The sequence below is a fragment of the Alicycliphilus sp. T452 genome (assembly GCF_054512775.1).
Genome location: NZ_JBTNEH010000008.1, coordinates 55144 through 109320, shown reverse-complemented (window position 1 = coordinate 109320; position 54177 = coordinate 55144). Strand labels below are relative to the sequence as shown.

Below are 54177 nucleotides of genomic sequence, written 5' to 3'. Positions count from 1 at the left end.
GACCAAAGCGCCCCACGGCGTTGTAGCGGGCAGAAATCTCCGGCCACCCCAGATGGAAGATGTAGAACTCGCTCTCGCGGCCTGCACGCTTGGCCTCCACGTACATGCGCTTGAGCAGGTCGGCATCGCCCTTGGGATCGAAGACGATCACGACCTCGTGTTCGCCTGCGGCGTTCCTGCGGCGAATGTCCTGGGTGATGAAGAGCTCGGCCAAGCGGGTCTTACCCACCCGCGTCGTGCCCAGCACCAGCGAATGCCCGACGCGCTCGCCCAGGGGCAGGCCGACGTCCACTTCCTCGGGCTCGATGCCGTGCAGCCGCGGCAGCCCGCCCACGGGCGGCAAGGGACGCACGGGATTGAAAGCCAGATCCCAGCCCGTGAGCTTCGGTAGGTGCGAAAGCGGAAACGGCGCGAACTCCAGCCGCTCTTCCAGGCGCCGCGCGAGCCGATAGGCCGGCGTCGGCTCGACGTAGCGCCGGAATTCGGGCCGATAAGTCTGCGTCAACCTATGGGTGTGCTTCTGCTCCCACAAGAAGCCGCGCCCGATAAACAGGCGCTGCTGGCTGACCGGCACGTCGCGGCTGGTCATCACGTAACGTGGCAGGCGGCGGATGTTGCGCCGGTAGCGCAGGATCACGCGGGCATCGCGGTAGCGGATCGCGCCGTAGGCACTGAACGCCAAGGCGCTGCCGACGCCCATCGCCGGACTCAACGCGAGCGACCACGGGGCCACCAGGGACAGAAACGCGGCGCCCGCACATGCCGCCACGGTGTATAGCTCCACCGCGGGGCGTAGCAGAACCTCAACCGGTTGTTTCCCCGACATGGCTTCATTGCTCGATGCCGGTCGCCGTGATCAGCACCGGGTAGTGACGTAGGCCCAGGCGCTCGGCCAGGTCGTCGCCGGTCGCGGGTGCCAGTGGCACGCCGGGCGCTAGCGCACGCAGGCGCGCCAGGGCCTGCGCCGTCTCGACGTTGACCACCAGGCCGACCGCGCCACGCCCGCGCAGCGAAGCCGCATGACGGTGCAACCAGGCCTGGGAAACCTCGTCGTCGCCAACGACCACAAAAGGCCGCAGGCCCGGTGCCTCGATGACCCGCCGCGACACCGTGCCGGGCGTGAGCTTGGCACTGCGCACCGGCAGCATCGCAGCCTCGTCAGCAGGTGTTGCGGGAATCTTGGGCGTCGGGATGGGAGGCCGTGCCGCGCTGTTGCCGCGCGGTTGAAGGTTAAGCGCATCGTAGTACGGCAGCGCCGAGGTGCCGCCACGGTCTTCCACCACGATCAGCGGCTCGGCGGCGTTCGTGACCAACGGCAGAGCCGCCAGCAGCATGAGCAGGCCCCTCAACGTGAGATTGGCTGGATGGGAATTCTTCATCGTGAAGTCTCCTGGCGCTGGGCAAGCGCCGTGACGGCTGGGCGCGTGCCCTGCACGCGGGCGAGGTGCCGGGATACGCTGTGCCGATACCGCGCGGCGGGCTCGCCCCCTGCGGGGCGGTGGTAGCGGCCGATCGCCTGCAGCCAGTCCTCGCCGGGCGTGTGCTGTTCGCGGAGGATGTCGGCGGCGATGGCGAGGTTGCGGTACGGGTCGAGCAACTCGCACGGGCTGGTGAAACGGTGCTTCTGGTAACCGAGGTTGATCTGCCCCAGGCCTGCGTCGATGCGTGTGTGCGGGATGGAGCGCATCGCCTGCTGCAGGCCGGTGCAGGCTTCGGCCCGGGTGGCGAAGCGGCGCGACTCGCCGGCGACGTTGATGGACCACGGCCATGGGACGACGCGGCCGCTGCGCCGAATCCCGCTCTCCTGCAGGGCCACGGCGTAGAGCACGGTTGAAGGGATGCCGGCGCGCTGTGCGGCGAGCTGGTAGGCCGGCGGCGGAATCTCCTGGGCATGGACGGCGCCGACGTACAGGCCGATCATGAGCAGCAGCGCGCGCAGTCTCCACGAGACAGACACAACGATCAGGGCTGACGCTGCCATTGGCCGTTCACCTCACGCACGACCGCCGGCAGGTCGCCAGGCAGGCCCAGCGACAGCCAACGGCCGCCGTCGTGGTTGAGCGTGATGCTGCCGCTGCGCACCCGTGCCGGGTCGATCTGCGCACGTTTGGCCCAGTCGCGGATGCGCGCATCGTCCTGGCGGCTGCCGACCATGTACAAGTCGAGCTCGGCACCCGAGGTTTGCAGGCGCTGCACGAGCTGCCCGCAAGGCGCGCAGCCGTCTTTGACGAAAACGGCTGTGCGGCCACTGCCGCGCACGGCGCCTGCGCCGGGCTTGTCGTCAGGCAGGTTCACGCGCTGCATACCGGGGTTCAGGCGCAGCCAGGCCTCGTCATAGGCGCGCTGGTACGCGAGCAGCTTCTCGACGCGGCGCGCTTCGGCCTGCACCTGCAATTGCGCGTAGCGCCGCCGCTCTTCATCCGAGCGGGCCTCGACGCCCAGCGCGGAAAGCGGGTCCAGGTTGGGCGAATAGATGCCGAGCGGCCCCTCCATCAGTTCGCGGTAGCGGGCGAACTCGTCGTCGCGCAGGCCCCATTCCTTCGCCAGCCTTCCATCGCGGCTGTGCTCGATCTGGGTCTGGCTGGTGCGAGGCGGCTGGATGTTGGAAGCTTGCTGGCGCGTCTGCTGTGCAGCCGCCGGCAGGTGAAGCGCCGCGAGCAGCGACACGATGAGGATGGGGTGGCGTTTCATCGCATGGCCTCCTCAGGGAATCGCTAAGCGGCGGATCTGCTCGCCGGCCCGGAACACGGCGGTGTTCCCCTCGATGGCCTGCACGCGCCAGGGGCCGACGGTATCGCCCGGCAGCAGCACCTGAAGCTGGTCGGCGGTGAAAGCGCCGGTCGCTGGCGCAACGGACACGCTGCGCTGGCCGGCGCGCAGTTCGGCGCCTACCACGCGGAACGGCAGCGGGAGCGGCTCGGGCTTGGAAGCGGCGGGCCTGCTTGGCGATCGCGACTGCGCAGGCGTAGCGGCACGGGCTGTCGCCTGACGCGCCTTGATCTGCTCGACCTCCGCGCGCAGCGCCTGAAGATCGTCCGTGGCGGCGTGGCCGCTCAGGGTCTGCTCGACCTGCGCCATGCGGTCTTCCAGAGCCTGGCGGGTGTCTTGCAGTCCTGCCGCCGTCGCGGCCGCTGGCCGCTGCTGCATGCTCTCGGTCAGACCGGCCACCTGCGCTTCGAGGCGCTGCAGATCCGAATCGACCCGCTCCCGGTCGGCCAGGTCGTTCATCGCCTGAAAGCCCAGGAACACGAAAACGCTGAGGCAGGCCAGCCAAAGCCAGAGCAGGCTTTGCACGACCACGGCGGCAGTCGTGCGCCGGGAAGATTGTGGGGCGGTGTTCATGGCTGGCCTCCCGCGAGAGGGAAGCTCTGCACCGTCTCGGCGGCAAACGGTTCGGCACCTGGTGCGACCCTGGCGTCGCCTGCGCCCCCCTCGAAGCAGACTTGGCGCGTGCGGTCATCCGCGTGCAGTTCCCAGGCCGGCCCGGCCAGGATCAGCAGTGCATCGCGCAGGCTCATGGGGCCCAGATGCAGGTGCGCGGCCGGCAGCGGCAGCGCGTACAACTCGATCACGGCATGCGTCGTCTCGCAAAGCTGGTAGCCGCTGCGTTTGAGCACATGCCGCAGCCCGTCACCGACCGTGGTGCGGGCGTCCTCCGGCATGGAGACATCGACGGTCTGCAACAGCAGGTCGCGCTGTGCCGCCATCGGTGCCAGCTCGACGAGGGTGTAGCGGCCATAGCGGACGACCGGAATGAATTGGGGCGCCTCAGGCTCGAGTACGGGCGCGGCTGCCTCGATGGCGTCGGGCGTGAGCGGCGCGGTGGTGGTCGCGCAGCCGCTGGCCAGGGCTGCGGCCAGCAGGCCGGCACCGACCAGACGCCGGGATACATGGATTGCGAGCATGGCATCGACTCTTCTGTTGCGATGCCGATACCTTGGCTGCGCAGTGCTGTGCGGTCAGCCAGGAATGAGAACTGGGGGCTGCCCGCTTTTAGCGAGGCTGGGTAGTGCTTATCCGCGCATAGTTATGAAAATATTTCGCGTTATAGGACAATAAATGGTACATTGCGCGAATTAATTGCAATCTATCGTCCTGACCATGCCCCAACATCTTTCGGATGTCCTGGACGCCTGCGAGCGCATGGGCAAGCTAAACATCCGCACTGGCGACCTGCGCGCCAGGTTGGCCGATGCCAGCCCCGAGGCACTGCGCAAGGCGCTGTATCGCCAGCAGCGGGCTGGGCGATTGGTGCGCCTGTCCCGCGGTTCGGATCATTGGCTGATCGTACCGTTGCAGTACGCGGCGACCGGAAGCCCACCCCTGGAGACATGGCTCGACGCCTACCTGCGCAAGACCCTGAAAACGCCGTATTACGTCGGACTGCTCAGTGCAGCCGAGGCCTACGGCGCCTCCCCGTATGCCGTCATGGTCACGCAGGTGATGGTGGAAACCAAGCGCCGTCCGATCACCGTCGGTCGACATGAACTCGTCTTTCACACCTGCGCACGCATCGAAGCGATGCCGACCCGATGGCACGACAGCGCCGATGGCCGCTTCAGGGTCAGTACGCCCGAGCTGACCGTGCTGGACCTGATCCAACGCGACAGCACGCTTGGCGGCATGAGCCGGGTGCGGGAAGTTCTGAGCGCGCTCTGGCCCCATTGCGAGCAAGAAGGTCTGACTCAGGCGCTGGACGCCATGCAGAGCGTGCCGGTGGCACAAAGGCTCGGCGCGCTGTTGGCGCTCGACGAACAGGCCAGCCTGCTGGCGCCGCTGTCGAATTGGCTGCGGGACAGGCCGATGCGGCTGATCGCGCTCGAAGGCGCGCTGCCCCAGCGTGGCGAACGCGCCGACAACACTAACGCGGATTTCAAGGTCTGGGTTCCGCCCCAGCAAGGAGCCAACACATGATGCAGCAAACCCACCTGACGGCATGGCAGGCCCATGCGCCCTGGCCCAAACGCAGCCAGATCGAGCAGGACCTGCGGCTGTCGCGCGGCGTGGCGGCGATCTTCGGCGACGAGGTGCTACGCGAACACCTGGCGATGCGCGGCGGCACGGTACTGCACAAGGCGCATCTGGCGCCGGCGGCGAGGTATTCGGAGGACATCGACCTGGTGCTGGTCAAGTCGATGGACACCGACACGCTGGACGGCCACCTGCGCCGGGTGCTGACGCCCGTGCTGGGGCGGCCCAGCGATTCGCTGATTGCCGATGCGTGGCTCGCGATCCGCAACGTGCTGCGGCCCTCGAAAATCCTGCGCACCGCCTACAAGTTCATCCCACTGGGCCTGCAGCGCGAGGAAACCATCAAGGTCGAAGTCAACCTCAACGAAAGCGCCTCGCTCTATCCCCTGGTCGATGTGGCGCTGGACGTGCTCGACGAAGACGGCGACCGCATGCAGGCCACGGCGCGCTCTTACGACATCAACGAGATGCTGGGGACCAAGACGCGCGCCCTGATGCAGCGTGAGCAAGGCCGCGACCTGTTCGACCTGGTGCATGCCTGGCAACTCGGCGAAGCCGGCAGCACACCGTATGCGGTCGATGGCGCTAAGACGATGCAGGCCTTCGTCTGGTATCTGGAGCAGGAAGGCACCCACTTCAGTGCGCAAGAGGCCAACGCGCACCTCGACGTGCGCCTGGGCAAGGCAGGCTTTCGCCGCGATATGGACACGCTGCTGCGGCCTGGTCTGCCGGCCTTCGACGTGGATCGGGCGGGCGAGATTGTGCGCGAGGCGTATTTCCGGCATCTGCCGTAATCTTACTGTGTCATAAGTTTCATAGTTCGATCTTCTCGACTTCGTGCAGGAGAATCGATGAATGCAGCCGAGCGCTTTGATCTCTACCTTGCACACCTGAGCGAAGGTGAGCCTGGGGCCTTCGGCCCTCTTTTTACTACGCTGACGGTTCTCAGATCGCCGCTTGATTGACGCGCCGGCTCAAGGCTTCGGCATTTTCCTTGCGCTCGCTGTAGCGGTCCACCAGGTACGGCGCCGCATCGCGCGTGAGCAGCGTGAACTTCATCAACTCTTCCATCACATCCACGATACGGTCGTAATAGGCCGAGGGCTTCATGCGTCCTGCTTCATCGAACTCCTGGTACGCCTTGGCGACCGAAGACTGGTTGGGGACGGTCAGCATCCGCATCCAGCGGCCCAACACGCGCATCTGGTTGACGGCGTTGAAGGACTGCGAGCCCCCCGACACCTGCATCACCGCCAGCGTCTTGCCCTGAGTCGGACGCACCGCGCCGACCGACAGTGGAATCCAGTCGATCTGGGTCTTCATCAAGCCGGTCATGGCGCCGTGGCGCTCGGGCGAACTCCATACCATGCTTTCGGCCCATTGCACCAGCTCGTGCAGTTCCCTGACCTTCGGGTGATCGTGAGGCGCATCGTCCACCAGCGGCAGGCCCGAGGGGTTGAACATCCGTGTCTCACCGCCGAGCGCACGCAGGATGCGCGCCGCTTCTTCGGCCGCCAGACGGCTGAACGAGCGTTCGCGCAGCGAGCCGTAAAGCAGCAGGAAGCGGGGCGCGTGCGTGGCACGTTCGGGCGCCAGCAGCCGCTGGGCATCGGGTTGCTGGAACAGCGCGGTGTCGAGATTGGGCAGGTCGATTCTGGATTCAGACACGGTGGCCTTCCGCATTCACCACGGCTTCGCCGTCTTCCTTGTTGAACGCGCCGCGCTGGGGTTGCGGCAGGATGTCCAGCACCGTTTCCGAAGGTCGGCACAGGCGCGTGCCCAGCGGCGTGACCACGATGGGCCGGTTGATGAGGATGGGATGCTGGAGCATGAAGCCGATCAACTGCTCGTCGCGCAACGAAGGATCATCCAGGCCGAGTTCGGCGTAGGGCGTGCCTTTCTCGCGCAGCACAGAGCGTACTGGTACGCCCATCGCAGCGATCAGTGCTATTAGCGTCTCTCGGTCGGGTGGCGTCTTCAGGTACTCGATGACCGTCGGCTCCTCGCCGCTGTTGCGGATCAAGGCGAGTACGTTGCGCGACGTCCCGCAGGCGGGGTTGTGATAGATGGTGATAGGGCTCATGACATTGCCTCGGTTCAGGGGTTCGTGGGATTCGTAGGGTTGGCGGAATACATGCGGGTTCCTGTGAACCGCCACCGGCGGCCCAGCCACAAGGCGACATGTACCAGCCCGATGAGCACCGGCACTTCCACCAGCGGCCCGATCACCGTGGCGAAGGCGACCGGCGAGGCCAGGCCGAACGACGCGATGGCCACGGCGATGGCCAGCTCGAAGTTGTTGCCTGCGGCGGTGAAGGCGATGGCGGTGGTGCGCGGATAGTCGGCCTGGATCAGCCGGCCCATGAAGAAACTGATGAGGAACTGGATCACGAAGTAGAGCGCCAGCGGCACGGCGATCTTCAGCGCGTCCAGCGGCAGGCGCACCACGTCGGCACCCTTGAGGCTGAACATGGCCACGATGGTGAACAGCAGCGCCGCCAGCGTGATGGGACTGATCCGCGGCAGGAAGGCACGCTCGTACCAGTCCTCGCCCTTGCGCCGAATCAGCGTGCGCCGGGTAAGGAAGCCGGCCAGGAACGGAATGCCCAGGTAGATCAGCACTGCCTCGGTGATCGTCCAGAAGCCGACGTCGATGACGCTGCCTTGCAGGCCGAACAGTGGTGGTAGCACCGACAGGAAGAACCAGGCGTAGGTCGAGAAGAACAGGATCTGGAAGATCGAATTGAAGGCGACCAGCCCCGCGACATACTGGTTGTCGCCACGCGCCAACTGGTTCCACACCAGCACCATGGCGATACAGCGCGCCAGTCCGATCAGGATCAGGCCGGTCATGTATTCCGGCTGGTCTCGCAGGAAAATCACCGCCAGCACGAACATCAGCACCGGCCCGATGATCCAGTTCTGCACCAGCGATAGCAGCAGCACGCGCCGGTCGGCGAAGACCTCGTGCAGCGTCTCGTAGCGCACCTTGGCCAGCGGCGGGTACATCATCAAGATCAGGCCGATGGCGATCGGGACGTTGGTCGTGCCGATCGAGAGCGCATTCAGCGTATCGGGCAAACCGTCGAAGAGCGTGCCCAGGGCGACGCCGAGCGCCATCGCGGCGAAAATCCAGACGGTGAGGTAGCGATCCAGGAAGGACAAGCGTGAGGGAGGATTCGGCATCGAATGTCCGTTTTGGGGGCTATCTAGATTCATGAGGTTTTCCAGTTCGCCAAAGCCCGCAGACGCTCCACCCCCACCGGCTCCTCGGTCAGAAGAGGCACGACGGCATGGCGTCGGGCATGCCGCGTGGACACGGCGTCGATTTCCTGCAGCTCGTTGCGCGCGCGCTGGCGCAGCAGCGGGGAATGTGGGTGCGCGGCTGCCACACTGTTGTTGACGACCCAGGCCCAAGGCTCGATACCCGCGCGGCGCAGGTCGTCTTGCAGGTTGGCAGCTTCCAGCACGGGCGTGGTTTCGGCCAGGATGACGATGAGCACCTTGGTCTGCTTCGGGTCTTGCAACTGCATCATCGGCGTCGTGAAGTGAACGCCCGTCTCACCCATCTGCCGGGCGATGTCGCGGTGGTAGGCGCCGGTGGCGTCGAGCAGCAGCAAGGTGTGACCGGTGGGCGCGGTGTCCATCACCACGAACTTCCTGCCCCCTTCGCGGATGGCGCGGGAGAACGCCTGGAACACCGCGATTTCCTCGGTGCAGGGCGAGCGCAGGTCTTCTTCCAGCAGCGCGCGGCCTTCGGCATCGAGCTGCGCGCCCTTGGTGTCCATCACATGCTGGCGATAGTGCGCCGTGGCCTCCTGCGGGTCGATGCGGCTGAGTGCCAGATTGGGAAGGGAGCCTTCCAGCGTATCGGCCAGATGCGCGGCCGGGTCGGAGGTGGTCAGGTGGACGGGCAGCCCCCGGCTGGCCAACTCTACAGCGATGGCGGCAGCCAGCGTGGTCTTGCCCACGCCGCCCTTGCCCATCACCATGACCAGCCCGTGTCCATCGACGGCGATCTCATCGACCAGGGTGGACAAGTCTGGCGCATTGATCCGGGTAGGCAGCTCAATGGCATCGGCGCCATGCGTGGCGTCGGTATCAACCAGCAGGTGGCGCAGGGCATCGAGGCCCACGAGGTTGAACGGCTTGAGCGCGATCTGATCCCGAGGCAACGCCTGGAGCGCCTGCGGAATGGCGACAAGTGTGGCCTGCTCTCTTTTGTAGATGGCGGTGGCCAGGGCATCGTTTTCAGCCTCGCCGGCGGGGAAGACGCCGTTGATGACTAGGTGTTGCTGCGACAAGCCGATGGCGGCCAGCTCTTCATGGGTGCGTGCCGCCTCGCGCAGTGTGGGGCGCTGCGCACGGGCCACCAGCACCAGGCGGGTGCGCAAGGGATCGGCCAACGCCTCTACCGCAGCCTTGTACTGGCTGCGCTGCTTTTCCAGCCCCGCCAAAGGGCCAAGGCACGACGCATCGCCCTTGTCCGCTTCGAGAAAGCCGCTCCATGTGCCCGGCAGTTGCAGCAGGCGGATGGTGTGGCCGGTAGGCGCCGTGTCGAAAATGATGTGTTCGTAGTCCTGCGTCAACGCCGCATCGGTCAGCAGCGCCGTGAACTCGTCGAAGGCGGCGATTTCCGTGGTGCAGGCGCCCGACAGGGATTCTTCGATGCCGCGCACCACGTCGTCGGGCAGCACGCCCCGCACCGGCCCGGCGATCCGTTCACGGTAGGCCTGTGCCGCAGCCTGCGGGTCAATTTCCAGCGCCCACAGGTTCGGTACGGCAGGAATCGCCGTGATGCGGTTGCCAATCGTCTCGCCGAACACCTGCCCCACGTTGGAAGCCGGGTCGGTGCTGACGAGCAGCACGCGCTTGCCCTGGGCCGCCAGTTGCACGGCCGTTGCGCAGGCGATGGAGGTCTTGCCGACGCCCCCTTTGCCAGTGAAGAAAAGAAACCGGGGCGGTTCGGTCAGAAAGTGCATGTAATCCCCTTGTTCAGCAGCAGCGGCTATCAGGGCCAGAGCAGCAAGCGCCTTGGGCTGGGGCGGCTTCGGGTGCCTTGATGCCAGCCCAGCGGGTCAATTCGCTGCGCTTGGGATAGCGGCCGGCCAAGGCCACCTCGCCATCGACCAGAACCAGGGGCAGCGCCTCTTGGCCCGAGCGTTCCAGAAAGCCCTTCACGGTTCACTCTTGGCCGATGTTTCGCAACTCGCGTTGCAGCGACATGGCGTCCAGGCGTTGCAGTGGCAGCGAGAGAAACAGCTCGATGCGGCGGCGCAAGGTCAGCGCGGCATCCTTGAACGCCTTGAGCCGTTGTTCTTCTGTGCCTTCGACGGCTGCCGGATCGGGCACGCCCCAATGCGCCGACACCGGCTGGCCCGGCCAAAGCGGGCAGACTTCGCCAGCGGCGTTGTCGCAGACGGTGAAAATGAAATCGAATACTGGCGCGCCTGGCGCCACAAACTCATCCCAGCTCTTGCTGCGATAACCGGTCGCCGGCATATGCAGCCGCTCCAGCGTGGCGAGCGCCAGTGGGTGGACTTCCCCCTTGGGATGGCTGCCTGCCGAGTAGACCCGAAAGCGCCCCTGGCCCAGCTCGTTGAGGATGCCTTCAGCGAGGATGGAGCGGGCGGAATTGCCCGTGCAGATGAACAGTGCGTTGTATGTGGCCTCTGTGGTCATGGCGTGCTTTCAGCAGGAGGGACAGGTGGAAGGAGATTCAGTGACTTCGCATGCACCGCCCTGGCAGCAGTGTTCGGTCATGTAGCCGAGCAGGCTGTTCATCTGCGCGAAGTCGGCGCGGTAGATCAGGTGGCGCCCTTGCTGCTCGACGGTGACGAGGCCGGCGTGAGCCAATTCCTTTAGATGGAAGGACAGGGAGTTGCGGGCGACGTCGAGCTGGTCGGCCAGTACGCTGGGCGTCAACCCCTCGGGGCCGACGACGACCAGGGCGCGGAAGACGCGCAGACGCTGGGTGTGGGCCAAGGCACCGAGGGCGGAAACAGCTTGATCTTCATTCATGATTCTATAATACAACATTTATCGAATTAAAAGTAAATGCCCATCCGAAAAGCCGCAGCCCCGCCCACGAAGAACGCGGACGGGGCTGCAAGGTGGGAAGAACAGAAAGCCGGCGGCGCTAGGCCGGCGATGGCGTGGGGATCAGGCGGTGACCAATTGCCGGGCCAGTGCGACCTCGACGGAATCACCGTCCTGGTTCAGGACATCGAGCCCGGATTCGGGCACGTCGCCCGAGGTGGACTGCGAGACCATGATCTTCTTGGCCATCAGCTCCAGGCAGGTCATCTGCGAAGTAGCCGCGTAGCCGAGATAGATCACGCGCACCGGCTGTTTCTGCCCGATGCGCCAGGAGCGGCGTGCCGCCTGTTGGAGCGAGTACACGTTGTAGCCACTTTGCATGAACACAATCGTCGGGAACTCCAACAGATCCAGTCCCGTCTTGACCAACTCGGGATTGGTGATGAGCACGTCGATGCCACGGTCCAGTTGCTCGGCAATCCAGTCCTCGCGGCGGCTGGCATCCACGCTTGCGCGCAGCACCGCCACCCGAAAACCTTCCTGCTCCAGCAGTACCTTCAGGCGCGACGTGGTGTCGCGCGTGCCGGTATAGACCGTGTAGGCCAGGACCTTGCGCCCCTGTGCCTTCTCTGCCTTGCAGATGTCGATCAGTTCACGCTCCTTGGGGCTGATCTCGAACTCATTGAACTGAGCCGGGACGAACGCCAAGGTGTTGCGCGTGCGCGGATGCACCACGGTCTCCGACCGGAAGCAGCAATCCGGCCAGGCCAGCAGCACGTTGAGGACCACGCCCAGCAGCGTCGTGTCGCGTCGCGCCAGAGCCTGTTTCAGCTCCGCGGTCAGCCGACCCGCCAGATCGCGGTAGGCCGCGGCTTGCGCCGTGTCCATCGCGACTTCGCGGAACTCTTCGTCATACGGCGGCAGGACGTTGCCACCGATGTCCTTGAGCTTGAGGAAGATCGTGAACGGCAGGATGCAGCGCAGGACACCCTTGGGGCCAAAGCCCGGAGCCTTGACCGTGCGCACCGATACTTTGGTGCCCTTGGCCGTCTTGTGCGCCGGGCCGGTGCTCTCGGAATAGATGTCCTTCAGGACACCGTGATCACGCATGAACGCCATCGCCGCCGAGGTCATACTGCCGCTCGTGGTCGGGCGGTAGCCGTCTTCGATCATCCGTCCAGGCAGTGCCCGGAACAGCAGGTAGAACAGATCATCGCCGTAGCCGCCCATCAGCGTGCCGGTCAGCAGCAAGGTCTTGCGAGCCTTCGCCGCCAGCACGCCCATGGCCTGGCCCTGGGCACTGCCACCGTTCTTGTACTCGTGCGCCTCGTCGGCGATAAGCAGGTCGAACGTGCCTTGCGGCAGGTATCTCTTGATGAATTCCGAGGGTTGGTAGCCGCCCTCGCCAAAGCCGAACTCCATGTTGGCCATCGCACGTTCCATGCGCGTGGCCTGACGGTCGGAAAACACCAGTTCGCCGTTACTGTCCATGAGGTTGATGAACTCATGGATGTTGTCGCCCAGCATCGAGGCCAGGAAGCCGTCACCGAACTTCTGCATCAGCTTCTGCGCTGTGACTTCCCCGATGGTCGGGATGCGCTTCAAGGCTTTGAGGACGACCGAAGACTGGTCACTGCCGGACAGACTACGCGGGCGGATCAGCGTCCACAGGGGTGCGGCGCAATGGCTGCACTTCCTGCGTGACTCCTCGGCTTCGAGCGCGACCGGGTTGACCGGTTCGCCGTCGAGGTCGGTGATGACCGTGCCGCAGTCTGGGCACGCTGCCACGTCGCCGTGGCGGGTGCGCCGCGTGGTGAAGACAGGCTTCCAATGGAACCCCATCCGCATCCGCACGCGGCCCAGGACAAAGAACTCCTGGCCCGTGGGCTGCACACCCAACTGCTCGCGCAGCTTGATGAGCTTGACCAAGGTGTCCGGGCCGTTGAGGACCCAGACCTTGGCGCCCGCCACCGTCTCCTGGATCTCGCGCCGCCATTTGTAGACCAGGTGGGGTGGCGAAAGCACCAGGGTGCGGCGGTAGCCTTCGGCGTTGAGCACGGCAGCCGTGGCGATGCCGACGGTCGTCTTGCCGCAACCCATTTCGCCATTGACGATCGCAGCGCGTTCGCCTTGATCGACCAGCAGCTCGGCGGCGGCATGAACAACTTCGGCCTGGGCCTGGAACAGCTTGCGCTTGAGGCTGGCGACGATGAGTTGCCGGTGCGCCTGGGGCTGGCCGGTATAGACCGGCGGGTTGGCGCGGTTCAGCGAATCGAGCAATTCGTCGCCGAACTCGCCGACGAAATCCTGAAGGCTCAGGGTCAGAGGGGAAGATTCCGCGTCGAGCAGCTCGCCCTGTACGGGCGTGGTATCGGCGGCGGTGGTATCGAGATCGAGGGACATGGTGATGCTCCAAAGTAGTGGGACATGCACCACCCCCAGAGGGGCGATGACATGCCCCGTGGTGGGAGAAAGGAATGACACGCGGCGGCAAATGGCCGTCGTGCGTGGTGTGGATCAGTACTCGCTGGGCAGCAGCAGCGTGGTGACGCTGCGATCCCATTCGGTGATGATCCAAAGCTTCAGGCCGAGTGTGACCTTGTAGGAAGAAAACAGACGATCCTCGCCGGACTTCAGCGCGGCATCGTTCTGCCGCTTGTCACTGTCGTCGAGGTCGCCCCAGTCGCCGCTGAGGTGGCGGCGCAGGAACGGAATCGGGTTGAGCCGACCCTGTTCGACCAGGGCGTCAACCCCGCAGGTCATGACCACCTGGCCGGGCGTGAAACGCAGGCTCGATGTCTGGTTGATAGAAAGTACTTGGGCTGCCATGGAAGGCTCCTTGAGATGGAAGGGCCACGGCACCCCATCGGGGCGGCTGGACCCTGTGGGTGGAAGAAGGCGACGGCGAACCGTCGGCGGAAGAAACGCAATCAACGGATGGTCAACACCTCGCCCCGTGTCACGGAGTCAGGCGTCATGTCCCATGCGCGGATGACGGGAACGAACCGGTCGGTAAGGATGCGGGTCTCGGCGATGGAGCCGTCGTCGCGCTCGGTGAACTCCTTCTGCAGGGATTTCTCCTTGTGGGTGTCCCCTTTGACGACGAGCAGGCGCCCGGTCTTGGAACGCACAACCCCCGAGATCGCGCCCGCGGCCAAGGCCAAGGCGAGATGCCAGTGGGACAAGGCCCGCGCCGGTGGACGCAACGACTGCTGCGCGGCCCCCAGGTGCGTGTCCAGCGACGGCCAGAGGCCTTGCAGCCGGCCGACCTCGTCGGCGAACTGCTCGGGCTCCATCGTCACGCGGAAAAAATGCTCCGGCTCGGCCGGACTGGCGGGGACGATGTACGGCAGGAACGGCCAATCGCTCGGCAGTTCCTCGGCTTCAGCGTCGCCTTGCCCGATCTGCAACAGCAGCGCGCGCGTGGCTTTGACCGAATCCACAGCCTGGTCGCGCTGGCGCACCCTCCGACCGAAGATCACCACTTGCTTGAACTGCGTTTCCACCGCTCGGTAGATGCGCAGATCGGTGTAGTGGCGCGTCAGCCAGCCGACCAGGTCCGCGTCGAGCACGTAACCGGGAACGATGAAGACCAGCACGCCGCCGTATTGCAGCAACGGCAGGGTGCGCTGATAGAACAGCTTTTCGAGGCGGGCACGGCCCTGGCCCTGGTAGCCGATGTTGCCGTTGACGTCCTTGGACAGGTCGCCATACGGCGGGTTGAGCCAGAGCAGCCCGAACGACTGCTTGGAGATCATCGTGTCCATCAGGTCCGCGTGCAGGCAGTGATCGACCAGTCCACGGGCATGGCGTGCCCGTTCCACATCGAACTCGACAGCGAACGCCTTGGCCTGCTCGCGCCCGAGGGCGTGGGCGGCTTCGGCGATCGCCACGCCTTCGCCGGCGCAGGGATCAAGGATGCACATCGGCCCATTGGATTCAGGCGCACTGGACATCAGTGCATTGAGGGCTCTTTCAAGCGTGGGTTCGTCGGTCGGGAAGTACCCGTTTTTCACGAAATTGCGGGCGAGCCGCGGGAACATGAGGGCCATGGAAGTCTCCTGGTTGGCGGGGATGAATGACGGAAGCACGCCAAGGCATGCCTCCGCGGGTGGGTCAAACCGCTACCGCTACCGGCGTCCAGATCTTGGCCGGATAGGGATAGGCGGTGAGCACGTCACTGCGGATCAGGGAACCCAGCGCCAGGGTCAACGCCGGCACGTCGATGGCAAGCCGATGGCCTTCCAGCTGCCCGAGGGCGAACGGAAGGCGGGCCAGCATTTCGCGCGTTTGCAGCAGTTCCAGCACGGTCTCGCGCCAGTGGTCGAGCAGCGGCAACGGGCAGGTGTCCCGCACCAGCATCCACAGGCGGTCAAGCCGGTGGGCGCTGCCCTGTGGCAGCAATGCCAGTGCGCTGGCGTTGGCCTTGTCGGGCCTGACGCAGCGCCGGTCGAACAGCCACACGTTGGACAGCGAACCAAACAGCGTTCGCCGGTAGGCGCGCGTGATGCGCTTTTCCAGGCGATCGACGTTGCCGATGAACACCGGGACGCTGCCGCCCTGATCGGTGATGACGTGGAACTGCTCCAGTCCCTGCTCGTCGCGCCCGAGGGTCAGGCGAGCAAGGAACTGCTGGACGGCGGTGTCGCGCGCCCAGATGGACAGGAAGATCAGGTTGCCCTGGTCATCGCCGACGCAAGCGTCGGCCATCACGTCCGGGCATTCGTCGATACGGTACAGCGTGGAGGAAGAAGTGTTGGCGGGCATGGTGGTGTCCTCGGATGAACGGGAGCAGCACCGCCCCTCGGGCATGTACTGCCCCAGGGGGTGGAAGAAAACCGCTCAGTCCGGCTCGAACTGCCGGGTGTGCGGGTTGAAGTGAAGCGCTTCGTCTGCCGAGGTGATCGGCGTGAAGCCGTCCAGGTAGAGGTTGTTGAGGTACTGTTCGCGGTAGGTCAGCGCCTGCCGTGCCTGTTCCTCGGTGAGGCCGTTGCTGATGAAGTACTCCAGCATCTCCTCGCCGGAGGACACTTCGTTGTTGGACAAACTTCCTTCAACGAGTGCCAGTAGCGAGGGTGAGAGCGCAGCCAGGATGGGGTCCATGTCGGTTCCTCCTGGTTCAGACCATCAGCATCGCGGCGGGAGCCGTGACAGCCGTGGGTGTGCGCCGCCGTGCGTGGTAGGCGCGAACGCCTGCACGCCATTCGGCGGACTGCTCCGGTGCGAGGTCCAGATAGGACAGCGGGCACGAGTAGTAGTACGGGTGCATGGACTCTTCCAGCGGCTTGTAGCCCCACTGGTTGCCGCTGCGCTCAAGCAGATCGCAGCGGATGTAGCGCAGGGACTGGCCCGGCGCGAGATTACAATGCACACCCTCGACCTTGGCGATCATTTCGACCACGGACCACAGCACGTTGCCGCGTAATGCGCGAGCGATGACCTTCGCGCTGATGCGCTCGGTCTCCTGCGGTGCGATCAGTTCTGCGATCAGTTCAGACCGCGATTGATGGGAGAAATACCAGCCCATGAGAGGCCTCCTGGGAAAGTTGAGTCGGAGGCCCCCCATAGGGGGAGAACCCCGACGGGTGGTGAAAAGCCGCGCAAGCGGCGATGACGTGTGTCGGACCTCAGTAGTCCGAATCGCAACCAGCCGGGCAATAACCCAGCTCGATTCCGTGCGAGCAATAGCCGTGTTCAGCGTTCCAGTCCTGGGTTTCCTGCCTTTCGGCCGGTGTGGCGTAGTCCCATTCCTGTGCGATCTGCAGGGCCTGTGCGCGCTGCTCTTCGGGCAATCGACCAACTTGCGCGTCGATCGCCGAACTGAAGCGTTCTACGTAGTAGTCGTGAGACAGTTCGCAACCCTTGGTGGCTTGTGCGGCTGCCGTCTCGCAGAGAGCCCGCCACGCGGATTCATCCAGCGCAGAACGAGGTGTATCGCAAGCGATGGTGGACATGATGGAGACCTCCAGAAAGGTGCCGGGGCCTCCCCCGCATGGGGAAGGAACCCCGGCGGTTGGATGAAGAACACCGCGGATGCGGCGTTCGCGATCACGCAGATTGCAGTTCGGCCTGGCGGCTCCACTCCTGCGTCTTGAAGTCCAGCGCGTAGCCCATTTCGCCCAGACGGGCGATCTGCGCGCGCAGGGTGCGGCGGTCGATGGTCGAGTCCAGCTTCACGGACTCGCCCAGCGGCCACAGGATGCCGAACAGCGCGGCGTTGCCATCTTCGGTGCTGCCGGAGGCAGCGGTCGCAGCGGGCGGCGGCGCATCCACACCGAACGGCGTGGTATCGACCAACGGGTCTGCCGAGGCCTGCACAGGGGCAGGTTTGGCGGGCCTGGATGCCTTGGTGGGTTTGGCCGGCGTTGCCGCAGGCTGTGTGCCCAGCTCTTCATCGAGCGGATCGACGTCCGGGACGGCGAAGCTGCGAGCTTCGTCCCGGCTCAGTTTGTCGATGCCCGAGAGCGTCATCCCGTCCAGGCTGGCGCGGATCTCGAACCGCATGCCGCCGCCGACCGGGTAGGACTTCGGGAAGATGTAGCGGATGATGAATTCCCCGTCGTACTTGCCTTCGGGGTACTGTTCCAGCTCCGGGTCCTTGACCTCGAACACACCGAGGTGCGTGGTGAGGCGGCCGACCGTGAACGGGCCGTTGCGACCGCGGATGGTGCGCAGCGTGAGCTGGCCCGGGACAACGATGGGCGCGACCGATTTCACGGGCGCCGATGTGACTGCCATGATGGTTCTCCTTGTGAATGGGAGGAACGGCAAGGCCCCGTGAGGGGCCATGCCGGATCAGAACGAAGCAGCCAATGCCGGCTCCTGCTCTTCGACTTCACCTTCCGGCTCGCGCTCGGCGGGCTCGTCAGGCTGCCCGGCAGCGGGGTCGGCGGCGTCCTCGGCTTCGGGCGCGGGCGCGTCCTGGGCCGGCGACGCCTCGGCTTGCGCCTGGCTCGTCGGATAAACCTGGGTGCCGTCGATCTTGATCAAACTGATGTGGATCAGCGTCGATTCCAGGCTCGCTCCCGGTTCCCCGGCGCGCTCGCCCTTGGTGCGGATGTACGGATCGACCTTCATGTCGTTCAACCTGAAGCCGATCAGCACCTTGCGGTCCCCTTCGATGGCCTGGACGCACCGGCGAACCAGGTGCTCGGCCTCGGGGGTGGCGACGATGGTGTCGAAGTACCGATATTCCGGCTCACCGACAGGCCCGGTCAGTGCGGCGACCGTGCATGCGAGGAACGCATCACCGTCCGGGGGACTGACGTCCTTCGGGCGGCTGAGGTAGCCGATGCCACGGGTGATCAACTCGTGCTGCTTGGTTGAAGCCAGTTCGGCCCGGTCGATCAGCTCGGCCTTGAGCAGTCGCGCCTTGAGGCTGGCGGCCGGCTTGCCGGCGTGCTCGCCTTTGTCACGGATGTACGCATCGCCCCAGAGGTCGCCGAGGCGGAAGCGCACCAGCGGGCGCTGCTTGGGATCGTCAACGCCGATGTAACGCTCGACCAGCTTCTTGGCCTCGGCACCCGAGACCTTGACGTCGAAGTAGCGGTAGCTGGGGTCCCTGGCGGGGCCGACCAGCGCAGCGATGGTGCATGCCAGGAAAGGCTGCGCACGGCGGCCGCCTCTGACGGGCACTTCACGGACACGCTGGACGTAGCCGATGCCCGAGGTGTGGAGGTCGAAATACGATTTCTCGTTGGACGTGTTCATGGTGAATCTCCATAGGGAAGAAGCGGAGACACACCGGCCCACGCATGCGGGGAAAGGTGCGTAACCCCGCGATGGGTTGAAAAGGCAGAAGCATCCACCACCGGAAAGTCCGGTGGCCGCTCGCAGATGGATGCTGTGCGAGCTGGGTGATCAACGCGGTGGAACCGCGCCGTAGCCTTGAAGATCGTGGCTACCTGGGATGCTGCTGACGGCTGTCAGCGAGGCATGGGGGCAGCATGGGCGGCTCTTGCGCGCAAGGCTGCAATGAATCGGCATTCGGGCGCTTCCGTTTTTCCATGGAGCCTGGTGCCTCCCACAGGCACTTTGGCCTCTACATACAGATCAGTCGCCGCAGAAGAAGGCGATCGACTCTTCGGCGGGATCGAACAGGTCGCGCTGGTCAGCGGCGAAGCGCGCCAATTCGGCGTAGCTGGGGCCATCGGCGCGGAACCGGGCACCGCTGGGCTTGCTCGCCAGGTTCAGGGATTCCATGCGAATCCACCACACGGCGGCCTCGGGCCGGGCCTTGATGAGGGCCAGGCGCTGCCCGCGCGGTTTCAGGAAACACAGGTCGCAGTTCCCTTCAAGCGTGCGCCCGTTGACCGTGATCAGGTCGAGGTCGAATGGTTGCGCCCGCCAGAAGGCGCCCACGTCGCGCACGGTGACGCCAGCGGCCGCCAGCGGCATGCACATCGTCTCGTGGGTCGATTCGGTGGAATGGCCGCGCGCGCGAATCTTGGCGACGCGTCGCTGCTCGTCGGCGCGGATGCCGATCATCTGGTCCCAGTCCGTCCAGCCCAGGTGCCGCAGGAAGCGGTGCATCGGGCGAATCTTCAGGCTGGTGGTGCAGCCTCGCGCGACGGGATTGGGTAAATACTGGCGCTTGCGGATCAGCGCCTCGAACGGCTCGCCCTGGCGGCTGGCACGGTCGAAGTTGGTCAGTATGAAGCCCGGTTCCGTGGGCAGGTATTCCAGCCAGTGGATCGGCACCTGCCAGTGCTCGGCGCAGTCGCGCACGAAGCGCAAGGTCGCTTCCACTTCCTTGCCGGTATTGGCGAAGCAGACCACGGTGTCGGCAGGCAGGCCGCCATTGGCCTGCAGCACGCGCCAGAGCATGTAGGCGCTAGTGCGGCCACCCGAAAAGCTGATGCAGGTGGGTTGGGTGATCTTGAACGGGTCGTGCATGCGGTCGTCTCCGTGGGCATGTCGGCGGTGGACCGACGAGGCAGGCCATGGCGGCTGGAGACGAACGCGTACGCGGCACTGGCTCCGGTACAAAGAAAAGGATGCTCCCGGTGCGGGGGCTGTGAGGGCCGTGTGGCGATTGCTGCGCTATGCGGGCGGAACCACCTCCAACGACAGGTGCGTGGCGGTGGCGGACAGCATCAGGTCGGTGCCGTGCAGAATGCGTGAGAAGACGCCTTCCTTCGGGTCGAAGAACTCGCCGAAGTCGTCGCCGCCAAGTTCGGCGCGCGCCAGTTCCCACCAGTCATAGAACGGATCGGTATCCGGGTTGCAGCCAACGGCATAGGCCAACAGCTTCACCCGACCGTCCGGGCGGCGCTCCCCGCGCTCGGCGAGGAAGTACACACCCGGGTCTTTGGCGAGAATGACGCGGCCCTGGTTGGTGATCGCCTCGACCAGCACGGGGCGCAGGTCGGAGCCTTTGAATCGCAGGGGCATGGTTGAAATCTCCTGTGCGGAAAGGAAAAGAAAAGGCCCTCCACCCGAATGGATGGAAGGCCCGTGGGGCATGTGGCCGGTGGGCTGCGGTTTCAGCCGTAGTGCCGCCGGGCCTCCTGCCATGGAACGAAGCGCGCATCACCGCCAGTTGAGATCGGAAGCTGTGTGCTCCCGGTCTCTTCCGCCGAGAAGCGCGTCGCCTGATCGAACGGAACCCAGCCGAACTCGTTGGACCAGAAGCCAGCGCTGTTGCCGGTTGCCGACTCGTTGGGTGAATAAACCACCCAGCAGTCGCTCACCTTGGACGTCATGTCAGCACTGCCTGGCGCCGCCGGGCCGCTTTGGCGTCGATCACGCTCACGTCGATCAGGCGCCAGCGCCCGTCGTCGATGAGCCGCTCCAGCACTTCACCGAGCATGTCGAAATACACCTCGTCGTGCCGATCGACCAGTTCGAACAATTCACCATGATTGCGGTGCCGTTCCACCACGTAGGCATCGCCCGCGCGGTCGTACAGCACCGTCACCCGACCCTCGAACTTCGCGGTTGAGACCGTGAAGCTGATGGAGGGAGGCGTCTCGATGATCTTCGACGGCTTGGGATCGACCCAGGTGAAATCCCGGGCACCCGCATCGACCAGCATGTGGGTGATGCGCCGGAAGCCATCGGACACAGGCATTTCCTCCAACTGCTCGATGAGCTGGCCCAGCTCCATGCACTGCGGTTGGGGGATGGGCAGCTTGGCCGGAGCCGAACCGAGGATGTGCGTCTTGACGGTGTAGGGAATACCGTCGGACGTCATCTCCGTGCGCTCTTCCGGGGTGTCCGCGCGCAGGCCGTCGAAACGGCGCCGTGCGTAGGGTTGCACATGCACCTTGACGCCTTCGTTGGGGATGGTGGTCACCAGCTTGGGATCGAGCACAGCGAACTCGCTGGGCTTGAGCTTGACGACGATGGCGTCGTCAGTGGCCGCGACTACCTTCCCGTCGAAGGGCTGGGGATCGATGGCGAAGCCCAATGTCGAAGACTGCGGCTGATCGTCGAACACACGGTACTTGAACGACCGCACATTGCTGGGCACGTGGCCTGCAACAAGCGAAGGCATCAGGGATTTGATGAGGGAACGGTCCATGGGAATCTCCTTGAGGAAAAAACAAGGGATTCCCTGCCCGCAAGGGAGAGGTCCCTTGTGGGTGGCGTGGATGGACGCGGAGCGTCCGGGGAAAGAAAACGACCAGCGCGGTTTCCCGCACTTGCAGCCTCGAAGGTCTCGGCTGCCTGGGCATGTGTCGGCAACACCGACGAACATGCAGGCAAGGATGGCCCTGCAGCAGTCGCTCGGCTCGCAGGAATCGGCACCGGGCCGCACCCGCTTTCCTGCGTCGAGGTCAGGAAAAAGCCCCTCAAGTGAGGGGCTGGAGGGGTCAGGCGTCGTACACGAAGCAGTGCGTGCGCTGGCGTGGGAAGAAAACGTGCTTCCAAGAGTCGCCGCTGATGGTGCCGCCATCGAACATCACCATCTCGTAGCGGTCGATGTCGGTGTCCACGAGGTCCAGCGTGGCGATGTGGCGCATGTGCAGCTTGCCCTTGTCGCGCTCGAACACCAGGGTCTGGCCGATGGCATCGTCGTGGCACATGGCGTTGACGCAGGCCCCGAGTTGCTGCTCGAAGTCCTGGGCGGGGATGATGAGGTCCGGGAACATGGAATTGCTCCTATGCAAGTGAACCAGCCCGGCTCCCTGGCGGAAGACGGGTTGACATGGGCAACTAAAAAAGAAGGTTGATGCGGTGCGCGGCCGCTAGGACTCGTTCAGCGAGAGTCCCGGCAACACCAGCGCGTCGGCGTCGAGGATGAGGATGCGCACATCGGCCTGACCGGCCAGTTCAAGGATCTGCGCCAGGTCGTCCGGCATGCCTTTGGTCCGGTGCTCCTGTCGAAGCTGCTCGGCAGTGATGCCTGCAGCCTGTCCCAGGTTCTCGTCCGTCCACGGCGTGGAGATCAGCTTGACGCCGATCGCCGGGCTGTACGGAACACGGAAGGCGATGAACAGGAACGCCTCGGGCGTGGCGAGGTCCGCCAGATCGGCCAGATACCGGCCGGCTTCCGCAGTGATGTGGGCGCTGCTGATTTCCCAGCACCGGCTGTAAAAGCCGGTCTCGAAGCTCAGGCGCTGGATCACCTCACGGGCTGCTTCCTCCGAATAGGTGTCGCCCACGTGCATGGGCCGTCCGTCGAAGTCGTCACCTTCGATGGCATGGATCACCGAACGCACGATGCCGTCGGCCTGGCACTGCGCTTCCAACTCCTCGGGTACTTCCTGACCTTCGGTGATCAGTGCGAACTCCTTGCCGACCAGGCAGGGAAACTGCGCCACCTGATCGTCCGGCAGATGTGCCTGGCTGGAATGCAGCGGCCGCCAGACCGGCGGACTATCGTCCTCGCAGGTGATGAGCAGTGTGCGGATGATGCGCAGATTCCGATAACCGCGAATGAAGGGGTTGTTTGACTGTGCCATGGGATTGCTCCTTTATAGAGAATACCGAGGCCAATCCCCGCCGGGGATAAACCCCGGTGGGTGGAAAAAGGAATAAACGTCAAGCGGCGTGGCATCCATATGGAAAAGACCGAGGCCGGATGGCGCTGGGCAAGGGAAAAAACGAGAGGGACACGGCCTCGACAGAGGCGCATGTCCCTCATGGGGTGGAATGAACGCGAACGCAGCGATGTGCCGGGAACCGGCTCACCAGCCGCAGTAGTTCACCAGAAGGTCGGCGATGACCCTGCGGCGTTGCAGATCGAGCCCGTCGAAGTCCGACAGCCCGTGGAAGTGGCAGCGCTTGAGCATGGCTCCGCCCTCGCGCGCGTTGTAGAAGCTGAACATCGCGGACAGGAACATGCGTTCGCCGCTGCTCAGGACGCCGAGGGCGTCATTGGCATGGAGCAGATTGGGACGCAAATCCCACTTGCTCTTGGCCTGGTTCAGTCCTTCGCGGGTGCCGTCGCCAAACCATTGCGGGCCGGCGATCTCGATACCACGCTTCCAGGCCTCGAAGAAGGCTTGGGGCGCGGCGCTGAAATGCCGTTCTTCCTGAACGATTTGATCGACTACTTCCTGTGGCAGTTGCTGGTTCATGACGTGAATTCCTCACAGTTGGATCAGGGAATGGCGAGCTGGGACCAGCCGCCTCTTTCGAGGGCACGTTGAGCCGCGGCATAGCTGCGGAAGTACTCGCGGGATTCCCGCGAAACAGGACCTTCGGTATCGCGCGTGCCGATGTAATGGCCGGCGGCGCTTTGCAAGACTTCGAGCGACAGGAACTTGCCGCAGTAGGTCAGGGCCAATTGGCCAAAAGAGGCTTGCTGGGACATGGACGGGCTCCTTGGAAAAGCGGGGCCTTGTCCCTCACGGGATGGCAGCTCCCGCACGCGGTTGATAAAAAGCATCAGCGTCACGGGGACGCTCGTCCGCAGAATTGATGCGATGCGGACTGGTGGGTAACGCGGGAGAGACCCGCGGCAGCCTGGAACCCTGGCTGCTGGCATGTGCTGACGAATCAGCGAACATGCGGGCAGCTTCCTGCGAGGGCCGTGCTGCGTCAGTTGGAAAACGGCATCCGGCCCAGCCCCGATTGATGGGCGCAGAGAAAAGAAAAGCCCCGCATCGAGTGCGGGGCTGTCAGGAGGGTGCGGTGGCGCTGGGTCAGTCGGGCTTGTCGCCCAGGGCATGCTGCTTCCACAGGGCGAATGCCTCGTCCGGTGCCAGTTCGGCAAGGATGACGATGGGCTGGGCCTGCCGGGCGCGCAGCGAAGCGAAGTACGCCTTGCGGTCGGCGATGGCCTTGAGCTTGATGCCCTTGAGAAACTTCAGCTTGCCGTCCTTCAGGAACAGCACCTTGTCACCGATGTCACGCTTGAACGCGGCTCGCACCTTGCGATCCGCGTGCAGGGCATCGGCCAGTTCGTCGACCAGGAAGTCGAGCGTGATGTCGATGAGATGAGGGGCTTCACTCTCCTGGCCGAGATCGATCGGCGCAGGCGGCAGGCCCTTGGCGAAGGCTTCGGCCTGCCGTGTGTTGGGGGACAAGGATGGGGGTTCATGTCGGGTCTCCTGTTCGTGTGGCCCAAGGCCAATGGCCGGGCCGGGACGTTGATAGGCAGGAGAAAGGCGTCGAAGGCCCAACGGCCTTCGACTCGGGAGGAAAGAGGAACCACCCGTGGGCTGATTGGCAGGCCCGGTCGTCGCTAAAACCGTCTGCTTATCAAGCAATCACACCCGGCCCATGTCGTGGCTGGGGCCGGCATCGTCTGGCGCACATCCGCGCACAAAGGGAGCCCGTTTTTGCGCCGGCGGGCACCGGCACCGAATACCGTTGACCACGAAGGGTCTCCCGGTGGCTCGCGCAGCCTGGCAAGCCATCGGGGGACCCTTCGCAGGGGCGGAAGAAATGCAGATCAGCAGAACGCGCGGGAGGCGGTTCGCGGAGAAGCTACCTTCAGGTCCCGCGGCCGGGGACGGCTGGGCGGGACGCGCACACGGATCAAGAAGGCGTTGCACGCTGGGCGTCCCGCAGGGCGTGCGGGACACGGACCACGCCGCCGACGGCGGGCACGGCTCACGGGGAAACGGGGTCGGTCAGGAGCCTTTGCGGCCGCTACTGCTACGGCGTGCGGTGCGCGAGGCCCCACGCTTGGACGTGCCGGATTCGACCGGCAGCGTGCCTTTGCAGTCTGGATACCTGCTGCACGACCAGAATGGGCCGCTCTTTCCGGTGCGCTGGCGCGTGGGTGCGCCGCACTGCGGACAAGCCGGTCCTTGGGGAACCTTGATGGACAGAGACGTGCTGCCGTACTGCGCGATCAACTGCGAAATCCACGCGGCTTGCTTGCCGATGAACACGTCCAGGGTGAGTTGTCCCGCCTCGATCATGTCGAGCGCCTGCTCCCACACTGCCGTCGTGCCGGGGTCTGCAATCGCCGCGGGCACGGCGTCGATCAGCGTGAACGCCGCATCCGATGCGCGAATGGAGCGTCCCTTCTTTACGATGTAGCCACGGGCGATCAGCCCGCTGATGATGTTGGCCCGCGTTGCCTCGGTGCCGATGCCCGTTGTGTCTTTCAGCTTCTGCTTCAGGCGCGGGTCGGTCACGAAGCGCGCAACGCCCTTCATCGACTTGACCAGTTCGCCCTGGGTATAGGGCTTGGGTGGCATCGTCTTGAGCGCCTTGAGTTCGGCCTCGGCCACCTGGCATGCCAGGCCCTCGCGCAGCGCGGGCAGCACCTGGCTGCGCGCCGCGAAGTCGCCGTCCTCGTCGGCACCACCTTCGCGTTCTGGCTCGGCCAGCACCAGACGCCAGCCCTTGACGACTACCTGCTTTCCGGTGGCCACCAGCTTCTGCTGGCCGCAGGCGAGATCCGCCACGGTGCGGTCGAACTCGTGGTGAGGGAGGAACTGCGCCAGGTAGTGCGCCCGGATCAGCCGGTACACCGCCAGTTCCTTCTCACTCATGGCAGAGAGGTTCGCCGGTTCGAGCGTCGGGATGATGCCGTGGTGCGCCGTCACTTTTCCGTCGTTCCAGGCGCGCGAGCGCTGGGAGCGGTCAAGCTGGCCCATGATCGTGCGCAGCGAAGGGTCGGTCTTGAGCAGGCTGTCCAGGACCATGGGCACCTCGGCGAACATGCTTTCGGGCAGATAGCCGGAATCCGAGCGCGGGTACGTCGTGGCCTTGTGCGTCTCGTACAGGGCCTGAGCGATTTCCAGTGTTTCCTGCACATCCAGCCCGAGTTGCTTGGAACACACCTCCTGCAAGGTGCCCAGGTCGAACAGCAGCGGTGGGCCTTCCCGCACACGCTCGATCTCAACCGACACCACCTGGGCGCTGCCCGCCGCGCGGATCTGCTGCACGGCTTGCTGTGCTACCGGCTGCTGCAAGCAGCGGCCGGCGTCGTCGGTGCGGGTGTCGGGCGCAACCCATTGCGCGGTGAAGGCCTGGCCACCTGAAGACAGGGACACGTCGATGGCCCAGTACGGCACGGACACGAAAGCCGCGATCTCGCGGTCGCGGTCCACGACCAGTTTGAGCGTCGGCGTCTGGACGCGCCCAACGGACAGCACGCCGTCATAGCCCGCCTTCCGCCCCAGCAACGTGAACAACCGGCTGAGGTTCATGCCCACAAGCCAATCGGCGCGCGAACGCGCCAGCGCCGAGTAATACATCGGCAGCGTCTCGGACGAGGGCCGCAGCTTGGCGAGCGCCGCGCGGATGGACGCATCGTTGAGCGCCGACAGCCACAAGCGTTCGATGGGGCCGCGGTAGCCGCACAGGTCGATGATCTCGCGGGCGATCATTTCGCCCTCGCGATCGGCGTCGGTAGCGATGACCAGTTGGGTCGCCTTCGCCAGAAGCGCCTTGACGACCTTGAATTGCGTGGCGGTTTTCGGTTTGACCTCGACCCGCCAATGCTGAGGAATGATGGGCAACTGCTCGATGGACCAACGCTTCAACTGCTCGTCGTAGGCTTCGGGCGCTGCGGCTTCTACGAGATGACCGATGCACCAGGTGACCGTGACGCCGGAACCGTTGAGACAGCCTTCACCGCGCTGCGTGGTGCCGAGAATCCGGCCGATGTCTTTGCCCTGGGAGGGCTTCTCGCACAAGAACAGCCGCATGTCCGTCCATCCCGATTCCCGTTGTTCATGGAGTTGCTGGCATCGAGAATGCCGAGCTCCGGCAAGGACGGCAGCAAACAAGCCGCATGCGGCGGCGACCGCTTTCACGGGATGGAATGGCTTGTGCGGGGATGGCGCGTGGTCGCAGGTGTGCGGACCGGGAGCCGCGATTTGCGGGAGCGCGTGGAAGTCGGTAGACGTCGATGGAGCTATCCCCAGGGGATAGCTTGCGGGTACATGGAGGGCGGCGAAGATTTGTTGCCGCCGCCCGCCATGCCGAGTCACTTCCTGCGCTTCGCCTCTTTCGGCGCGGTTGATTCCTGGGCGGCTTGGGACTTCGGTTCTGCCTCCTGCGGCTTGGGGCTGAGGACCACGGACTCGATGCGGTACGGCAGGATGCCGACGCTGCGCGCGTTGATCTGCCAGGTCTCGCGCGGCTGATCTTCGTTGTCCGTCCAGGGGTCGCGCTCCATGCGGCCGATGACCAGGACACGCATGCCTTTCTGGTAGAGGCGCTGCCAGCGTTCGGCATCGTGGTGCCAGATTTCCACCGGCGCCCAGAAGCCGCCGCGATCCTCGAAGGTGCCATCCTTCTTGGGCACGGGATTGTCGAAATAGACGTTCAGGCGCAGCAGGCGGCTGGGTTCGTCGTTGCCGTTGGGGAATTCGCGGTACTCGGGCGGCGAGCCGATGTTGCCTTCGCCCCAAAAATGCGTGCTCATGGTGTGATCTCCGTGGTGGTTGAAATACCCGTGCCTCGTCGGCTCCGGGCGCGTGCTGGAATGCCCGGCGCAATCACCGATCGCGCATCGCAGCGGGGATGGATGCGATCCGGCGCAGGTAGGCGTCTTCCGCTTCGGCCGCCTTGCTGGCGCATTCCTGTGCCTGCCTGCCCAGGGTGTGCAGCAGGCTGATCTGCATGTTCAGCGTGATCCGCTGCATCTCGATCGCGTGCAGATCAGCGAGCAGGTTGACTGGCGTGCTGGTGCTGGCGATCTGCTCCTGCCACAGCGCCACGCCCATGGCCGACCTGTCGTGCCTGCGCCAGCGCAGAAAGACAGTCCCTGCGCCAGTGGTCTGCTGGGCCAGTTCGACGGGCAGCAGGTGGAAGGGATGCCCACACGCCTGCGCCAGCACCTGTCGCTGCGCCATGTCAATCAACTCGTCGCGCATGGCAAAGCACTGGCTGGCCCAGGCCTCAAGATCCCCCTTACCCTTAAAAGGCTTTAAAAGGCCTTTTAGAGAGGCCGAGTGTTCCAGCTTCATGAAGGCCCCCTGTTGCAGGCCCCGGAAGTAACGGGTCGGTTGGTTCAAATCGCTCATGCCGACTCATCCTCTCCGGCAGCCTCGACTGGCGCGGCGCTGGCGGCCTCGTCGCTGATGGGAGCGGCTGCGGCAGAACCCTCACCGCGCTGCTGCAGGCCACGGCGCACGATGGGCGGCGCAAACTTCGAGCGGCGCGTGCCTTCGTACATGTCCTGCGGCAACTCGCCGAACTTCTCCAGCGCGGCCCGCGCTGCGGCATTCTTGGAGGCGAAGTCATCGCGCGTGCAGCCCGAGTAGCGGTACTGCTGCGCCAGGCTGAACAGGCTGCGCAGCGCATGCGCGCCGTCGTTGAGCCAGCGCTCCAAGGTGCTGCGATCGATGAGCGCAGTGTGGTGGGCAAGGATGAGCTTGCGGGCGATGTCGTCGTAGTCGGCCAGAAGATAGACCGCCGCGAAGCCGAGCTGGGCGTTCACGAACAGGGGGAGCTTGACGGGTTGCACGTTGAGGTTCTCGCCCAGGCTCAACGCTGCGGGCACGCCGGCCAGCGCCTGGTCCACCTGCTCGCGCAGCGCTTGCAGCGTGGCCTTGGTCTGGTCGAGCTTGTCCTCGATGCGCAGCATCCACCAGTCCGAATACGGGTCGTCTTGTTCCGAGCCGCGCTTCATCTTGTTCATGACGGCGATGTAGCCGTTCAGGCCGACGATGCCCGGCCGCCCCTCGGCGGCAGCGCGACCATGCCAGATGCGGGAAGCGTGGTGGGTGTGCAGCGTCAGCGACATCGCGCTGCGCAGGGAGCCCAGATTCAGTTGCAAAGGTTCGTTGGTTGCCATGGTGACCGCTCGCTGTTGGACAAGGAGTGGCCAGCTTGGGGCAGGAACCGGAAGGCAGTCAGTCAACAAACCGAAACCAGCCAGCCCCCGGTTCAGGGCGTGGTGGCCGCCTGCGGCGCGAGCTATCCCCAGGGGATAGCTCCGCCAAACGCCACGGAGCGCTGCTCACGCGGATGGCGACGGGCATGCGCTGGGGAAGGCGTCGTGCTGAACCAGCATGCGGGCGTTACACCTTGCATCACAGCTATCCCCTGGGGATAGCTTCAAGGAGCGCCAAGGAAAGCTGTTCGCCGAGGCCGGCTCGGACAGCCCCGGTCAACGGCAATCACTCGATGCGTGGTCTGCGCGCACGTCCGAGATCCATCATTGCCAACCAGCTATCCCCAGGGGATAGCTCCACTGAAATCCATGGACGCCCGCTTCAGGGTCTGATCGCCCCAAGCGGTCAGCCTTTGCGCAGAAGGTCGCGCAGCCGTTCGATGTGCTGCCGGGCCACCTCGGATGGAACCACATTGCGCGGTGGCTGAGGCGGCGTTTCTCGCGCGGCGGCAGGTGGCGGTGCTGGTCCAGCCTGCCTGGTCCACGCATTGAACTCGCCCCGGATGGCCCGCTGGATGATGCCGAACAGGTAGCCAGCCGGATTGCGGATGGTGCTGCCGCGACAACGCTCCACCCATTCGTCCAGCACCGCCTGGCGCAGTGAGGCATCGACCTGCTGCAAGGCCACCATGGCGCCTGCCTGCTGCTCTTCTTTCAAACCGAAGAAGCGATCGGGCAGGCGGACACCCTGCATCGCGCGCGCCTGCCCACGCTCCCGCGCAGTAGTACGTACTTCATTAATACGACTACTACGTACAGTACGGTCCTGCTTCGGATTCCGAAGAGAACCGTCTGGCGCGGGTTTCAGGCCTGCTTCGGATTCCGAAGAGGGGCGTTCGCCATTCCGAAGAAGGCCTGCAAGCCCTTCTTCGGAATCGTGCATCGCGCCCTCCTGTGGATAACTCTCGGTGGCGGTGATGCCCTGGCGGGCCAGGCGCTCGGCCAGGACCTGCAGCCGCGACGGCAGCGTGCGACCGGACAGCAGCGGGTCGCCGGCGATCTCCTTCAGGGTGTTGAGCCCCACCATCTGGACGGCCTTGGCCGAATGGCCCAGGGACTGGCTGACCAGGGCCAGGTAGTCCGCGTCGAGCTGCATCGCCTCGAATGGCGTCAAGGGCTCGTCGTGCAGGACGTAGAGGTTGCCGAGGATCCGGCCGGTCTTGGGGTCGCGCCGTCGTCGCACCAAGCTCAGCCACCGCGTCAGGCGCAGCAGCGTCAGCGCTCGCGCGACGGTCTCGTGGGAGGCTTGGCCCGCGCAGGGCATGGACGCCAGCCAGGGGCGCAACTGCTCATAGGTGGGGAACGCCGTCACGCCGTCGTCGTTGAGCAAAAGCCGGAACACCTGCCAGGCATTGCGCTCCAGCGGTGTCAGCCGGCGATCCAGGAACAGGCGCCGCGGCACGCTCTCGTGCCGGTTACCACTGAACAGAAAGCCGTCGCCGGGCGCGGGTGCGCCGGGACTGGGCGCGAGTTCCTTCAGGGCGTCCTCTAACAGATCGGCAAGGGCGACGGGGCCTTGGCGCGCTGCTCGTGGTGCAGTGTCGTCCACGGCCATCGCTTATCCCAATCCCTGATCGACCCAATTCTTGATCGCGGCCCAGACCACCGATAGCGGCAGCGACATGCCTTCGGCCAGGTCCATTGCCGCATCGAGAATCGAGGTCTCGTCCTCCAGATCGACGTTCCTGCTGCTGGTCACAGCCTTCCATTGCCGCCACAGCTCCGTGTCCTGGGTCTCGTCCAAGACAGGGTGGCGCCCCTTGCGCTTGGGCAGGCCGAGGATTTCCCGCCGCAGGGCGACTTCCTGATGGGTCAACCCATAGAAGCGGCTCACCATTTCCGTGCTCGCGCCCAGCCTGAGCATGCGATCGACCGTGGCGATCTCCTTTTCCACGTCCTGCGCCTGATTGAGCAAGCGCCGCAGCACTTCACGGTTGACCGTGACCGAGCACCACGAGACATTGGCGTTGGCCAGCACGCTGATCAGCGCAGGGTGCTTGAGCGCATCCAGCTCGGCCTCACCGAAGCCCATGGCCTTGCAGCGGCGCAGTTGACCATTGCGCAGGTCATACAGCGCCTGGGCGATCACGGCCTGGTTGAGGGGATGCGATGCGGACATGCAGGCCTCCCTCGCTCACGTCCCGGGCGCCGCAGCGCCGGCTTCCAGGTCCAGCAGGCGCCGGGCCAGGCGCAGCAGGCGAAAGAGCTTGACCAATGCGGTGTCGCTCAAGCGCCTGGCCCCGTCACCGTGGCCTGGGCCCTGGCCGTGCAAGAGCGCCGGCAGGTCGGTGGCGAGCTGTGCGCCGTCCATGCCGGCCTCGACGGCAGGCTGACCAGCCAGGGAAACAAGTAGCGTCAGCACCGCGCGCCCCGGTGACGAAGGGGCCTGGGCGCGGGCGCGGCAAGCGAACCCGATGCCACCGGTGCGATCTTCAATGCACTCGTCCAGGCCCGCCTCGCCGGCGATCTCGCGCGCGAACTGCGCGATGTGGATGCGCAGCCGGTCGGGAGTGTCCAGGCCAGCGTCGATGTACCAGACGTCGGAGATCGGATAGAGGCCCCCGGCCTGCACTGGGATGGACTGCAGTACGTTGGCCGAGAAATCGGGCGGCAGTGCATCGCCCAGCTGCTCGGCCACCATCCGCTGGATCGACTGGAGCCGTTCTGTCGTCGGTGCGGGCGAGACGATGTGCTCTCGAAGCAGATCGTCGGCCCCGGCCGCAGGGCTTCCGGTGGCCGTCTCGCCAGCCGTTGCGTTGTCCTGACGCGAGGCGCGCGCGGCCGCTGGCGGACTGGCCGGTGGTGCAGGCGGTGCGATAGACGATGCCGTGCCCGGGGGTGGCGGCCTACTGTCCGTTGGCTGAGGCAATGCGGGCGGTGTCGCGGGCGGGGCCGGGTCGCTGACCAGCGCCCGGTGGCGGCTCTCCGATTCGGTCAGGTCCAGTGCCAGCACGTCGTAGTCGATGCCCAGTAGTTCGGACATCTGGCCGATCAGCTCGTCCTGCACGCGCTGCGGGGCAAACTCGTCGCCCTGCGTGTCGAACTGCGACAGCACTTCTTGAAAGAAGCTGTCGAAGTCCAGCGGTAGTGGGTCGCCCTTGTGGCCCTTGGCGTAGTGCTCCCAGGTGCGCTCGCAGGCCTTGCGCATGACCGACAGCCGTTCGACCTGGTGGCGGCCCAGGCCGCCATAGAGCACGGTCGGGATCGCGGGCAGCAGGTAGCGCACCGCATCGGCCATGCGGCTGATGTGCGACTGCTGAACGGGGTAGCCATCGGCTGCCAGGCGGCGGGCCAGTTCGGATTGGCTCAGTGCGGCGCCGCTCTCCTGTTCATAGAACCCGCGCGCTTTCTCGATGCCCAGGGCACGCTCGATGAACGTCAGACCGCCGCGCAGTTCGTTCTCCGCGAGGTGTCCTGTCAGCGCGATGATCTCTCCGCGCTCAGACCAAGGCCGGAACAGGCACGATATGCGGAAGAACCGTTCGTCCTTGGTCTCCGACCAGAGTTCGCGCAGGATCGCCAGTCGCGTGTTGCCACCGTTGCGGATGATGTAGTGCTCGTCACCCGGGCGCCGCGTGATGGCCGGTGCCGCATCCAGGCCGCGCTCGCGGACGGAGGCCTTGATCTCCTCGTAGGCGGGATTGCGCTTCATGCGCGGGTCATGGTCGTAGGGACGCAGTTGATCCAGCGTCACCAACATCGGCGTGTCAGCGATCGGGTCGCTCAAAGCCGTGGCCGACGGGCCAACGCGCTCGAACCCAGCCGCGAGCAGCTTGCCCGCCATGTCCTGAGAGGTCATGTCAGCCATGGCAGCATCCCCGGGGGCCGCCGGCCTGCGCGATGCGAGCCTCCCGTTCGGCACGGCGGATCTGCGCACGGGCGTTCAACTCGGCCCGGTGATCGCTCGCCGTCGAACTGGTGTAGATCGCAGCGCAGCCGGTCTTGGTGAATTTGAGATGCCCGCCCAGCGTGCGCTTGACGTGCCAGCCTTCGCTTACCGCGAACTCGATCAGGGCGCGCAGTCGCTTGTGGCCGCGGGCCAGGTCATGTGCGTTCGCCATGGGGCCTCCCGGTTTCCAGAGGACGCTGCGGGCGGCCGGACACATGCGCCAGTCGGTCCTGCCACTGGGGGAACAACTCGTTGGCGAGCGCGCGCATCGTGTCGAGCGCGGCGGGCGCAACTCTGCCCGGGGGCTGGCGATGCTCGACCCGATGCACCGGCAGGCCACGGGTCGCGGCGCGTGGATAGGCTTCGATGGCCGGCACGTCGGTGCCCAGCACTCGGATGCCGGCATGGCCCTGGAACAGATCGCGCAGTGCCTGCTGGATCATCCGTGCGTTGGCGGACACGGGGTGGACGCGGTTGATGAGCAGGTGCAGCGGTGGCGGTTCGATGCCCAGGTGCCGGTATGGTGTGATGTCCTCCAGCAACTGCATGGTGCCGCGCCGCAACTCGCGCGCCGCGAGGATTTCCGGTGTCACGGGCGACAGCGCGAGGTCGGAGGCGAGTACCGCCATCTCCAGCAGCACCGAGCGCGCGCCCTGGGTATCGATCAGCACCAGGTCGTAGAGCGGCGCCAATACCGGCAACAGGTGGCGCAACCGCAGGCGTCCATCGGGCGCGTGCAGCAGCAAGGTGTTCAATTCGCCCCGGTGGTCGTTGGAGAGCACCAGGTCCAGGCCCGCGATGATCGTGCGAGACACGAGCCGGCCAAGGTCGCGCTCGTTGAAGGCCAGCAACTCGTAGATGCCGCCCGGCGCACGATGAGCTAGCTCGTAGTAGGAGGACAGCGTGGGCTGCACGTCGAGATCAAGCAGCAGCACGCGCAGGCCAGCGTCGGCGGCGATTCCGCCGAGGTTGGCGGCCGTGGTCGTCTTGCCAACGCCGCCCTTGGTCGAGATGATGGATACAACCTGCATGGCGCTCTCCGGTAGAGGATGGGAAGTCCGTGGAGAGCAGCTCAAGTCCGGTTGTTGAGGCGTTCGGCGATCCACTGGTCGATCTCGAACGAATCCCAGCCAACCGCACGCACGCCCAGGCGCAGCGCCTTGGGGAACTGGCCTTTCCTCATCAAGTTGTAGATGTGGGCGCGCTTGAAACCAGATTTGGTTTCGACTTCATCGAGCCGCAGGATGCGGCGCTCACTTGCGGGCAGTGCAGGTGTCTGCGACATGTCGGTCACTCCTGAACGCTCAGCGGCGTTTGTTGGCGTGACCCCTATTCAATAGACTTGGCTGCGGAAAGACATTGCAAATGCAATCTCCGCGACTGCACATACAAGCTCGCAAACCTTATGCGGTTCCGCTACGGACATTCTTCCTGGCGTTGGCGAACTTGCCGTTCAAGGTTCGCTCCGTGATACCCATGGTGCCGCCGTAGTTGGCGACCAATGCCGAGACAAGGGCCTCCTGCGTTTTGAAGCTGGAGTAAGGAATGCCCGAAGGGGACTGGCCCAGCATCAGCGTCAGCATCCCGCCAATGATGTTCAGGTAGGTGGCCTCTGCCCGGTCGCTGATCGGGCACTGGGCGCAGGCGAGAATCACCGTTGCCTGTTTGCGCAGCGCGTCGTGCTTTTCCTGCAGTTCGCGGAGTTGGCGCCTGGACTGCTCCAGAGCGGATTTCAGTGCCAGCCGTTCGACCAGCATGGCTTGGCCGGTTTCCAGCGTGATGACCGGGTGTGCGATGCGCTCGCTGCGACAGAAAAGGAAGCTGGGCCGATGCTCGGGATAGTGCGAGAGCATCCAGCACTTCAGATCGGTGTGGCGAACGGTGAGGTCCGGGGCCTCCAACAGCGCGAGGTCGTTCAGCGTGATGCCGTTCCGACCGAAGGGTAGCTCTCGGTTGAGGATGCCGTCATAGATGCGTTCCGTGTACAGACGCAGTTCGTTCCAACGAGGGCACTCCATCGTTTGCGGTAGATCCCTCGGCGACGATATCGAGGCCAAGATCAGATGTTTGTACTGCAGCAGACCAGCCCAACGGATGGAGGCTTCGATCGGGCGGTAGAACACCTTCGATGTTGGTGCATTCTTGTGCATGCTCCCATCTCCTTCCAGGAGAACCACATGGCGCGCTCCTTTACGACCAACTCCCAAACAGCCTGTTGTCCTTACCCGAAGACGAGCTTCAGGCGCAGCGGTTGTAGAGGGACGGGACACGCTCTCACCAGCCACCCCCACTGGTGGTCGTCACGTGCTCGATGTGCAAAAATTCACCCGTCGCCAAGATGTCGAGCAACGGATTTGCAGGCTCGATAGTGACGCTCACAGTACCAGCGTCATGGGTTGCGGCGTTCTCGGCAAAACCGATTCGGTATGGTCTGATACGCCCACGGTTTCAAAAGCTGCGAGCAGCGACACCAGTTGCTCGGTGCCTAGGATTAGCAGAGGAAATCCGGCGGCGTCATATCTGTACGGGATGCTGATATAGCGATACAGCATCACGCACGAGTAGCCCATGGTGACTGCTAACCACAGATTCGGCGCTCAACAAAGTCTGGCTACATCAGGCAATTGCAGGCGGGCCGCCTAGAAAGCGGAGAGCTGGAAATGCGAAGCGACTGGCCTACTGGCTCCCTGCATTGGCCTTGACTGGACGGCGCTGCCGCCCAGTCCAAGTTCAATGGGCGGCCAGGTCCTCGGGCGCATCGACCAACATCGCGGTTTTTACCAGCCGCTGCACCGTCTGCCTGGCCTGCATCGGCAGTTCCTCCGATTGCGCTGCAAGTTCATCTGCTTCCATGGCTTGTGTGGCCACCAGCCGAGCGGCAAGATGCAGGTTCGTCGGGCCGGCCGCCTCGATGGCTGGGCGCTTGCCCAGGGCATCGTATGGCCGTAGGAGCGCATGGTAGATGTACCAGGTGTCGATGCCGCGCGGCACCTGCTTCAGGATGGCCTGAATCAGCTTGCGCCTGATGGGGTCGAGCTGCCAGTCCGGAACGCGCTGCCCACGGTGGCCCATTTGGATCGACAGGAGATTGCCGGCCTGAATCTCGTAGGTGATCCAGCGGCGGGACTTGCCAACCAGCTTGGCGTAATCGGCCACCGACAGGTTGTGAGGCGCCTCGAACATCTCCAGCAATTGCAACCGCTCGCGCTGCACCTCAGACAGCCTGGGCCGCGCGTACTCAGGCAGATGCACCGCAGAAAGCCGGTGCACGGAAGCCGGAACCGCTTGCGCATCCGGTGTGGGAGCAACGATCAACTGGGGGGTGTTGGGGTTCAGGACAGGGGGATGCGCGGCCGCCTGCCCGGCAATCGTGGGCAGGCCCTGCAGCGTGATGGTCAGGTGCGTGCTGGCAACTTCGACCTGATTCTGCTCGAACAAATCCAGACGATCCGCCCAGTCCTGCATCATGACGCGGCGCTGCTCGACGTACTCGGCGTGGTTGTATGTCGCGCTGGTTTTGTCCGGGTCGGCATGCGAGAGTTGGGCATCCACCCACTTGGGCGGATACCCCAATTCATTGAGCGCAGTCGAGATGGTGGCGCGAATACCGTGCCCAGTGAGCTGGTCTTCATATCCCATACGCTTGAGCGCGCCATTGAGCGTGTTTTCGCTGAGAGGGCTTTTGAGGCACCAATCACCGGGGATAAGATAGACCTGCGCTGGCTTGAAATTTCTCAGCAGATGCCGAGCGATTTCCTGCGCCTGCAACGACAGCGGCACGATGTACGGCGGGATATCGCTGAAACGCTGGCGCTTCTTCTTGGTGAGCTGCTTGCGTTGCTTGAGCCTGACTACCGGGACGATCCACAGGCCGCGGTCGAGATCGAACTGGTCAGGGGTGGCGTAGCGCAGTTCACCGGTCCGCACGCCCGTAAGCAGCAGCAGCCGCAGGCCCAGTTGCGTGTTGAGGCGACCGCGGTACTTGCGCAGCGTCTGCAACATTGTCGGCAGCTCGGGCATGCGCAGGAAGGGATTGTTCTCCACCGGCGGCAGCGGCATCGCCACCACATCCAGATCCTTCGATGGGTTCTCGCCCATGTTGGGCACCACCACCGTGGCGTAGGTGAAAAGCTGGGTGAACCAGGTGCGCAGCTTCTCGGCGACCGACAGCGAACCGCGCTTTTCCACTCTGCCGATGATGTCCAGTAAATGGGCGCGAGTGACGTCGTAGATGGTCAGGTGGCGCAGCATGGGAAACACGTCCTTCGCAAAGACGCGCCCGATCTGCTTCGGGGTGCTCTGCCGGCCTTCATCCTCCAGGGAGAGGCTACGGTGGGCCAGCCATTTGTCATATACAGCTTTGAAGGTGTGCTCGCCCGCCAGGACGATCACATGGCGCTTGCGTTTGCGTTCAGAGTGCGGATTGATGTCTTTTGCCAACAGCGCCCGGGCCTCGTCACGCAAGTCACGGGCCTGTTTCAGGGATATTGCGGGGTAGCCGCCAAAGGTGATGCGCTCGCGCTTACCTAGCCAGGAATAGCGGTAGTGCCACACCTTGCTGCCGATGGCGGAAACGTAAAGGTAGAGGCCGTCGAAATCGGCAAGCGAATACGGCTTACCGGTGGCCTTGGCTTGCCGAGCCATGAGATCAGAAAGCATGTGTCCAACTCCAGAAAGCGAGTTGGATGCCATGGTTCCCGTCTAACCCCGGCTCCTCCAGCAACAATGCGGATTGGGAACCCCGCACATTGTTTTGGGCCACTTTTTGTACCAGTTTGGGCTGGCAGTGAGTGGATTTCGCTGGATGTCAGTGGATCGAGGTCGGCTAAAAATCCTCAATCCTGACAATGACTTACGACGTTCCTTGGAGTCCCGTGGAAGTCCCTGGAAAGTCGAAGTGGAGCGGGCGATGGGAATCGAACCCACGTCTTGAGCTTGGGAAGCTCAGGTCCTACCATTGAACGACGCCCGCATTTTCCAAGCCCTTGAATTGGCTGGATTTTTCGCACTGGGTGCTTTATAGCGCCAGGAATTCTAGCGTAACTTTTGTACCTGCTATACAAGTTGAAAGTCGATCGGAACGCCCGATCAACCAGTCCTCAAACCCAAGGCAAATACTGAGTTTGGCACGTCGCGCGATGGAAGCTGAGTTTCCCTGGCACGGTAAGGGCGTGCCTGAGAGAGTCGCGCCATCGCGGCAGGAGAGCCTGCATTGTCGACGCCGGTTCCCTGCTGTGCGAGCAAGTCGGCGACGGTAATGGATTGAAGGTACTCCATGATGCGCGAATGGAAGCTGGCCCACAGGTCCGCGGTCATGTCGTCGGGAGATGGGCGGGTGGTGGCATCGCTGGCCTTGTCATTGGCGTGGGCCATGTATTTCTCTGAGGCCATGACGATCTCCGCAACCGACAGGCTTTGCGGTGGGCGCGTCAGCATATAGCCGCCACCGGGCCCGCGAACGCTGTGGACGAGCCCCGCGCGGCGCAGCGCGCTAAAGATGTCTTCCAGGTAGGACAGGGAGATACCCTGCCGGACGCTGATGCCGGGGAGGGCCACGGGGCGGCCATGGGAGTGCAGCGCCACGTCGGTGATGGCGGTGACGGCGAGCTTGCCTCGGGTGGTTAAACGCATGGGGTGCTCCGGGTGAAAGTGGTTGATTGCCCTGAGTGGGGTGTGCCAGGGCGGCGAAAGCAGTGTTGCGGATGCGCCAGGCTGCCCTGGTGGCGGGCGCCATGGGATGCGGAGTGGATCCCCGCCATTCCAGCCAGACGCCAGGGATGCGCAGGGCGGCTCTAGGCGCGGTGCGGCATGCGGCCCGTCCGTGGCCGTTTGGGTTGCTTTTTCAGCCGGGGAGACGAGGGCGCCGTGGTCATCGCCGTGGGGCAATGAAACGGCGTGTGGCCGGAACCCGCGTCAAAGAGCCCGATGCTCTGCTCGTCCGGCAGGTCCTGGTTGGTGTCTGCAAGACTGCACTCATACCCATCGGTGATGGCTTGTTCTGCCGTGGCAGTCTGCTGGGCCTGAAGGGCGGGGATGTGCTGATGCACCAAGGCGGTCTGGATTGACCGTGCGTTTGCCTGCGGTGAGAGCGGCGCCGCAGGCGTCTTGCCAAAAGCGGACGCACCCAGGCCCAACAGGAAGTGGAGGGTGAAAACCGCAATCAACCATCTCGGCATGATGGGCAAATTATAGAGGCGGGGTTTTTGCCCGGGTCCGTCGGCGTGCATAAAGCCGCTAAGATGGCGCGTCATGCAAGCCAGTCCAGCCTCTCTTGTAACCCAGGATCAGCCCCAGGCCCCCTGGGGCTGGGCCAAGCATTTTCGCATGCCGGTCTATAAGCCGGGCACCCGCGTCAGGCGGTCTGGCAGCTGGGAAACGGTGAGTTACGTATCGCTGCGCCGCAACGATCTTGCGGTCTATCTTGTCGGCCACGCAGAGCCTTTCGACCCCATGGATCTGGAACTCGAGCCTACGGTGTTCACCACCGTGCGTGTGCCCGGGCGATATTGACGGCCCCTTTACTGTGACGGGCTGTTTGCCCTTCCTCCGGGCCGCTGTGCCATGGCTTCGCCCAGGCGTACCGGGTGCGCAGCCGCCCAGTTCGGGTTGAATTCCACCGCCCCGTTTTGAAACAGCAGCACGATGGTGGAGCCGAGCAGAAAGCGCCCCATTTCCTCGCCCTGGCGCAGTGTGATCTGCTGGCCTTGGTAGTCCCAGCGGCGCGGCTGTCCCGTGCGTGGCGGGTTGACCTGGCCGTGCCATACGGTAGCCATGCTGCCCACGATGGTGGCACCCACCAGCACCAGCCCCATGGGGCCCAGCGGGGTTTCGAACAGGCATACCACGCGCTCGTTGCGTGCAAACAGCCCGGGCACGCCGCGTGCCGTCGTGGGGTTCACCGAGAACAGGGCGCCCGGCACATGCTCCATGCGCAGCAGGCGGCCATCGCAGGGCATGTGGATGCGGTGGTAGTCGCGCGGGCTCAGATAGATGGTGGCGGATTGCCCGTCCTGGAATTGAGCGGCCAGCTGTGCGTCTCCACCCAGCAGGGCGGTCGTGGAGTAGCGGTGCCCCTTGGCCTGGAAGATCTGGTCGCGTTCTATGGGGCCCAGCTGGCTCACGGCGCCATCCACCGGGCAGATGGCGGCTGCATCGGCCAGCGGACGCAGGCCGGGACGCAGCGCTCGCGTGAAGAAGTCGTTGAAGCTGAGGTAGCTGGCAATGTCCGGTTCGGCCGCCTCGCTCATGTCTACCCGGTAGCGCGCGACGAAGCGGCGTATGGCCGCCGTTGTCAGCCCGCCCGCGCGGGCTGACGCCAACCGTCCGGCGAGGGAGGTGAGCAACTGTTTGGGGAGCAGATACTGGGGTAGTACGGCGAGACGGTCAGACACGTAGCGGCAATCCTGGCAAAAAAGCCGGGCCATTCTATATAGATAGAGGGAATGGGCGATTCCCCTGCCGTTCGCACGAAGGCCTGCACGGCGCAATAACCATGTGCGTCCATTGTGGGTGCGTTGCGCGGATAATGCGCGGCCTTTTGCGCGGCACGGACCATCGTCTCGGGTGTGCCGGCGCGGCGCGTGTCGTGTCCTCATGTCTTTGCTCCCAACCCCCAACTCCGGCCCAGCGCCCCATGTGGCAGAGGCATCAGGGCCACTGACCCGGCGTGCCCTGGCGTGGCTGCGCCTTTTCATGCCGGCACGCGTGCGCATCAACCAGCGCGAGCGCCTGCGCATGGTGTCGGGCATCGTCCTGAGCGTGGCCGTTGTGGCGGTTTTCGCCCATTGGTTTGGCGCGGCCTCTCCAATGCCATGGATGATGGCGTCCTTGGGGTCGAGCGCTGTGCTCATCATCTCCTTGCCCTCCAGCCCCCTGGCGCAGCCATGGCCGGTGCTGGCGGGCAGTGCGCTGTCGTATCTGGTGGGCGTGGCCTGCGCAGCGCTGGTGCCCAGCCTGTCGCTGGCCTGCGGCCTTGCAGTGGGGTTGGCGGTGATGGTGATGCTGGCGCTGCGCTGCCTGCATCCTCCCGGGGGTGCCATGGCCCTGTTTGCCGTGCTGCATCCGCAGGAGGCCACAGTCATGGCAGTGGCGCCAGTGCTGCTCAATGTGCTGGTGCTGGTGCTGGCGGGCATGGCCTTCAACCGCCTGACGGGCCGCGGCTACCCTCATGCGCAGGTGCGCAAAGCCACGGCGCCCAAAGATTCCGGCGCCTTCACGTCGGCCGACCTGGACGCAGCGCTGTCGCACTACAACCAGGTGCTGGACGTAAGCCGCGACGATCTGGAGGGCCTGCTGCACCTGGCGGGCAAGGCCGCATTCCAACGCACGCTGGGCGGCCTGCGCTGCAGGCAGATCATGTCTATGCCCGTGCATGCAGTGGCGGCCGATACGCCGCTGCAGGAGGCCTGGGCACTCATGCGCAAGCATGCGATCAAGGCGCTGCCCGTGGTGGACGCGCAGCGCGTGGTGGTGGGCATAGTCACCATGGCGGACTTCATGCGCCTGGCCAATCTGGAGGTGCACGAGGGCATGGGCCAGCGTCTGCGCTCCCTCATCATGGGCCGGCCCAAACGGCCCGATCAGGTGCAGGGCTTGATGTCGTCGCCGGTGCTGCAGGTACAGGCGGAGCAGCATGTCATGGACCTTGTGCCGTTGTTTTCCGAGGCGGGCCACCACCATATTCCCGTGGTGGACGAGGCAAGGCAGCTGGTCGGCATCATCACGCAGTCGGATTTGGTGAAGGCGCTGGCGGCAGCGGTGGCGCGGTCTTAGACTGTACTCATGGCCTGTACGATCCCACGGTATCGCAGTATAATTATAGGTTTAATGCACAGCGCTACGCCTGTCCATTGAAGCCGCCTTCCCTGGCCTGTCGACCTTCTGCACCCCGGGTGCAACGTCACTTCCCTGCATTGCTCCGTGCCTCGAGTCCGCAAAGGAGCCGATGTGGTCCTCGGTGGTGGACGCATGGATTTCACGGACGCCGCCACAGACATTTGTTATCTAGAGACGACCACACATGGCCAAAGAAGAACTGATCGAGATGCAGGGAAGCGTCACCGAAGTCCTGCCGGACTCGCGTTTTCGCGTAACCCTGGACAACGGGCACCAGCTCATTGCCTATACCGGTGGCAAGATGCGCAAGCACCACATTCGCATCCTCGCCGGCGACAAGGTGTCGCTGGAGATGTCGCCCTACGACCTGACCAAGGGCCGTATCACTTTCCGCCACCTTGCCGGCCGCGGCCCGGGGCCGGGCACGTCTTCGGGCAACCGCTGAGCGGTGCAAATAACGCGCCATTCGCCTGGGTGGCGTGGTTTGGCGGGTTAGAATGCCAGCTGTCGGAGCGTAGCGCAGCCTGGTAGCGCATCTGCTTTGGGAGCAGAGGGTCGCGAGTTCGAATCCCGCCGCTCCGACCAATCGATTCGAAGGGGTTGCGCCTGGGGCGCAGCCCCTTTTTTGCTTGAGGCAGCTCTCGCACCTCCTCCCACGCCACACGGGTATCGGCGGCCTTCTTGTAGCGTTCGCGCTTCGCCGAGGGAGATGGAGCGGATGTCGCGTGCGAGACGTGGCCGGATAATCCGCTTCGCGTCGGGCGGCCTGCCTGCCTGAATTGCCTGCCATACTACGTGCACGGCAGGAGGAGGGGAGGCCACTGTTGCATCAGGAATCGCCAGCGTCACATGATCTGGCCAGGCGCGCACTTGACGCGCTGTTGACCACCGAACGTCATCAACGCATACGCCTGACGATGACGGTCATGGCGGCGCTGCTGATGCTGTGCTGCATCGCAGCAATGCAGCTGATGGCAGCGGCAGGCCTGGCGAAGGCCGGGCCTGTGCATTGGTTGTCTCTGGTCAGTGCTGCGGGCTTGGTTGCCGTATATGTGCTGATTCGCAGCGGCTATAGCCAGCGCTGGGAAGATCCTGCGCTCACGCTGTTCCAGATCGGTTCTGCCATTCTCTGTACTGCCGTGGCCTATGTGATCATGGGTGCGGCGCGCGGCATTGTGCTGCCCATTCTGGCGGTCATCTTGTTTTTTGGGATGTTCGGCCTGACGCCACGGCAGATGCTGGCCGTGCTGTTGTATGGCTCGACGGTGTTCGGCATTGCCCTGGCGGTCGTGCAGTGGTCTCCTGTGTATGGCGGTCAGCCATTGGCGCTGACGGTGGCTTACATGATGATGATCGTCGTGGTGCTGGTCAGCTGTACGTTTCTCAATTTGCGAGTGCTTGCCGCGCGCAAGAAAAGAAACGAGTTGGCCCAGGCGGTTGCCAGCGAACGCGAGCGGGCCATTCGCGACGAGCTCACAGGCCTGCACAACCGCCGTTTCATGCTGGAGATGATGCATCTCGAGGGTGCACGGGCTCAGCGCAACCAAGAACCTTTGCTGGTCGCGCAACTGGATCTGGACCACTTCAAAGTCGTCAACGACACGCATGGCCATGCAGCGGGGGACCTGGCTTTGTGCGCTTTTGCCCGCACTGTGACTGAATGCATACGGGCAACCGATATCTTGGCTCGCTGGGGCGGTGAAGAATTTGTTCTGCTGATGACCAACACCACTGTAGAGAATGGGGCGCGCCTGCTGGAGCGGGTGCGGGCGACGGTGCAGGCATCGCCGGTAGTGCTGGCGACCGGTGCGGCCATACACCTGACCGTTTCTGTCGGCGCAGCTCAGCTGCAGGCGCTCCAGGAAATACCCATCGGATTGCTGCGCCGGGCAGATGCAGCCCTCTACACGGCCAAGGCCCTGGGGCGCAACCGTGTGGCGTGGGCGGATGATCTGGTAACGGATCCATCGGCAATCGAGGCTTGACTCCCGGTGCTGGCATTGTCTTGCCATGGGGCGTATCCACATCGGAGGGCTGGGTGAGGGGGGCCGGTCTTGGGGCGGCCGCGCGCTACGACCTGTTGGACGCGTGGCGCGGCTTCGCCATGCTGTGGATGACGGTGTTTCATTTCTGCTTCGACCTCAGCCACTTCGGCTACTGGCCGCAGGATTTCCGCGCCGACCCTTTGTGGACGGTGCAGCGCACGCTGATCGTCAGCCTGTTTCTGCTGTGCGCGGGCCTGGGCCAGGCGGTGGCATGGCGGCAAGGGGTGGGCTGGGAGCGTTTCTTCCGGCGCTGGGGCCGGATCGTCGGCTGCGCGCTGCTGGTGACTGCGGGCTCTTACGCCATGTTTCCGCGCAGCTTCATTTATTTCGGGGTGCTGCATGGCATGGCGCTCATGCTGCTCTTGGTTCGCCTGACGGCGGGCTGGGGGCGCTGGCTCTGGCCCGCGGGCCTGCTGGCCGTGGCCTCGCCCTGGCTCGCGGCGTGGGCGCTGGAGGGGCCGCTGGCGGGCTGGGCAGGGTATTTCAATGGCCGCGCCCTGAACTGGCTGGGCTGGGTGTCCCGCAAGCCCTTCACCGAGGACTACGTGCCCGTGTTCCCCTGGCTTGGCGTGATGTGGTGGGGCATGGCCTGCGGGCAGTGGCTGCTGGCCCGGCGCACATCCTGGATTGCCGGGCCCCTGCTGCGCGCTGCGGCGCCGCTGGCGGTTCTGGGGCGTTACAGCCTGGGCTACTACATGCTGCACCAGCCGGTCATGATCGGCGCCTTGATGCTCTGGGGCTGGCTTGTGCGGTCGTAGATCCGTGCGTTATTGAGCAGCGGTTTTTGCGGATCGCTGGTCCACGGCCTCGCGCAGGGCCTTGCCGGGCTTGAAGTGCGGCACGCGCTTTTCGGGGATGTGCACGGCCTCGCCGCTGCGCGGGTTGCGGCCCATGCGGGGAGGGCGATGGCTCACCGAGAAACTGCCAAAGCCACGGATTTCGATGCGGTGCCCGCGCACCAGGGCGTCGCTCACGGCATCCAGGATGGTCTTGACGGCATATTCGGCATCGCGCTGCGTGAGCTGGCCAAAGCGTGCGGCCAGTTCTTCGACGAGGTCAGATCGGGTCATGGGTCAGCAACAAATATGCGGTGGGTGATGTGACGGCGGGCGCCCAGGGCGCCCGCCGTTGTGGGCCGCCACCCTGGAGGGCGGCGGCGACCGGGTCGATGCCTTTGCAGGCCCCGGCGATTACTTGTCGGAGCTGTCCAGCTTGGCGCGCAGCAGGGCGCCCAGGCTGGTCGTACCGGCATTTTCCTTGGCGGACTGGGCCGACAGGTGGGCCATGGCTTCCTGCTGGTCGGCCTGGTCCTTGGCCTTGATCGACAGCTGGATGTTGCGGGTCTTGCGGTCCACGTTGACCACCACGGCTGTCACTTCGTCGCCTTCCTTGAGCACGTTGCGGGCGTCTTCCACGCGGTCGCGGGAGATTTCCGAGGCGCGCAGGTAGCCCACGATGTCATTGCCCAGGTCGATCTCGGCGCCGCGGGCGTCCACGGTCTTGACCTTGCCGCTCACCGTCTGGCCCTTGTCGTTCACCGTCACGAAGGTGGTGAACGGGTCGCCGTCGAGCTGCTTGATGCCCAGGGAGATGCGCTCGCGGTCCACGTCCACGGCCAGCACGATGGCCTCGACTTCCTGGCCCTTCTTGTAGTTGCGCACGGCGGATTCGCCGGGCTCGTTCCAGGACAGGTCGGACAGGTGCACCAGGCCGTCGATGCCGGCAGCCAGGCCCACGAACACGCCGAAGTCGGTGATGGACTTGATCGGGCCCTTGACGCGGTCGCCGCGCTTGGTGTTCTGCGCGAATTCCTGCCAGGGGTTGGCGCGGCATTGCTTCATGCCCAGGCTGATGCGGCGCTTGTCTTCGTCGATCTCGAGGACCATGACCTCGACCTCGTCGCCCAGCGACACGAGCTTGTTGGGGGCCACGTTCTTGTTGGTCCAGTCCATTTCGGAGACGTGCACCAGGCCTTCGATGCCGGGCTCCAACTCGACGAACGCGCCGTAGTCGGCGATGTTCGTGACTTTGCCGAACAGGCGCGTGCCCGAGGGGTAGCGGCGCGACACGCCCATCCAGGGATCGTCGCCCATTTGCTTGAGGCCCAGGCTGACGCGGTTCTTCTCGGTGTCGAACTTGAGGATCTTGGCGGTGATTTCCTGGCCGGCCTGCACCACCTCGGACGGATGGCGCACGCGGCGCCATGCCATGTCGGTGATGTGCAGCAGGCCGTCGATGCCGCCCAGGTCCACGAACGCACCGTATTCGGTGATGTTCTTGACCACGCCGTTGACGATGGCGCCTTCCTTGAGCGTTTCCATGAGCTTGGCGCGCTCTTCGCCCATCGAGGCCTCGACCACGGCGCGGCGGCTCAGCACCACGTTGTTGCGCTTGCGGTCGAGCTTGATGACCTTGAATTCGAGGGTCTTGTTCTCGTAGGGGGTCAGGTCCTTGACGGGGCGCGTGTCGATCAGCGAGCCGGGCAGGAAGGCGCGGATGCCGTTGACGAGCACGGTGAGGCCGCCCTTGACCTTGCCGCTGGTGGTGCCGGTGACGAACTCGCCGGACTCCAGGGCCTTTTCCAGCGACAGCCAGGAGGCCAGGCGCTTGGCGGTGTCGCGCGAGAGGATGGTGTCGCCGTAGCCGTTTTCGATGGAGCCGATGGCCACGGACACGAAGTCGCCCACCTGGACTTCGATATCGCCCTGGTCGTTCTTGAATTCGTCGATCGGCACGTAGGCTTCGGACTTCAGGCCAGCGTTCACGACGACGAAGTTGTGCTCAACGCGCACGACTTCGGCGGTGATGACCTCGCCCGGGCGCATTTCGGTGCGCTGCAGCGATTCTTCAAACAGGGCGGCAAAAGATTCAGACATGTATTTCCTTGCCCGCAGACGGGTTTCCGGCAGCACCATTGCCACCGTTTCTAAGACTGCCTGCGGAGGGGGGGCGGTTTGAGGCCGCGGTTCGGGTTGCAACAACCGCAAGGCCGGTGCGCTGTCGGGGCGCGGAGGGAGCCTTGCGGGGCCTGTGCCGGCCCTTGGGTCCATTGCTGGTCAGAAGGGCTGGCGTGCCTGCCACCAGTCGAGCACCTGCGCCACGGCTTGTTCCACCGTGAGCGCCGAGCTCTCGAGCAACAGGGCGTCCTGCGCCGGCTTGAGCGGTGCGACGGCGCGGGACTGGTCCCGTGCGTCGCGCGCTTCGAGCTGAGCGCGAAGGTCGAAGATATTAGCGGAAATTCCCTTGGAAATCAATTGTTTATAGCGCCGCTCGGCGCGGCATTCGGCGCTGGCCGTCAGGAACACCTTGAGCGGCGCGGCGGGGAAGATCACCGTGCCCATGTCGCGCCCGTCGGCCACCAGGCCCGGCAGGCGGCGAAAGCCGTGCTGCAGTGCGACCAGGGCCGCGCGCACGGCGGGCAGGGCGGACACGCGCGAGGCGTTCATGCCCGCTTCCTCGGTGCGGATGGCCTCGGTGACGTCGTCCTGGCCCAGCCAGATGCGCTCGCCCTCGAAGCGCACGGGCAGGCCGCGCGCCAGATCGGCGATGCGCTGCTCGCCGGCCTCGCCGATGGCGATGCCGGCGCGCGTGGCGGCCAGCGCCGTGATGCGGTAGAGCGCGCCCGAGTCCAGGAAGTGGTAGCCCAGTTGCCGGGCCACGGCCGCTGCCACCGTGCCCTTGCCCGAGGCCGTGGGGCCGTCGATGCAGATGACCGGGATGCGGGCCGCGTCGGCCCGGGCGACCTGGAACAGCGCCTCGAAATAGTCGGGGAAGGTCTTGGCCACGCATTGGGGGTCTTCGATGCGCACAGGCAGGCCGGCGGGGTTGAAGGCCGCCAGCGAGAAGCACATGGCCACGCGGTGGTCGTCGTAGGTGTGGATGCTGGCGCTCTTCCAGTCGGCCGCGCGGGCGGGGGGCGTGATGCGCAGGTAGTCCGCGCCTTCCTCCACGCTGGCGCCGAGCTTGGCGAGCTCGCAGGCCATGGCGGCGAGACGGTCGGTCTCCTTGACGCGCCAGCTGGCGATGTTGCGCAGCGTCGTCGTGCCCTGGGCGTACAGCGCCATCACAGCCAGCGTCATGGCCGCATCGGGGATGTGGTTGCAGTCGAGGTCTATGGCCCGCAGGGGCCAGCTGCCGCGCTCGATCTGCAGCCAGTTGGGGCCGCCGGTGATCTGCGCGCCCATGGCGCGCGCGGCTTCCACGAAGCGGATGTCGCCCTGGATGGAGTCCTGCCCCACGCCCAGTATCTTGATGCCTTTTTGGCCTTCAGGGCTTTGTGCTATTGCGCCAAGAGCTATGAAATAGCTAGCTGAAGAGGCGTCGGCCTCCACGTGGATCTGGCCGGGCGAGCGGTAGCGGCTGCCGGCGGGGATGGTGAAGCGCTGCCACTCCTCGTGGCGCACGGCAATGCCGAAGCGCGAAAGCAGCTCCAGCGTGATGTGGATGTAGGGCCTGGAGATCAGCTCGCCCACCACCTCGATCACCACGTCCTGCTCTTTGGCGACCAGCGGCAGCGCCATCAGCAGCGCGGTGAGGAACTGGCTGGACACATCGCCGCGCACGCGGATCGGCTCGTGCAGCCGCAGCGCGGGCAGGCCGGCGGCATGCCGGATGGACAGGGGCGGGTAGCCCTCGTTGCCAAGAAAGTCGATGCGGCAGCCGAGCTGGCGCAGTGCATCGACGAGGTCGCCGATGGGGCGCTCGTGCATGCGCGGCACGCCCGACAGCTCGAACTCGCCGCCCAGCAGCGCCAGCGCCGCGGTCAGGGGGCGCATGGCCGTGCCTGCGTTGCCCATGAACAATTTGGCGGGCGAGCGCGGCAAAGTTCCATCCGGGCCGCCCAGGCCGGTGATGCGCACCAAGCCATTGCCGGCCTCGTCGACCGTGCAGCCGATGGCGCGCAGCGCGTCGAGCATCACGCGCGTGTCGTCCGAGGCGAGCAGGTCGTGCACCTCGGTCGTGCCCTGGCTCAGGGCGGCCAGCAGCAGCACGCGGTTGGAGATGCTCTTGGAGCCCGGCAACTGCACGGTGCCGCCGGCGCCGGCGAGGGGGGGCAGGTCGAGAAAGGCGGTGCTGAACATCAGGCGTCCTTGTGGCCGCGCTGCGCGCCCATGCGCCAGTGGGCGCGGGCGTGGCTGGCCAGGGTGATGAGGTCTTCCAGGGGCTGGTCGCTGTCGGCCTGCATGGCGTCCTCCAGCCCTTGCAGCGCCTGCTTGAACAGGCGCGACTGGGCCAGCACCTCGTCGCGGTTGGCGCGCAGGATGTCGCGCCACATCTTCGGGTCGCTGGCGGCGATGCGCGTGAAGTCGCGGAAGCCCGGCCCGGCCAGCGCCAGCAGTTCGTTGGCGTTGGGCTGGGCGTTGATGCTCGAGAGCATGGCGAACGCCAGCATGTGGGGCAGGTGGCTCACGGCGGCGAAGGCGGCGTCGTGCGATTCGGGCGACATGCTGCTCACGCGGGCGCCGAGCTGCGTCCACAGCTCCTCGGCGCGGCGCAGCTGGGCCGTGAGCGTGCGCTCGGTGGGCGTGAGGATGACCTGGCGGCCGTGGTACAGGTCGGCATCGGCATGTTCAACGCCCGAGACCTCGCGCCCCGTGATCGGGTGCGCGGGCACGAAGCTGCCAAGCTGGCCCTGCAGCCCGCTGCGCGCGGCCTGCACCACGTCGGCCTTGGTGGAGCCCACGTCCATCACCAGCATCTGCGGCGTGACCAGGTGCTTGATGGCCTTGAGCGTGGCCTCGGTGGCGGCCACGGGCACGGCCAGCAGCACGATGTCGGCGCCGGCGGCGGCCAGCAGAGCCGAGGGCGCCTCCACGTCGATCACGCCGAGCTGGCGCGCCCGCTCGGTGGTCGAGGGCGACTTGCTGTAGCCCACCACGCGTTGCACCAGGCCGGCCTTCTTCATGGCCAGCGCGAACGAGCCTCCCATGAGGCCGCAGCCGATGAGTCCGAGCTGTTCAAACATGGGAATCTCTTTGGTTACGCATGATGCATTGGTGGAGAGCGCAGCTCATGAAACTGGCGCGGCCCAGGCCAGCGGCCGCCGCGCAAGGGCTGCCCCGCCGCGTTGGAGGCGTCCCCCTTCCCGCAGCGCGTAGCGATGCGAGAGAAGGGGGAAGGCGCGAAGCGCCACAGGGGGATGCTCACTGTCACGCTGCGACGGGGTAGGTGCCGAGCAGCTTGTAGAAGGCGCACAGCTGCTGCAGCTCGGCCAGCGCGGCGGCCACGTTGGCCTCTGCGGGGTGGCCTTCGAGGTCGATGTAGAAGTAGTACTCCCACTGGCCGGTGCGCGCGGGGCGCGATTCGAAGCGGGTCATGGACACGCCGTGTTTTTTCAGCGGCACCAGCAGGTCGTGCACCGCGCCGGGGCGGTTGGGCACGGAGATGATGAGGCTGGTGCAGTCGCGGCCCGTGGGCGCGGGCGTGGCCAGCGTGTGCGGCAGGCAGATGATGGCGAAGCGCGTGCGGTTGTACGCGTCGTCCTGGATGGCGTGGGCCACCACGTGCAGGCCGTACTGCTGCGCCGCGCGCTCGCTCGATATGCCGGCCCAGGCCGGGTTGGTGGCGGCCAGGCGCGCGCCCTCGGCGTTGCTCGACACCGGGCGGCGCTCGGCATGCGGCAGGTGCTTGGCGAGCCACGCGTGGCACTGCGCCAGCGCCTGCGGGTGGGCCAGCACGGCCTCGATGCCCTCGGCCGAGTTGACGCTGCGCAGCAGGTTGTGGCGGATCAGCAGGCTCACCTCGCCGACCACGTGGCAGGGCGTGTGCAGGAACATGTCGAGCGAGCGCGTGACCACGCCCTCGTTCGAATTCTCGACGCCCACCACGCCGTACTGCGCGCTGCCCGCGGCCGTGGCGTGGAACACCTCGTCGAAGCTGTTGCAATACATCAGGTCGGCCGCGCCGCCGAAGTACTCGATGGCCGCCTGCTCGCAGAACGTGCCCTCGGGGCCCAGCACGGCCACGCGCTGGGGCGATTCGAGCGCGAGGCACGCGGACATGATCTCGCGCCAGATGGCGGCCACATGCGCATTCTTGAGCGGGCCGGGGTTGGCCCCCTGGATCTTCTCGATCACCTGCGCCACGCGGTCGGGGCGGAAGAAGGGCGTGCCCTCGCGCTTCTTGAGCTCGCCCACCTGCTCGGCCACGCGGGCGCGCTGGTTGACGAGCTGGAGCAGCTGGTGGTCCAGCGAGTCGATCTGCACGCGCAGATCGGCCAGCGCGGGGCTGGCCTGCGGGGTGGTGCTCATTGGTTTGTCTGCCATGGTTTTGATAGCTGTTGGCGCTTGCCTCTGTTGGTTTTCAGCATGAAATCCATATGAAAGCCTTGAGTGCCAAGCGCGGCCAGCTCATTTTTTATGAGTGGATTCAGGCGCAGGAGCGCTCGAAGTCGCGCATGTAGTCCACCAGCGCCTGCACGCCCGCGAGCGGCATGGCGTTGTAGAGGCTGGCGCGCATGCCGCCCACGGACTTGTGGCCCTTGAGCTGCAGCAGGCCGCGCTCCTTGGCGCCGGCCAGGAACGCCTCGTTGCGCGATTCGTCGCGCAGGAAGAAGGGCACGTTCATGCGCGAGCGGCAGTTGGCCGCCACCTTGTTCACGTAGAACTGCGAGCCGTCGATGTAGTCGTAGAACAGCTTCGCCTTGGCGATGTTGCGCCGCTCCATCGCGGCCACGCCCGTGGCGTCGCCCTCGCGCTGGCGCTTGAGCCACTGGAACGTGAGGCCCGCCATGTAGATGCCCCAGGTGGGCGGCGTGTTGTACATGGAGTGGTTGTCGGCCACGATTTTGTAATCGAACGCGCTCGGGCAGATGGGCAGCGCGTGGCCCAGCAGGTCCTCGCGCACCACGACCAGCGTCAGGCCCGCGGGGCCGATGTTCTTCTGCGCGCCGCCGAAGGCCAGGCCCACGCGGCTCCAGTCGACGGAGCGCGAGGCGACGTGCGACGAGAAATCGACCACCAGCGGCGCGTCGCTGCCCAGCGCGCGCAGGTCGGGCAATTCCTGGAACTCGATGCCGTGGATGGTCTCGTTGCTGCAGACGTGCACGTAGCTCGCGCCGCGCGAGAGCTGCCACGTGGCCGGGTCGGGCAGGGTGGTGAAGCCGCCTTCCTCGCTCGATGCGGCGGTGCGTACCTCGGCGGCGTACTTCTGCGCCTCCTTGCGCGACTTCTGGCTCCACGAGCCCGTGACCACGAAGTCCACCGTGGCCGCGCGCGAGAGGTTCAGTGGCACGATGGCGTTCTCGGCGATGCCGCCGCCCTGCATGAACAGGATCCTGAACCCGGGCGGAATGGCGAGCAGCTCGCGCAGGTCGGCCTCGGCCTGCTCGTAGATGGCGATGAACTCCTTGCCGCGGTGGCTCATCTCCATCACGCCCATGCCGCTGCCGTGCCAGTCGAGCATCTCGGCGGCAGCCTGCTGCAGCACTTCTTCAGGGATGGCGGCCGGGCCGGCCGAGAAGTTGTAGGGGCGGTTCATGGTATTTCAGTCAAATATGCCTCCAGCGCTTGTGTGGCAAGCGCTGGCAGCTATTGTTTTCGATAGTCAATGCGAGTCGTCCGCGGCAGGAGCCGTGTCCGCGCCATCGGCCTCGGCGGCGTTGGCGTCGTTCTCCACGATGCGCTGCAGGCCGCTGAGCTTGGCGCCCTCGTCCAGCGAGATCAGCGTCACGCCCTGCGTGGCGCGGCCGAGCTCGCGGATCTCCGACACGCGCGTGCGCACCAGCACGCCGGTGTCGGTGATCAGCATGATCTCGTCGTCGGCATGCACCAGCGTGGCGGCGACGACGCGGCCGTTGCGCTCGCTCTGCTGGATGGCGATCATGCCCTTGGTGCCGCGGCCGTGGCGCGTGTACTCGGTGATGCCGGTGCGCTTGCCGTAGCCGTTCTCGGTGGCGGTGAGCACGCTCTGGTTCTCGTCCTCGGCGACCAGCATGGCGATCACGCTCTGGCCGTCCTCGAGCTGCATGCCCTTGACGCCGCGCGCGTTGCGGCCCATGGGGCGCACGTCGTTCTCGTCGAAGCGCACGGCCTTGCCGCCGTCGGAAAAGAGCATCACGTCGTGCTGGCCGTCGGTCAGCGCCGCGCCGATGAGGTAGTCGCCCTCGTCCAGGCCCACGGCGATGATGCCGGCCTTGCGCGGGTTGGAGAACTCGTCGAGCGCCGTCTTCTTCACCGTGCCCATGCTGGTGCCCATGAACACGTAGCGGTCGGCGGGGAAGCTGCGCATCTCGCCCGTGAGGGGCAGCACCACGTTGATCTTCTCGCCCTCCTGCAGGGGGAACATGTTGACGATGGGCCGCCCGCGCGAATTGCGCGAACCGGCGGGCACCTCCCAGACCTTGAGCCAGTACAGCCGGCCGCGGTTGGAGAAGCACAGGATGTAGTCGTGCGTGTTGGCGATGAAGAGCTGGTCGATCCAGTCGTCTTCCTTGGTCGCCGTGGCCTGCTTGCCGCGCCCGCCGCGCTTTTGCGCGCGGTATTCGGAGAGGGGCTGGCTCTTGATGTAGCCCGTGTGGCTCAGCGTCACCACCATGTCGGTGGGCGTGATCAGGTCCTCGGTGGAGAGGTCCTGCGCGCTGTGCTCGATGGTGGAGCGGCGCGCGCCAAGTTTGGACTGGCCGAACTCCTGGCGCAGGGCGGAGAGCTCCTCGCCGATGATCGTCGAGACGCGCGCGGGCTTGGCCAGGATGTCCAGCAGGTCCTCGATGACCGCCATGACGTCCTTGTATTCGGCCACGATCTTGTCCTGCTCCAGGCCCGTGAGGCGCTGCAGGCGCATCTGCAGGATCTCCTGCGCCTGCGTGTCCGACAGGCGGTACAGGCCGCCTTCCTGCATGCCGAATTCGCGCTCCAGCCCTTCGGGGCGGTAGTCGTCGGCGTTCACCACGCCGCCGTCCTCGCGCGTGCGCGTCAGCATCTCGCGCACCAGCTGGCTGTCCCAGGAACGGCTCATCAGCTCGGCCTTGGCCACGGGCGGCGTGGGCGCATTGCGGATGATGCGGATGAACTCGTCGATATTCGCCAGCGCCACCGCCAGGCCTTCGAGCACATGGCCGCGCTCGCGCGCCTTGCGCAGCTCGAACACCGTGCGCCGCGTCACCACCTCGCGGCGGTGCTGCAGGAAGACCTGGATCAGGTCCT

Annotated in this window: 60 protein-coding genes, 2 tRNA genes and 1 pseudogene (2 of these 63 cut by a window edge); 8 read left to right on the top strand and 55 right to left on the bottom strand. The window is 65.2% G+C overall.

Annotated features, from left to right (window positions below):
* The 6 genes in view from traD to pilL2 are tightly spaced (at most 12 nt apart) and all read right to left on the bottom strand, a layout consistent with a single transcriptional unit that may run on beyond the window.
* A protein-coding gene (gene traD / locus ACX12L_RS09515; protein WP_187725704.1) for a type IV conjugative transfer system coupling protein TraD crosses the window boundary here: on the bottom strand, positions 1 to 826 show its start. Its footprint begins 1376 nt before the window's first position; only the first 826 of its 2202 coding nucleotides appear in the window; the start codon lies at positions 824 to 826; the stop codon falls past the left edge of the window.
* Positions 827 to 830: 4 nt separating this feature from the next.
* Entirely contained in the window at positions 831 to 1379 is a 549-nt protein-coding gene (locus ACX12L_RS09510) for an integrating conjugative element protein (RefSeq protein ID WP_187725703.1), read from the bottom strand.
* Positions 1376 to 1981: a transglycosylase SLT domain-containing protein gene (locus ACX12L_RS09505; protein ID WP_201395536.1), complete on the bottom strand. Its 606-nt coding sequence runs from the start codon at positions 1979 to 1981 to the stop codon at positions 1376 to 1378. Before ACX12L_RS09505 ends, ACX12L_RS09510 begins: the two co-directional genes overlap by 4 nt.
* A complete protein-coding gene (locus tag ACX12L_RS09500) occupies positions 1963 to 2691 on the bottom strand; it encodes a TIGR03759 family integrating conjugative element protein (RefSeq protein WP_187725702.1) in 729 nt (242 codons plus the stop codon). Before ACX12L_RS09500 ends, ACX12L_RS09505 begins: the two co-directional genes overlap by 19 nt.
* A gap of 12 nt (positions 2692 to 2703) precedes the next feature.
* Entirely contained in the window at positions 2704 to 3342 is a 639-nt protein-coding gene (locus ACX12L_RS09495) for a hypothetical protein (protein ID WP_187725701.1), read from the bottom strand.
* Entirely contained in the window at positions 3339 to 3905 is a 567-nt protein-coding gene (pilL2, locus tag ACX12L_RS09490) for a PFGI-1 class ICE element type IV pilus protein PilL2 (RefSeq protein WP_187725700.1), read from the bottom strand. Before pilL2 ends, ACX12L_RS09495 begins: the two co-directional genes overlap by 4 nt.
* Positions 3906 to 4101: 196 nt before the next feature.
* Between pilL2 and ACX12L_RS09485 the strand changes: the two genes are divergently transcribed.
* Both ACX12L_RS09485 and ACX12L_RS09480 read left to right on the top strand, forming a co-directional pair.
* Positions 4102 to 4914 (top strand): type IV toxin-antitoxin system AbiEi family antitoxin domain-containing protein, encoded by an 813-nt coding sequence (locus ACX12L_RS09485; RefSeq protein WP_187725699.1) that lies wholly within the window; start codon positions 4102 to 4104, stop codon positions 4912 to 4914.
* Positions 4911 to 5765 (top strand): nucleotidyl transferase AbiEii/AbiGii toxin family protein, encoded by an 855-nt coding sequence (locus ACX12L_RS09480; RefSeq protein WP_201395535.1) that lies wholly within the window; start codon positions 4911 to 4913, stop codon positions 5763 to 5765. Before ACX12L_RS09485 ends, ACX12L_RS09480 begins: the two co-directional genes overlap by 4 nt.
* Positions 5766 to 5916: 151 nt before the next feature.
* Here ACX12L_RS09480 and arsH read toward each other — a convergent pair whose 3' ends face one another.
* The 41 genes and pseudogenes from arsH to ACX12L_RS09275 form a co-directional block, all read right to left on the bottom strand.
* On the bottom strand, positions 5917 to 6639 hold the full coding sequence (gene arsH, locus ACX12L_RS09475; protein ID WP_330847375.1) for an arsenical resistance protein ArsH: 723 nt from the start codon (positions 6637 to 6639) through the stop codon (positions 5917 to 5919).
* Positions 6632 to 7054 carry an arsenate reductase (glutaredoxin) gene (gene arsC, locus ACX12L_RS09470; protein WP_201395533.1) on the bottom strand — a complete coding sequence of 141 codons (423 nt, stop codon included), beginning with the start codon at positions 7052 to 7054 and terminating at the stop codon, positions 6632 to 6634. The genes arsH and arsC overlap by 8 nt, the downstream gene beginning before the upstream one ends.
* 14 nt (positions 7055 to 7068) lie before the next feature.
* Positions 7069 to 8136, bottom strand: a complete 1068-nt coding sequence (gene arsB, locus ACX12L_RS09465) for an ACR3 family arsenite efflux transporter (protein ID WP_330847374.1) — start codon at positions 8134 to 8136, stop codon at positions 7069 to 7071.
* A 50-nt stretch (positions 8137 to 8186) separates the two neighbouring features.
* Positions 8187 to 9953 carry an arsenical pump-driving ATPase gene (arsA, locus tag ACX12L_RS09460; RefSeq protein ID WP_201395532.1) on the bottom strand — a complete coding sequence of 589 codons (1767 nt, stop codon included), beginning with the start codon at positions 9951 to 9953 and terminating at the stop codon, positions 8187 to 8189.
* A gap of 13 nt (positions 9954 to 9966) precedes the next feature.
* Entirely contained in the window at positions 9967 to 10152 is a 186-nt protein-coding gene (locus tag ACX12L_RS09455; RefSeq protein ID WP_201395531.1) for an arsenic metallochaperone ArsD family protein, read from the bottom strand.
* Positions 10153 to 10155: 3 nt separating this feature from the next.
* Positions 10156 to 10653 carry an arsenate reductase ArsC gene (locus ACX12L_RS09450; protein WP_201395530.1) on the bottom strand — a complete coding sequence of 166 codons (498 nt, stop codon included), beginning with the start codon at positions 10651 to 10653 and terminating at the stop codon, positions 10156 to 10158.
* A 9-nt stretch (positions 10654 to 10662) separates the two neighbouring features.
* Complete coding sequence (locus tag ACX12L_RS09445) at positions 10663 to 10992, bottom strand: ArsR/SmtB family transcription factor (RefSeq protein WP_201395529.1); 330 nt, start codon at positions 10990 to 10992, stop codon at positions 10663 to 10665.
* A gap of 141 nt (positions 10993 to 11133) precedes the next feature.
* Positions 11134 to 13413 carry a helicase-related protein gene (locus tag ACX12L_RS09440; RefSeq protein WP_187725695.1) on the bottom strand — a complete coding sequence of 760 codons (2280 nt, stop codon included), beginning with the start codon at positions 13411 to 13413 and terminating at the stop codon, positions 11134 to 11136.
* Between the two features lie 114 nt (positions 13414 to 13527).
* Positions 13528 to 13839, bottom strand: a complete 312-nt coding sequence (locus tag ACX12L_RS09435) for a hypothetical protein (RefSeq protein WP_201395528.1) — start codon at positions 13837 to 13839, stop codon at positions 13528 to 13530.
* Positions 13840 to 13940: 101 nt separating this feature from the next.
* Positions 13941 to 15086: a DUF6094 domain-containing protein gene (locus ACX12L_RS09430; RefSeq protein ID WP_269093191.1), complete on the bottom strand. Its 1146-nt coding sequence runs from the start codon at positions 15084 to 15086 to the stop codon at positions 13941 to 13943.
* A gap of 40 nt (positions 15087 to 15126) precedes the next feature.
* Positions 15127 to 15777: a hypothetical protein gene (locus ACX12L_RS09425; protein WP_187725693.1), complete on the bottom strand. Its 651-nt coding sequence runs from the start codon at positions 15775 to 15777 to the stop codon at positions 15127 to 15129.
* 75 nt (positions 15778 to 15852) lie between these two features.
* Complete coding sequence (locus ACX12L_RS09420) at positions 15853 to 16113, bottom strand: hypothetical protein (RefSeq protein WP_187725692.1); 261 nt, start codon at positions 16111 to 16113, stop codon at positions 15853 to 15855.
* Positions 16114 to 16129: 16 nt separating this feature from the next.
* Entirely contained in the window at positions 16130 to 16537 is a 408-nt protein-coding gene (locus ACX12L_RS09415; protein WP_187725691.1) for a hypothetical protein, read from the bottom strand.
* Positions 16538 to 16637: 100 nt separating this feature from the next.
* Positions 16638 to 16964 carry a hypothetical protein gene (locus ACX12L_RS09410; protein WP_187725690.1) on the bottom strand — a complete coding sequence of 109 codons (327 nt, stop codon included), beginning with the start codon at positions 16962 to 16964 and terminating at the stop codon, positions 16638 to 16640.
* A 94-nt stretch (positions 16965 to 17058) separates the two neighbouring features.
* Positions 17059 to 17748, bottom strand: a complete 690-nt coding sequence (locus tag ACX12L_RS09405; RefSeq protein ID WP_201395526.1) for a DUF3275 family protein — start codon at positions 17746 to 17748, stop codon at positions 17059 to 17061.
* Positions 17749 to 17805: 57 nt separating this feature from the next.
* Positions 17806 to 18720 (bottom strand): DUF3577 domain-containing protein, encoded by a 915-nt coding sequence (locus ACX12L_RS09400; protein WP_201395525.1) that lies wholly within the window; start codon positions 18718 to 18720, stop codon positions 17806 to 17808.
* A gap of 342 nt (positions 18721 to 19062) precedes the next feature.
* Positions 19063 to 19905: a phosphoadenosine phosphosulfate reductase domain-containing protein gene (locus tag ACX12L_RS09395; protein ID WP_201395524.1), complete on the bottom strand. Its 843-nt coding sequence runs from the start codon at positions 19903 to 19905 to the stop codon at positions 19063 to 19065.
* A 147-nt stretch (positions 19906 to 20052) separates the two neighbouring features.
* On the bottom strand, positions 20053 to 20403 hold the full coding sequence (locus ACX12L_RS09390; protein WP_201395523.1) for a DUF3085 domain-containing protein: 351 nt from the start codon (positions 20401 to 20403) through the stop codon (positions 20053 to 20055).
* A 92-nt stretch (positions 20404 to 20495) separates the two neighbouring features.
* The gene (locus tag ACX12L_RS09385; RefSeq protein ID WP_201395522.1) at positions 20496 to 20714 is read right to left on the bottom strand and encodes a hypothetical protein; all 219 of its coding nucleotides are present in this window, start codon (positions 20712 to 20714) and stop codon (positions 20496 to 20498) included.
* Entirely contained in the window at positions 20711 to 21535 is an 825-nt protein-coding gene (locus tag ACX12L_RS09380) for a GTPase (protein WP_459262367.1), read from the bottom strand. The genes ACX12L_RS09385 and ACX12L_RS09380 overlap by 4 nt, the downstream gene beginning before the upstream one ends.
* Positions 21536 to 21827: 292 nt before the next feature.
* The gene (locus ACX12L_RS09375) at positions 21828 to 22106 is read right to left on the bottom strand and encodes a uridylate kinase (RefSeq protein ID WP_201395520.1); all 279 of its coding nucleotides are present in this window, start codon (positions 22104 to 22106) and stop codon (positions 21828 to 21830) included.
* Between the two features lie 96 nt (positions 22107 to 22202).
* Complete coding sequence (locus ACX12L_RS09370; protein ID WP_172206866.1) at positions 22203 to 22919, bottom strand: DUF5983 family protein; 717 nt, start codon at positions 22917 to 22919, stop codon at positions 22203 to 22205.
* A 225-nt stretch (positions 22920 to 23144) separates the two neighbouring features.
* Entirely contained in the window at positions 23145 to 23537 is a 393-nt protein-coding gene (locus ACX12L_RS09365) for a hypothetical protein (protein ID WP_172206865.1), read from the bottom strand.
* A gap of 23 nt (positions 23538 to 23560) precedes the next feature.
* Positions 23561 to 23773, bottom strand: coding sequence for a hypothetical protein (locus ACX12L_RS09360; RefSeq protein WP_172206864.1), 213 nt, complete (start codon positions 23771 to 23773; stop codon positions 23561 to 23563).
* A 331-nt stretch (positions 23774 to 24104) separates the two neighbouring features.
* Positions 24105 to 24470: pseudogene (locus ACX12L_RS09355) on the bottom strand (hypothetical protein); the annotation flags it as partial.
* A gap of 567 nt (positions 24471 to 25037) precedes the next feature.
* Positions 25038 to 27071 (bottom strand): DNA topoisomerase III, encoded by a 2034-nt coding sequence (locus ACX12L_RS09350; RefSeq protein ID WP_172209239.1) that lies wholly within the window; start codon positions 27069 to 27071, stop codon positions 25038 to 25040.
* Between the two features lie 281 nt (positions 27072 to 27352).
* Positions 27353 to 27793 carry a single-stranded DNA-binding protein gene (locus ACX12L_RS09345; protein WP_172206863.1) on the bottom strand — a complete coding sequence of 147 codons (441 nt, stop codon included), beginning with the start codon at positions 27791 to 27793 and terminating at the stop codon, positions 27353 to 27355.
* Positions 27794 to 27866: 73 nt separating this feature from the next.
* Positions 27867 to 28394 (bottom strand): DUF3158 family protein, encoded by a 528-nt coding sequence (locus tag ACX12L_RS09340; RefSeq protein WP_172206862.1) that lies wholly within the window; start codon positions 28392 to 28394, stop codon positions 27867 to 27869.
* Entirely contained in the window at positions 28391 to 29167 is a 777-nt protein-coding gene (locus ACX12L_RS09335; protein WP_172206861.1) for a PFL_4669 family integrating conjugative element protein, read from the bottom strand. Before ACX12L_RS09335 ends, ACX12L_RS09340 begins: the two co-directional genes overlap by 4 nt.
* 445 nt (positions 29168 to 29612) lie before the next feature.
* Positions 29613 to 30821: an STY4528 family pathogenicity island replication protein gene (locus ACX12L_RS09330; protein ID WP_172206860.1), complete on the bottom strand. Its 1209-nt coding sequence runs from the start codon at positions 30819 to 30821 to the stop codon at positions 29613 to 29615.
* 3 nt (positions 30822 to 30824) lie between these two features.
* Positions 30825 to 31385: a DUF2857 domain-containing protein gene (locus ACX12L_RS09325; RefSeq protein ID WP_172206859.1), complete on the bottom strand. Its 561-nt coding sequence runs from the start codon at positions 31383 to 31385 to the stop codon at positions 30825 to 30827.
* 15 nt (positions 31386 to 31400) lie between these two features.
* Positions 31401 to 33074, bottom strand: a complete 1674-nt coding sequence (locus ACX12L_RS09320) for a ParB family protein (RefSeq protein WP_201395519.1) — start codon at positions 33072 to 33074, stop codon at positions 31401 to 31403.
* Positions 33067 to 33327 carry a hypothetical protein gene (locus ACX12L_RS09315; protein WP_172206858.1) on the bottom strand — a complete coding sequence of 87 codons (261 nt, stop codon included), beginning with the start codon at positions 33325 to 33327 and terminating at the stop codon, positions 33067 to 33069. The genes ACX12L_RS09320 and ACX12L_RS09315 overlap by 8 nt, the downstream gene beginning before the upstream one ends.
* Complete coding sequence (locus ACX12L_RS09310; protein ID WP_172206857.1) at positions 33311 to 34186, bottom strand: ParA family protein; 876 nt, start codon at positions 34184 to 34186, stop codon at positions 33311 to 33313. The genes ACX12L_RS09315 and ACX12L_RS09310 overlap by 17 nt, the downstream gene beginning before the upstream one ends.
* A gap of 41 nt (positions 34187 to 34227) precedes the next feature.
* Positions 34228 to 34440 carry an AlpA family transcriptional regulator gene (locus tag ACX12L_RS09305; RefSeq protein WP_172206856.1) on the bottom strand — a complete coding sequence of 71 codons (213 nt, stop codon included), beginning with the start codon at positions 34438 to 34440 and terminating at the stop codon, positions 34228 to 34230.
* Between the two features lie 118 nt (positions 34441 to 34558).
* A complete protein-coding gene (locus tag ACX12L_RS09300; RefSeq protein WP_172206855.1) occupies positions 34559 to 35305 on the bottom strand; it encodes a hypothetical protein in 747 nt (248 codons plus the stop codon).
* Positions 35306 to 35530: 225 nt separating this feature from the next.
* Positions 35531 to 35725, bottom strand: a complete 195-nt coding sequence (locus tag ACX12L_RS09295; RefSeq protein WP_172206854.1) for a hypothetical protein — start codon at positions 35723 to 35725, stop codon at positions 35531 to 35533.
* Positions 35726 to 35885: 160 nt separating this feature from the next.
* Positions 35886 to 37814, bottom strand: a complete 1929-nt coding sequence (locus ACX12L_RS09290) for a tyrosine-type recombinase/integrase (RefSeq protein ID WP_172206853.1) — start codon at positions 37812 to 37814, stop codon at positions 35886 to 35888.
* A 239-nt stretch (positions 37815 to 38053) separates the two neighbouring features.
* Positions 38054 to 38127, bottom strand: a tRNA-Gly gene (locus ACX12L_RS09285).
* A 116-nt stretch (positions 38128 to 38243) separates the two neighbouring features.
* Positions 38244 to 38786 (bottom strand): Rrf2 family transcriptional regulator, encoded by a 543-nt coding sequence (locus ACX12L_RS09280; protein WP_459262366.1) that lies wholly within the window; start codon positions 38784 to 38786, stop codon positions 38244 to 38246.
* A gap of 161 nt (positions 38787 to 38947) precedes the next feature.
* Positions 38948 to 39406, bottom strand: a complete 459-nt coding sequence (locus tag ACX12L_RS09275; RefSeq protein ID WP_459262365.1) for a hypothetical protein — start codon at positions 39404 to 39406, stop codon at positions 38948 to 38950.
* Between the two features lie 73 nt (positions 39407 to 39479).
* Here ACX12L_RS09275 and ACX12L_RS09270 point away from each other — a divergent pair, with 73 nt between their 5' ends.
* Positions 39480 to 39665 (top strand): hypothetical protein, encoded by a 186-nt coding sequence (locus tag ACX12L_RS09270; RefSeq protein WP_459262364.1) that lies wholly within the window; start codon positions 39480 to 39482, stop codon positions 39663 to 39665.
* Positions 39666 to 39673: 8 nt separating this feature from the next.
* Here the strand turns inward: ACX12L_RS09270 and asd are convergent, their stop codons facing one another.
* The gene (gene asd, locus ACX12L_RS09265; RefSeq protein ID WP_459262363.1) at positions 39674 to 40546 is read right to left on the bottom strand and encodes an archaetidylserine decarboxylase; all 873 of its coding nucleotides are present in this window, start codon (positions 40544 to 40546) and stop codon (positions 39674 to 39676) included.
* A 202-nt stretch (positions 40547 to 40748) separates the two neighbouring features.
* Between asd and ACX12L_RS09260 the strand changes: the two genes are divergently transcribed.
* The 5 genes from ACX12L_RS09260 to ACX12L_RS09240 all read left to right on the top strand — a co-directional run bounded on the left by ACX12L_RS09260 (position 40749) and on the right by ACX12L_RS09240 (position 44793).
* Positions 40749 to 41927, top strand: coding sequence for an HPP family protein (locus ACX12L_RS09260; protein ID WP_459262362.1), 1179 nt, complete (start codon positions 40749 to 40751; stop codon positions 41925 to 41927).
* Positions 41928 to 42174: 247 nt separating this feature from the next.
* Positions 42175 to 42435: a translation initiation factor IF-1 gene (gene infA / locus ACX12L_RS09255; RefSeq protein ID WP_013518693.1), complete on the top strand. Its 261-nt coding sequence runs from the start codon at positions 42175 to 42177 to the stop codon at positions 42433 to 42435.
* Positions 42436 to 42498: 63 nt separating this feature from the next.
* Positions 42499 to 42575 (top strand) — tRNA-Pro (locus ACX12L_RS09250).
* 296 nt (positions 42576 to 42871) lie between these two features.
* On the top strand, positions 42872 to 43975 hold the full coding sequence (locus tag ACX12L_RS09245) for a GGDEF domain-containing protein (RefSeq protein WP_459262361.1): 1104 nt from the start codon (positions 42872 to 42874) through the stop codon (positions 43973 to 43975).
* 53 nt (positions 43976 to 44028) lie between these two features.
* Positions 44029 to 44793 (top strand): heparan-alpha-glucosaminide N-acetyltransferase, encoded by a 765-nt coding sequence (locus ACX12L_RS09240; protein WP_459262360.1) that lies wholly within the window; start codon positions 44029 to 44031, stop codon positions 44791 to 44793.
* A 9-nt stretch (positions 44794 to 44802) separates the two neighbouring features.
* On the opposite strand, the gene ACX12L_RS09235 is transcribed toward ACX12L_RS09240, so the two are convergent.
* From ACX12L_RS09235 to gyrA, 7 genes are all read right to left on the bottom strand, one after another.
* A complete protein-coding gene (locus tag ACX12L_RS09235) occupies positions 44803 to 45105 on the bottom strand; it encodes an integration host factor subunit beta (RefSeq protein ID WP_013518696.1) in 303 nt (100 codons plus the stop codon).
* 120 nt (positions 45106 to 45225) lie between these two features.
* Positions 45226 to 46956 carry a 30S ribosomal protein S1 gene (rpsA, locus tag ACX12L_RS09230; RefSeq protein ID WP_459262359.1) on the bottom strand — a complete coding sequence of 577 codons (1731 nt, stop codon included), beginning with the start codon at positions 46954 to 46956 and terminating at the stop codon, positions 45226 to 45228.
* 135 nt (positions 46957 to 47091) lie between these two features.
* Positions 47092 to 49116: a bifunctional 3-phosphoshikimate 1-carboxyvinyltransferase/cytidylate kinase gene (locus tag ACX12L_RS09225; RefSeq protein ID WP_459262358.1), complete on the bottom strand. Its 2025-nt coding sequence runs from the start codon at positions 49114 to 49116 to the stop codon at positions 47092 to 47094.
* Positions 49116 to 50000 (bottom strand): prephenate dehydrogenase, encoded by an 885-nt coding sequence (locus ACX12L_RS09220; RefSeq protein ID WP_168727932.1) that lies wholly within the window; start codon positions 49998 to 50000, stop codon positions 49116 to 49118. Before ACX12L_RS09220 ends, ACX12L_RS09225 begins: the two co-directional genes overlap by 1 nt.
* Positions 50001 to 50184: 184 nt before the next feature.
* A complete protein-coding gene (gene pheA, locus ACX12L_RS09215) occupies positions 50185 to 51285 on the bottom strand; it encodes a prephenate dehydratase (protein ID WP_013722033.1) in 1101 nt (366 codons plus the stop codon).
* A gap of 118 nt (positions 51286 to 51403) precedes the next feature.
* Positions 51404 to 52513, bottom strand: a complete 1110-nt coding sequence (serC, locus tag ACX12L_RS09210; RefSeq protein ID WP_168727931.1) for a 3-phosphoserine/phosphohydroxythreonine transaminase — start codon at positions 52511 to 52513, stop codon at positions 51404 to 51406.
* Between the two features lie 66 nt (positions 52514 to 52579).
* On the bottom strand, positions 52580 to 54177 hold the 3' portion of the coding sequence (gene gyrA / locus ACX12L_RS09205; RefSeq protein WP_459262357.1) for a DNA gyrase subunit A. 1042 nt of this gene lie beyond the right edge of the window; only the last 1598 of its 2640 coding nucleotides appear in the window; the start codon falls outside the window, past its right edge — the gene reads right to left on this strand; its stop codon occupies positions 52580 to 52582.

What these genes read in the sequence shown, in the direction of transcription:
- ACX12L_RS09510 (WP_187725703.1), bottom strand. Translation starts at nt 1,379, where the DNA reads ATGAAGAATTCCCATCCAGCCAATCTCACGTTGAGGGGCCTGCTCATG.
- ACX12L_RS09505 (WP_201395536.1), bottom strand. Translation starts at nt 1,981, where the DNA reads ATGGCAGCGTCAGCCCTGATCGTTGTGTCTGTCTCGTGGAGACTGCGC.
- ACX12L_RS09500 (WP_187725702.1), bottom strand. Translation starts at nt 2,691, where the DNA reads ATGAAACGCCACCCCATCCTCATCGTGTCGCTGCTCGCGGCGCTTCAC.
- ACX12L_RS09495 (WP_187725701.1), bottom strand. Translation starts at nt 3,342, where the DNA reads ATGAACACCGCCCCACAATCTTCCCGGCGCACGACTGCCGCCGTGGTC.
- pilL2 (WP_187725700.1), bottom strand. Translation starts at nt 3,905, where the DNA reads ATGCTCGCAATCCATGTATCCCGGCGTCTGGTCGGTGCCGGCCTGCTG.
- ACX12L_RS09485 (WP_187725699.1), top strand. Translation starts at nt 4,102, where the DNA reads ATGCCCCAACATCTTTCGGATGTCCTGGACGCCTGCGAGCGCATGGGC.
- ACX12L_RS09480 (WP_201395535.1), top strand. Translation starts at nt 4,911, where the DNA reads ATGATGCAGCAAACCCACCTGACGGCATGGCAGGCCCATGCGCCCTGG.
- arsC (WP_201395533.1), bottom strand. Translation starts at nt 7,054, where the DNA reads ATGAGCCCTATCACCATCTATCACAACCCCGCCTGCGGGACGTCGCGC.
- arsA (WP_201395532.1), bottom strand. Translation starts at nt 9,953, where the DNA reads ATGCACTTTCTGACCGAACCGCCCCGGTTTCTTTTCTTCACTGGCAAA.
- ACX12L_RS09450 (WP_201395530.1), bottom strand. Translation starts at nt 10,653, where the DNA reads ATGACCACAGAGGCCACATACAACGCACTGTTCATCTGCACGGGCAAT.
- ACX12L_RS09445 (WP_201395529.1), bottom strand. Translation starts at nt 10,992, where the DNA reads ATGAATGAAGATCAAGCTGTTTCCGCCCTCGGTGCCTTGGCCCACACC.
- ACX12L_RS09440 (WP_187725695.1), bottom strand. Translation starts at nt 13,413, where the DNA reads ATGTCCCTCGATCTCGATACCACCGCCGCCGATACCACGCCCGTACAG.
- ACX12L_RS09435 (WP_201395528.1), bottom strand. Translation starts at nt 13,839, where the DNA reads ATGGCAGCCCAAGTACTTTCTATCAACCAGACATCGAGCCTGCGTTTC.
- ACX12L_RS09425 (WP_187725693.1), bottom strand. Translation starts at nt 15,777, where the DNA reads ATGCCCGCCAACACTTCTTCCTCCACGCTGTACCGTATCGACGAATGC.
- ACX12L_RS09420 (WP_187725692.1), bottom strand. Translation starts at nt 16,113, where the DNA reads ATGGACCCCATCCTGGCTGCGCTCTCACCCTCGCTACTGGCACTCGTT.
- ACX12L_RS09415 (WP_187725691.1), bottom strand. Translation starts at nt 16,537, where the DNA reads ATGGGCTGGTATTTCTCCCATCAATCGCGGTCTGAACTGATCGCAGAA.
- ACX12L_RS09410 (WP_187725690.1), bottom strand. Translation starts at nt 16,964, where the DNA reads ATGTCCACCATCGCTTGCGATACACCTCGTTCTGCGCTGGATGAATCC.
- ACX12L_RS09405 (WP_201395526.1), bottom strand. Translation starts at nt 17,748, where the DNA reads ATGGCAGTCACATCGGCGCCCGTGAAATCGGTCGCGCCCATCGTTGTC.
- ACX12L_RS09400 (WP_201395525.1), bottom strand. Translation starts at nt 18,720, where the DNA reads ATGAACACGTCCAACGAGAAATCGTATTTCGACCTCCACACCTCGGGC.
- ACX12L_RS09395 (WP_201395524.1), bottom strand. Translation starts at nt 19,905, where the DNA reads ATGCACGACCCGTTCAAGATCACCCAACCCACCTGCATCAGCTTTTCG.
- ACX12L_RS09390 (WP_201395523.1), bottom strand. Translation starts at nt 20,403, where the DNA reads ATGCCCCTGCGATTCAAAGGCTCCGACCTGCGCCCCGTGCTGGTCGAG.
- ACX12L_RS09385 (WP_201395522.1), bottom strand. Translation starts at nt 20,714, where the DNA reads ATGACGTCCAAGGTGAGCGACTGCTGGGTGGTTTATTCACCCAACGAG.
- ACX12L_RS09380 (WP_459262367.1), bottom strand. Translation starts at nt 21,535, where the DNA reads ATGGACCGTTCCCTCATCAAATCCCTGATGCCTTCGCTTGTTGCAGGC.
- ACX12L_RS09375 (WP_201395520.1), bottom strand. Translation starts at nt 22,106, where the DNA reads ATGTTCCCGGACCTCATCATCCCCGCCCAGGACTTCGAGCAGCAACTC.
- ACX12L_RS09370 (WP_172206866.1), bottom strand. Translation starts at nt 22,919, where the DNA reads ATGGCACAGTCAAACAACCCCTTCATTCGCGGTTATCGGAATCTGCGC.
- ACX12L_RS09365 (WP_172206865.1), bottom strand. Translation starts at nt 23,537, where the DNA reads ATGAACCAGCAACTGCCACAGGAAGTAGTCGATCAAATCGTTCAGGAA.
- ACX12L_RS09360 (WP_172206864.1), bottom strand. Translation starts at nt 23,773, where the DNA reads ATGTCCCAGCAAGCCTCTTTTGGCCAATTGGCCCTGACCTACTGCGGC.
- ACX12L_RS09350 (WP_172209239.1), bottom strand. Translation starts at nt 27,071, where the DNA reads ATGCGGCTGTTCTTGTGCGAGAAGCCCTCCCAGGGCAAAGACATCGGC.
- ACX12L_RS09345 (WP_172206863.1), bottom strand. Translation starts at nt 27,793, where the DNA reads ATGAGCACGCATTTTTGGGGCGAAGGCAACATCGGCTCGCCGCCCGAG.
- ACX12L_RS09340 (WP_172206862.1), bottom strand. Translation starts at nt 28,394, where the DNA reads ATGAGCGATTTGAACCAACCGACCCGTTACTTCCGGGGCCTGCAACAG.
- ACX12L_RS09335 (WP_172206861.1), bottom strand. Translation starts at nt 29,167, where the DNA reads ATGGCAACCAACGAACCTTTGCAACTGAATCTGGGCTCCCTGCGCAGC.
- ACX12L_RS09330 (WP_172206860.1), bottom strand. Translation starts at nt 30,821, where the DNA reads ATGGCCGTGGACGACACTGCACCACGAGCAGCGCGCCAAGGCCCCGTC.
- ACX12L_RS09325 (WP_172206859.1), bottom strand. Translation starts at nt 31,385, where the DNA reads ATGTCCGCATCGCATCCCCTCAACCAGGCCGTGATCGCCCAGGCGCTG.
- ACX12L_RS09320 (WP_201395519.1), bottom strand. Translation starts at nt 33,074, where the DNA reads ATGGCTGACATGACCTCTCAGGACATGGCGGGCAAGCTGCTCGCGGCT.
- ACX12L_RS09315 (WP_172206858.1), bottom strand. Translation starts at nt 33,327, where the DNA reads ATGGCGAACGCACATGACCTGGCCCGCGGCCACAAGCGACTGCGCGCC.
- ACX12L_RS09310 (WP_172206857.1), bottom strand. Translation starts at nt 34,186, where the DNA reads ATGCAGGTTGTATCCATCATCTCGACCAAGGGCGGCGTTGGCAAGACG.
- ACX12L_RS09305 (WP_172206856.1), bottom strand. Translation starts at nt 34,440, where the DNA reads ATGTCGCAGACACCTGCACTGCCCGCAAGTGAGCGCCGCATCCTGCGG.
- ACX12L_RS09300 (WP_172206855.1), bottom strand. Translation starts at nt 35,305, where the DNA reads ATGCACAAGAATGCACCAACATCGAAGGTGTTCTACCGCCCGATCGAA.
- ACX12L_RS09295 (WP_172206854.1), bottom strand. Translation starts at nt 35,725, where the DNA reads ATGGGCTACTCGTGCGTGATGCTGTATCGCTATATCAGCATCCCGTAC.
- ACX12L_RS09290 (WP_172206853.1), bottom strand. Translation starts at nt 37,814, where the DNA reads ATGCTTTCTGATCTCATGGCTCGGCAAGCCAAGGCCACCGGTAAGCCG.
- ACX12L_RS09280 (WP_459262366.1), bottom strand. Translation starts at nt 38,786, where the DNA reads ATGCGTTTAACCACCCGAGGCAAGCTCGCCGTCACCGCCATCACCGAC.
- ACX12L_RS09275 (WP_459262365.1), bottom strand. Translation starts at nt 39,406, where the DNA reads ATGACGCGCCATCTTAGCGGCTTTATGCACGCCGACGGACCCGGGCAA.
- ACX12L_RS09270 (WP_459262364.1), top strand. Translation starts at nt 39,480, where the DNA reads ATGCCGGTCTATAAGCCGGGCACCCGCGTCAGGCGGTCTGGCAGCTGG.
- ACX12L_RS09260 (WP_459262362.1), top strand. Translation starts at nt 40,749, where the DNA reads ATGTCTTTGCTCCCAACCCCCAACTCCGGCCCAGCGCCCCATGTGGCA.
- infA (WP_013518693.1), top strand. Translation starts at nt 42,175, where the DNA reads ATGGCCAAAGAAGAACTGATCGAGATGCAGGGAAGCGTCACCGAAGTC.
- ACX12L_RS09235 (WP_013518696.1), bottom strand. Translation starts at nt 45,105, where the DNA reads ATGACCCGATCTGACCTCGTCGAAGAACTGGCCGCACGCTTTGGCCAG.
- ACX12L_RS09225 (WP_459262358.1), bottom strand. Translation starts at nt 49,116, where the DNA reads ATGTTCAGCACCGCCTTTCTCGACCTGCCCCCCCTCGCCGGCGCCGGC.
- ACX12L_RS09220 (WP_168727932.1), bottom strand. Translation starts at nt 50,000, where the DNA reads ATGTTTGAACAGCTCGGACTCATCGGCTGCGGCCTCATGGGAGGCTCG.
- pheA (WP_013722033.1), bottom strand. Translation starts at nt 51,285, where the DNA reads ATGAGCACCACCCCGCAGGCCAGCCCCGCGCTGGCCGATCTGCGCGTG.
- serC (WP_168727931.1), bottom strand. Translation starts at nt 52,513, where the DNA reads ATGAACCGCCCCTACAACTTCTCGGCCGGCCCGGCCGCCATCCCTGAA.